The sequence below is a fragment of the Kitasatospora sp. NPDC003701 genome (assembly GCF_053587085.1).
This window is the reverse complement of record NZ_JBSFNM010000001.1, coordinates 170767-227359: the sequence shown is the minus strand read 5'-3', so window position 1 is coordinate 227359 and position 56593 is coordinate 170767. Positions and strand designations below refer to the sequence as shown.

The following is a 56593-nucleotide window of genomic DNA, read 5'->3' as shown; positions in this document are numbered from 1 at the left end:
GTCCGTGCCGGGGCCGTCCGTACCGGGGCCGTCCTTGGTCGGATCGTCCGTCGACGGCGGAGCGGGCATGGGCATCCGCAGCTCCAGGTTCGACACGTGGGCGTCGAGCAGGACCTTCGCCCGGTCGTACTGGCCACCGACGATGATCTGGGCGTTGTTGGCCTGAACGTCCAGGATCTTGACGACGTTGTTCTGCCAGATCACCCGCGCCTCGTGGTCCACCTTCTCCCAGAAGGCCACGGTCTTGGGATCCCCGAAGGCCCCAGGATTGATCTTGAAGTCGAAGCTGTTCGCCGTCTGACCGTCACTGACGCTACCCGTGACCGAATCGTACGTGCCCTTGTAGTCGTACGCGCCGTCGTGGAACGACCCCTGGCCCGTGATGTCCTTCGTCGTGATCGTCACCGTCGCCCCCGCGAGGCCTGCCAGCAGCGCCTCGGTCAGGGCGAACCCACCCCAACGGTTCCGCGAATTGAGGTAGTCGGTCCAGCCGTAGTTCATGTACATCAGCGCGGCGTTCGTACCGGAGGTGCATACCCGCAGGGCCTGCTCCACCCCCGACTCCAGCTCGCGGTGGAAGCGTTCGACCTCGTTCCCGAAGGCCTTCAGGAGGCCGTGGAACGCACCCGCCGCGCTCCCCTGCCAGTCGGTGCCCGGCGAGTCGATCTCATCCGCCCAGGCACTGACCGTGGGGGCCAGCTTCGCGACGTACTCCTTGAGGTTCTTGAGGTCATCGGCGACCGTCACGAAGCCGGGAATGTCCAGCCTGTCATTGACGCGCTTGTCCTCGGGAAGACCGTACATGCGGGTCATGACGGCGGCGCCGTCCAGAAACTTCTGGATCTTGGATTCCGGGCCCTCCACCACGTCGACGTCGTAGCTGGTGCCGATGGTGTACGAGCCGTGGCGAGTCTTGCTGCCCTGCGAGTAGGTGAAGTTCCAGGACACCCAGACGTCGAAGTGCCCGCCGCTTCCGTCCGAACCCCGCCAGCCGTCGAGGATCTCCTCGGGCACCTGGCCGCTCTTGGCTTTTTCCAGACCGCTCTTGACCCACTTCTTGGAATCATCGACCACCGACTCCCTGGTGGGCGTCCCCGGATCGCTCGACGATGTCAAGAATGTGAGCATGTCTTCCCATTTGCCCATGTCAGGCCCCTCCGCGGCCGTGCGCTACTGCATAGGGGCGGGGCCGGCCCGCGCCGAGGCCGGCTCCGCCTGGTGACGGACGCTCAGCGGCCGCCGCCACCACCGCCGCCGCCGCCGGACAGGGTCGGGTTGATCAGCCACATCAGCTGGGCCTCGGTGAGGGCCTCGTCCTGCGCGTTCGACAGGATGAGGTCGGCCATGCCCAGGTCGCCCTTCAGGGTCGTCAGCTGCTTCGTGAGCGTGGTGAACTGGAGGCTGACCGCCTTGCAGTACTCCGTGAACGACGTCTTGAACGCCCCGGGCGCTGTGAACACGATGCCGTCGGTGCCCGCGAGGAACGGGACGTGGTCGTACGCCCTGATCTTGGTGATCGTCGGATTGGTGTTGAGCTCGGTGACCAGCGCTTCGAGCTTCTCCTTGGCGAACGTCGCGAGGTAGCCGTCGGTGATCTCGGTCGTACCGCCGCTGCCCTCGCCGTCCGGCTTCGTGCCCATCCGGCTCAGCCCGCGACGTGGTCGAAGTGGCTGCCGGCCCGCATGTCCGCGTCCTTGATGACGTTGCGGATCTCGGAGAGGGCCGTGTGGGCCGCGACGATCTTCAGGCCCATCTTCTCGTCGGCGGTGTGGAGCGTGTTCGACAGGTTCCCGGCCGCCATCGCGAAGTCACCGACCAGCTCGACGTTGATCTTGCTGTCGAGGTACGACTTCAGGTTGCTCATCGCTTCGTGCATCGTCTTCGCGTGCGCTTCGAGGTCGGTGATGGCACTGTCGATGCCGGCGTAGTGGAGCGACATGCTGCCCATGGAGCGGTCCTTTCGATACGGAGTTCTGGTGCGGAGAGCGGGCGTCGGCCACCGCGTCCCGCGGCAGCCGTGCAGGGCGTCGGCTAGCGGGGGTTCAGGACGTCCTCGACGTGCTGCCCGGGACCGCCGCCGCCACCGTTGAAGTCGGCGAGGGTGTTCGTGTGGTCGTCGGCCGCGTTGAACACCTGACCGCCGTCGCCGAGCTTGACGTGGAAGGCGTCGTAGTCCCGCTTGACCAGCGCGTACTGCTCCAGCCAGGCCTGGATCTGGTTCTGGAACGTGGTGCTGGCCGCGCCGGAGAAACTGTCCCGGACGGCCGTGTTGATGTCCTCGATGTAGGCCGCGGTCTGCGACATCTCGTTGTACCGCGACTCGACCATGGTCCTGATGTCCTGCAGGACCTTCTGGTCGACCGTCGTCTGCTGAGCCACCGCGAGTACCTCCTCCATGAGTGCCGGCCGCACCCGGCCGGCCACGTGTGCCACAGGCCGGCAGGACCGGCCCGCCAGGGTGAACGGGACGGCGCCGCCGGACGGTTCACCGTCCGGCGGCAGGGCTCCGGCTCACCGTGCGCAGCGGCCCTCGGCGGCGGCCGGGGGCTGCACGATGCCGCCGGCGAGCGGCCCCGGGTCGAGGCTGGGCCCGGTGGGCAGCAGCGAGAGCACCCGCCCGGGCACCGCCACCGGGGTGGCCCCGACGTAGCCGAGGCGCTCGGCCACCGCGGCGGAGGCCAGCGGGTACTTCACGCCCGTGTCGGTGACCAGGTAGAGGGTGGTGCCGAAGCCCCCGCCGGACAGCGCCCGCACCAGGGCGCCGCCGCCGGGGCGCACCGCGATCCGGTCGGCGGGCGTGCAGCTGGGGATGACGCCCGGTTGCAGGGCCGGCGGCAGGCCGAGCACGGTGGTGGCGTCGGGGACGGCCACGGTGAAGTCCCCGCCGTCGCCCGCCGGGTTCAGCGCCCCGCAGACGGCCTGGTTGCCGGTCGGCGACAGCAGGGCCGGCGGCCGGGCGGGCAGCTCCGCCGGGTTGAGGGCCGCGGTGGCGGCGGGCGGTGCGGAATGGGCGGCGAGGTCCTCCGCGCCGACCGGGGAGAGCGCGACCTGGCCGCTGCCGTAGGCGTCCCGCTGGGTACGCAGATCGCCCTGGAGCAGGGCGAGTTGGGTGACGGTGACGGGCACGAGGCCCTGCTCGGCGAGCACGTACCGCTCCTCGCCGGTCCCGGTGAACAGCTGGCCGATCCGGGTGGCCCGCCCGCCCAGCGCGGGGCCGGGGTTGCCCCGGCCGGGCAGGTCGGGGGCGCGCAGGTCCGGTCCGGCCGGGAAGGCCGCGAGGAACGCGGCGGTGACCGGGACGGGCACGGCCGCGGTGTAGCCGAGGGCGCGGACGGCGCCGCCGGCGGTGTCGAGGGCGAAGCGGCGGCCGTGCCAGAGCAGGTGGACGCCGCCGTCGGGCGCGGCGATCAGGACGCCCCGGTCACCGGCGCTCCGGCCGGACTGGCGGGTGCCGACGGCGACGGACAGCTGGGGGGCGGAGCGGGCCGCCGCGGCGCCCGCCGTCTGGACGGTGCAGACGAGCCAGTCGGCGCCGGCGACGGCGGCCGGGCCGGGCAGCCCGTCGGGGGCGCCGACGATGCCGATCGGGGTGCCGCGTTCGGCCTTCTCCAGTGAGCGGGCGGAGACCTGGTCGACCTTCAGCTGGTCGCCGGCGAGCAGCTTGGCGCTGGACTCGTTGAGCACCGGGTGCAGCAGGCCGCCGGCGAAGACGTACCGGGCGCCGGTCTCCTTGACCACCACCAGGGTGCCGGGCTTCTGCCAGCCGGTCGCGCCGCCGGGCTTGACCAGGCCGTAGACGCCGGCGCCGGCGCCGATCAGCAGGGCGACGGCCAGGCCGATCGCGGCGCCGCGGTTGGTGCGGCCGACGGGGGTGTCGGGGGCGTCCGGCTCGGCCCGGAGCACGCCCGCGGCGACCCGGCTCATCACGAACAGGTGGGCCTGCACCTGGTCGCGTCGGGACTGCATGCGGTGGTCCTCCTCGGTGCGGGGTTCAGGGGCGCGGGTCGGCGGCCGGGCGGCCGGGCCGGCTCAGCCCGCCAGGCCGCGCATCATCTGGTAGAAGCCGAGCACCTGGAGCGCGAGCGGCAGCAGGGCGAGCGCGGCGAGCGAGTGCAGCAGGTCCCCGGCCCGGCCCCAGTAGGGCAGCAGTCGCCGCCCGGGCACCGTCCAGGCGGTCACGGCGAGCGCGGCCGCCGCGACGAGCAGCACGGTGAACAGGGCGAACCGGCCGGACTGGTCGGCGCCCTGTCCGAACCGGACGGCCAGCAGGGCGACGCCCAGCGTGCCCGGCAGCAGCAGGGCGAGCCGCTGGCGGATGCCCCCGATGTCCCGGGCGTGCAGCAGGAGCAGCACCGACAGGTCGGCGGACATCACGGTCGCGCCCCACCCGCCGTCCCGGGCCGTGGCGAGCAGGGCGAGCGCGGCCGCGCAGACGGTACCGGCGGCGACGAAGAAGCCGGCCAGGTAGCTGTCGGCGACGAGACTGCGGGCGAGCACGTCCTCGGCCTCGAAGGGCTCGATCTCCTCCTGGAGCTCGTCGGCGTTGCGGGGCAGCGCCGGCAGCCGCAGCCCGGACAGCTTGAACGCCAGCCCGGGCACGAAGGCGCCGAACAGCACGGCGGCGGCGGCGATCACGGCGGCGGAGTGGGTCGTCGGGATCCCGTAGGTGGCGAGCCCGCCCGCGCCGAGGGCGAGGGCGGCCGCCGCCACCAGCCCGGCGAAGAACGGGCCGGCCCCGACCAGGGCGAGCGCCAGCACGGTGGCGCCGACCGCCGCCGAGCCGCCCGCGAGCAGCCGGGCCGGGCCGGTGACCCCGGGGATCAGCGCGGCGGCCGCGGCCGCGTAGCCGACGCCGGCGGCGCCGAGCGCGGTACCGGCCGGCGCGTCGCCGACCAGTCTGGTCGCCGCGCCGCCGCCGGCGAGCAGCAGGACGGCGGTGACGGCGGCCGCGGCGCAGCGGGGGCCGTCCGGTCCGGGCAGCGCGAGCAGCAGCAGGCCGCCGGCCAGCGCGACCAGGGCGAGGGCGAGCGCGAGGTGGTGGGTGGCGGCGGGCCGCCAGGAATCGCCGCGGGCGATGGTGCCGGCCCGGACGCCGTCGACCAGGTCGTCGAAGTGCACCTCGGGCAGCGCGTCCTGGCCCGGGCGGAGGAAGAGTTCCTCGCCGTCGCGCAGTCCGAGCGCCTCCAGGGTGCGTTCCTCGTCCAGCGGCGGGCCGCCGGCGCGCTGGAGCACCCAGCCGGAGTGCTCGATGCCGCCCTCCTCGACGGCGGAGCCGGCGTAGCCGAGGACGGCGGGCAGCAGGTCGGCGAGCACGACGTCGCCGGGGAGGGCGAGTTCGAACGCGGCCTCGGGGGCGCGGAACCTCAGCCGGACCAGCCCTGCCGCCACCGTGGTACCGCTCACCTGTCGTGCCCTCCCGTGGAGCTCCGGCCCGCCCGGTCTCCCGTTGGACAACTACGGGCGGAGCGGGGCCGGCGGTTCACCGGCCCCGCTGCCGGGTTCCGCGCGCCGGCGACGGCCCCGGCAGCGGGGCCGCCCGCGGCGTCGCGCATCCCGCGCGTTCCGCGTGCGCCCGCGACGACCGCACCGCGCGCCGGGTGACCCGGACGGCCCCGCCGCCCGGGTTCCGCGCGCCCGCGACGAAGCGCCCCGGCCGTCTCGACCGGCCGCCCCGGTGAACCGCCGGGGCCCCGCGGGCCGTACGCCTGAGTGCGGCCCGGCGCGAGCCGCCGGGCCCACCGCCACCAGCGGCGTCACCGGCGCCGCGAGAGGAGAATCCCCGTTGAGCGTGGTCGTGGTCGACCGTCCGCCCCGGCGCCCCGGACCGGCGATGCCGGACGGCGAGCTCCAGTTGCAGGAGCCGCCGGTCCTGCCGGAGCAGCAGAGCGGCATGTCCAACATGATCGCCATGGCACCGATGGCGCTCAGCTCGCTCTCGATGGTGATGATCTTCCTCAACCCGCAGTCCAGCGGCGGGCCCCTCCAGTACGTGGCGATGGGCATGATGGGCCTGTCCGCCGTCGGCATGCTGGTGACCCAGCTGATCCGCGGCGCCAGCGACCGCAAGCGCCAGTTGCGCGGCGAGCGCCGGGACTACCTGCGCTACCTCTCCCAGATGCGCCGCCAGGTCCGCCGCCACGTCGTGAACCAGCGGCAGGCGCTGGCCTGGCGCCACCCCGACCCGGCCGCGCTCGGCTCGCTGGTGCGCACCTCGCGGCTGTGGGAGCGACGCGCGGCCCACCCGGACTTCGGCGACGTGCGGATCGCCACCGGCGCCCAGCGCCTCGCCGTCAAGCTGGCGCCGCTGGCCACCCAGCCGGTGGAGGACCTGGAGCCGCTGTGCGCGCACGCGCTGCGCCGGTTCATCAACGCGTACGGCTCGATCGCCGACCAGCCGATCGCCGTCCACGTCCGCGGTTACGCCCACATCCTGCTGCGCTGCGAGCAGCCCGAGGAGGAGGGCGCCCCGGCCGGCGCGGCCGCCTCCGGCGAACCGGGGGCGGCGGGCCCCGGTGGCCTGATCGGTGCCGCCATCGGCGCCCCCGCCGCCGACCCGGCCACCGCCGCGGACGGCGCCGGCGCGCCGGCCGATCCCGGGCCGGCCCGCGCCCTGGCCCGCGCGATGATCGCCCAGCTCGCGTTCTTCCACGCCCCCGACGAGCTGCGCGTCGCCGCCGCCGTCTCCCCCGAGCTGCGGGAGGACTGGGCCTGGCTGAAGTGGCTGCCGCACGCCCTGCACCCCACCGAGACGGACGGCGCCGGCCCGGTGCGCCTGGTCGCCGACTCGATGCTGGAGCTGGAGCAGTTGCTGGGCCCGGAGTTCGCCGACCGCCCGCCCTACGAGCCGGACGCCCAGCCCGGCCGGGACGAGCCGTTCACGCTGATCGTGCTGGACGGGGTGAAGCTGCCCAGCAGCAGCCGGGCCCTGCTGGCCGGCTACCGCAACGCCGTCCTGCTCGACCTCGCCGGGGCCGTCGAGTGGCAGCACGCGCCGTTCCGGCTGCGGCTGCGGATCACCGGCGACCAGCTGGACCTGGTCGCCGCCGACCGCAACCGGCGCGACGAGGTCACCCCGCTCGGCCGCCCGGACGCGCTGCTCCTCCCGGCCGCCCGCCGCTTCGCCACGGTGATGTCCCCGTACCGCCTCGGCGACTCCCGGGACGCCTCCGAGCCGCTCAGCACCGACTTCGACCTCACCTCGCTGCTGGGCGTCAACGACCTGTACCAGCACGACGTCGCCCGCAGCTGGGCGGACCGCCCGCGCGGGCAGCGGCTGCGGGTGCCGATCGGCGTCGGCGCGGACGGCAACCCCGTCGAACTGGACCTCAAGGAGTCCGCGCAGGGCGGCATGGGCCCGCACGGCATGCTGATCGGCGCGACCGGCTCCGGCAAGTCCGAGCTGCTGCGCACCCTGGTGCTGGCGCTGGCGCTCACCCACTCCTCCGAGACGCTCAACTTCGTCCTGGTGGACTTCAAGGGCGGCGCCACCTTCCTCGGTCTGGACGAACTCCCGCACACCTCGGCGGTGATCACCAACCTGGCGGACGAGGCCGCCCTGGTCGACCGGATGCGCGACGCCCTGCACGGCGAGCTGAACCGCCGCCAGGAACTGCTCCGCTCGGCCGGCAACTACAGCTCGCTGCTGGACTACGAGACCGCCCGGGCCGGCGGCGTCCAGCTCGACCCGCTGCCGACGCTCTTCATCGTGGTCGACGAGTTCAGCGAACTGCTCTCCGCGCACCGCGACTTCATGGAGCTGTTCATCATGATCGGCCGGCTCGGCCGCTCGCTCGGCGTCCACCTGCTGCTGGCCTCGCAGCGCCTCGACGAGGGCCGGATGCACGCCCTGGAGTCCCACCTGTCGTACCGGATCGGCCTGCGCACCTTCTCCGCGATGGAGAGCCGCGGCGTGCTCGGCGTACCGGACGCCTACCAGCTTCCCTCCCAGCCCGGCAACGGCATCCTGCGCAGCGACATCGCCACCCTCACCCGGTTCAAGGCGGCGTACGTCTCCGGGCCGTACCGGCGCCGGCGCGGGGCGGCCCAGCAGGCCGCGGCGGCCGGCCAGATCGTCCCCTACGGCACCGAGTACACCGCGCCGCGCCGGCCCGACCCGGAGGCCTTGGCGGCCGAGGTGGCGCGGCTGGCCGCGGAGGAGGAGAACACCGCCACCCTGCTGGACCTCGCGGCCGAGCGGATGCTCGACGTCGGCCCGCCCGCCCACACGGTCTGGCTGCCGCCCCTGGAGACGCCGCCCACCCTGGACGAGCTGCTGCCGCCGCTCGCGCCCTCCTCGCACCACGGCCTGGCGCCCGACGGCCGCCCGGCGGTCGGCACCCTGACCGTCCCGGTCGGTGTGGTGGACCGCCCGTTCCAGCAGATGCGCGAGCTGCTCACCGCCGACCTCTCGGCCGCCGGCGGCCACGTCGGCATCGCGGGCGGCCCGCAGAGCGGCAAGAGCACCATGCTGCGCTCGCTGATCACCGGCCTGGCCCTCACCCACACGCCGCACGAGGTCCAGTTCTACTGCCTGGACTTCGGCGGCGGCACCCTCTCCGCGCTGCGCGGGCTGCCGCACGTCGGCGGTGTCACCGGACGGCACGAGCCGGAGCGGGTCGGCCGGACCCTGGCCGAGGTCAACGGCATCATCGCCCGCCGCGAGCAGGTCTTCGCCCAGCTGGGCGTCGACTCGATGGCCACCTTCCGGCGCCGCCGGGCCGCCGGGGACCCGGCCCTGGCCGACGACCGCCACGGCGACGTCTTCCTGGTGGTCGACGGCTGGAACACGCTGCGCCAGGAGTTCATGGACTTCCTGCCCGCCCTCACCCTGATCGCCGGACGCGGCCTCAACTACGGCGTGCACCTGGTGGTCACGGCCGCCCGCTGGGGCGAGATCTCCAGCGGGCTGCGCGACCAGCTCGGCACCCGCTTCGAGCTGCGGCTCGGCGACCCGATCGACTCCATGATCAACATGCGGGCCGCCGAGACCGTCCCCCGCGTCCCCGGCCGCGGCCTCACCCAGGACCGGCTGCACTTCCTCACCGCGCTCCCCCGGATCGACGGCGTCGGCGACAGCGAGAGCCTCACGGACGGCGTCGAGGACCTGGTCGACGCCGTCAACGAGCACTGGACCGGCCCCCGCGCGCCCGAGGTCCGGATGCTGCCGCTCCAGCTCGACGCCGCCACGCTGCCCGCGCCCGAGGGCCGGCTGCGGGTCGCCATCGGCCTGGAGGACACCGCGATCTCCCCGCTCTGGCACGACTTCGAGGAGTCCCCCCACCTGCTGGTGGTCGGCGACAGCGAGAGCGGCAAGACCAACCTGCTGCGCCTGATGGTCTCCGCCATCACCTCCGCCTACACCCCCGCCGAGGCCCGGATCATGCTGGTCGACTTCCGGCGCGGGCTCTACGACAGCGTCCCGGAGGAGTACCGGCTCGGCTACGCCGTCGCCGTGGACGTGCTCCGGCAGGTCGTCACCGGAGCGGCCCGCGCCATGGAGGCCCGGCTGCCCGGCGAGGAGATCACCCCGGCGCGGCTGCGGCTGCGCGACTGGTGGACGGGGCCGGAGCTCTTCATCATCGTCGACGACTACGACCTCATCCCGGGTCAGGTCGGCAGCAGCCCGTTCGGTCCGGTCCTCGACCACCTCGCCCAGGGTGCCGAACTCGGTCTGCACCTGATCGTGGCCCGCTCCGCCAACGGCATCGGACGGGCCTACTCCGACCAGTTGCTGCGCCGGCTCCAGGAGGTCAACACCCCGGTCACCCTGCTCTCCTGCCCGCCGAGCGAGGGCACCCTGTTCGGCAGCGTCAAGCCGCGCCAGCTGCCGCCCGGACGCGCCCTGCACATCACCCGGCGCCGGACCGTCCAGGTGCAGACCGGGCTGATGCCGGAGCCGGCCGGCGAGGACGACGGATCGGCGTGAGCGGTGTGACCCGCCCGGGCCCCGCCGCACGTCCCGGACGCACCGGCGGGAACGGCGGGGACGGGAGGTCCGGGAGGTGCGGCCGGCCCGAGGGGTGCGGGCGCACCGGCGGGAACGGGAGGTCCGGGAGGTGCGGCCGGCCCGGGCGGAACGGCGGGAGCAGGGCGGACGGCGGCACCCCGGCGGCCGCGCCCGGGGCCCGGCCCGACCGCCCGCTGAACCGGCGGCCGGGCGGCGCCCGTATACCCGGACGATGAGTCTCTCCCGCCTCGGCCTGCCCTCCGGCGATCCGGCCGCGCCCCGCCGCCGGTTCGGCCGCCGGCGCGGTGCGGTCGCCGCGCTGCCCGCCGGCCCGGGCACCCCGGGCCCCGCCGCCCCGGTTCCGGCGGTCGCCACCGCCGCCCCGGCCGCGAACCCGGGCGTCGTCCGCTCCGAACTGCGTCCGGTCGGCCCGCACTTCGTCATCGCCCCCGCCACCGCCGGGGACGACGAGCTGTCGGCGGCCGTCGGCACCCTGCGCCCGGTGCCGGGCAGCATCGTCGTGGTCGCGGCCGCTCCCGACTCGGCCCCCGTCCTGCGGGACCGGATGGCCGACCTCGGCGTGATCGCCCGCTCGCGCGGCGCCGCCACCCTGGTGCTCGCCGCCTCCGGCCTCGCCGCGCTCGCCCCCAACGGCCGCCGGCCGGCCGAGGTCGTCGCCGACCGGGCCGGCCTGCCGGTGATCGCGCCGGACGGCCTGGTGGAGATCACCCCGGACGGCAACCTCAAGGTCACCGCGCCCGACGGCGTCACCGAGGCCGCCTCCTGGTGGCACTGCGCACCCGGCAGCGCGCCGCGCCGGGTCCGCGAGACGATCGGTGCCACCGCCCCGATCGAGCCGGCCTCCACCGCCGTGGCGGTCGTGCCCGCCGACCCGGCGGGGTACCTCCCGGCCGAGAGCCCCGCCGCCCCTCGCCACCGGCCGGCCGTGCACGTGCTGCGGCTGCCCGCCGGCTTCTGGCTCACCCACGCGTCCGCCCCGCCCGCCGGCCCGCTGCCCGGCCTCGGGCTGGCCGGCGCGCCGCCCGGCACCGTCGTCCTGGTCGTCGGCACCCCGGCGCTGCCCGTCCTGCTGCCCGAGGACTTCGCGGAGGCCGTGGTCGGCCTGCCGGTCGACACCGCCCGGCTGCTGGTCAGCGCACCCTGGGCCGCCCCCGACGAACTCGCCGCCCTGACCGGGGCGCTGTCGGCCCGGCTGGCCCGCCCGGTGAACGCCGCGATCGGCCTCCCCGTGCTCGGCCCCGGCGGCCCCACCTCCCGCATCCTCGACACGCACGGCCAGGCCCGCTGGGAGCCCTACCTGCTGCGGCTCGCCGCGGCGCCCGGCCAGGGCACCGCGCCCGCCGCCTGGCGCAACGGCGGCGCGTCCTGGCGCACCGACGGGCCGGGCGTCTTCGAGGCCTTCCCGTACTGGGCGTTGGAGGCCGTCCCGGCCGGCCTCTGGCTGCGACCCGAACCGCCGCACGTCCTCACCCCGCGCTTCCGTCGCCCCGAGGCGGCCCGTCCGCTGCTGATCGTCGGCGAGCGGGACCGGCCGGTCGAGGCGGATGTCTTCGAGGAGCTGGGCAGTCTGCTCGACCGCCTCCCGTCCTCCGGCACCGAGGGGTTCGGGCTGCTGGTGCACGGGCTGCTGGAGCCGGCCACCGAGCGGATCGCCCGCTTCATCGCCCGGATGCACGACCTGGACTGGCTCGGCCCCGAGCAGCCCACCGGTTCCGTGCCGGGCGTGGCGACGGTGTCGTACGGCATCGGCGGGCTCCCGGGGGTTCGACCGGGGGTCGGCGGTGCGGCGCAGCCCGCGCCGGCCGCCGTGGCGGCGGCACAGGTGCCCCACGCACCCCAGATGTCCCACGCGCCCCAGGCGCCGGCCCTGTCCGGAGCGCCGGCCGTCCCCTCGGCCGTCGTCGTACCGACCGCCGTCGCCGTACCGACCGCCTCGACGGTCTCCACCGGGACGGCGTCCGCCGGAGCCGGGCCGCTGGGCACCGCACCCGGGCCCGCCCCGGTGCCCGAAGCGACGGCCGATCCCGACCCCCTGGCCGAACCGACGGCCGCCGCGCCGCCCGGCCCGTTCCCCGGGCCGCTCCCCGGACCGGTGGGTCCGCCCACCCGGACGGCGACCAGCGGTGGACCCGGCGGCCCCGGCTTCCCCGCCCCGGTGGCCTCGGCGCCGCAGGGCTCCACCTCCCACGCCTCCGCCGGGGTCTTCCCCGCCGACCCCGCGTCCGCCGCCGCGCCGACGGCTGCGGCGACCTCCCCCCGGACCGACCCGACCGCCGGCCAGGTCACCGGCCCGACCACCGACCCGCACGCCGGAGCCGACCCCGAACCCCCCGTCGAGGGGCCGGCCTTCGCCTGGCCCACCCCGCCCACCACCGGGTCGCCCTCCTCGGCACCCGCCTCGGCGCCCGGCGAGGAGCCCGGCGAGGACCAGTGCAAGGAGCTGGGCGGGGAGCTGGGCGAGGGCTCGCACGAAGATCCCGACGCCGGGCCGGTCGCACCTCCCGACGAGGAGCCGGACGGCGACCCGGCACCCGCCCCGTTGCAGGCCCGTCACCTCCGCCCGGAGGGCTTCCCCGCCCCCGTCGCCGTCAGCGGCGCCGACGACCGGGACGCCGTCCGGGCACTGCTGGGCGAGCACTACCACCGCTGCTCCGGCCGGATCGACCAGGTCGCCACCCGGCTGCCGGGGCTGCGCTCCACCTCCAAGGACGACATCAAGCCCGATCTCGCCGCCGTCCTGCTGCACCACGGCGACACCGGCGTCCCGGCCGGCCGCGCCGAGTTGATCGCGGCCGCCCGATCCTGCGACCAGGAGCTCGCGCCCTTCCTGCGCTGCCTCGGTTCCGGCCTGCGCCGCCTCCCGAGCCATCACGGCGCCGTGCTGCTCTGCGCCCCGCCCGGCCCGGATCCGGCGGCCCTGCTGGCCCACTACCCGGTCGGGCAGCAGCTGACGGAGCCCGCCCCGGTCACCGGCCTGACCGCCACCGCCGTCGAACTCCCGGGTGCTGCCGTCGAGTTCGTCATCTGGTCGGCCACCGGCCGGCGCACCTCCGCCTTCGGCCCGGGCACGGAGGAACTGCGGGTGACCTTCGCCCCGGGCACGGCCTTCACCGTCGTCGCCGTCTTCCCCGCCGAGCCCGTCGACCCTGCCGACCCCTCCGGCATCTCCGGCCGGCCCGCCCGCGTCCTGCTGCGTGAGTCCGCGGGCGCCCTCGGCGCCGACCCGGCCGAACGCGACCGCAGCGCGCTGACCCGCCTGCGGTCGTGGCTGGACCGACGGGACCGGCTGGGCCCGGCCGAGCGCCGGCGGATCGAGGAGCCCGAGCAGTTCCACCTCACCCCGGGGGTCGAGCTCCTCGCCGTTCCTGACGGTGCGTGAACCGGCGGTCGGACGGCGGCCGTTCCACCGGACGAACCCGCTCGCCCGCCGTATCCGCGGCCGATCCGGCCGCCCGACCCCGGAGCCTCCATGCCGATCCGGCCCGCCCCGCTGCCACTCGCCCTGACCGCCCTCCTGCTGGCGGGCGCCCTCCCGGTGCTCCCGGCCGCCGCCGCGTCCCCGAGCGCCCCGCCGAGCGCCGCACCCACCACCACGAGCACCCCACCGGCCTCGACGAACCACGGCCGACCCCACCGGACCACCCAGCCCCCGGCCAAGCCGCCCACCACGCCCGGCGGTTCGCCGAGCGGGTCGTCCAGCGGCAAGCCCGGCGGTTCCTCCAGCGGCTCGCCCGGCAGTTCGTCCAGCAGCAAGCCCCCGGCGACCGGCTCCGGCGACCTCACCGACCCGCGTCTCAAGGACATCGCCCAGCAGATCGTCTCCAGTGCCGAGAACTCCTCCCTCGACTGGAAGGCCCAGTTCGCCTACATCGAGGACATCAAGGACGGCCGCGGCTACACCGCGGGCATCGTCGGCTTCTGCTCCGGCACCGGCGACATGGTCGAGATGGTCCGCCACTACCGCGAGTTGAAGCCCGACAACGTCCTGGCCAAGTACCTCCCGGCCCTGGAGAAGCTGGACGGCTCCGCCTCGCACAACGGCCTCGACCCCGACTTCACGTCGGACTGGAAGAAGGCCGCCCAGGACCCGGTCTTCCGCAAGGCCCAGGAGGACGAGCGCGACCGCGTCTACTTCACCCCGGCCGTCACCCAGGCCAAGGCCGACGGCCTGCACGCACTCGGTCAGTTCGCCTACTACGACGCCATCGTGATGCACGGCCCCGGCAACAGCGCCGACAGCTTCGGCGGGATCCGCGCGGCCGCGCTCAAGAAGGCCAAGCCCCCGGCCCAGGGCGGCGACGAGAAGGCCTACCTCGCCGCCTTCCTGGACGCCCGCGCCGCCGCCATGCGCACCGAGGCCGCCCACTCCGACACCTCCCGCATCGACACCGCCCAGCGCGTGTTCCTCCAGGCCGGCAACCTCGACCTGCACACCCCGCTGAGTTGGAAGGTCTACGGCGAGTCCTTCCACATCGACAAGTAGCCCCGGACAGCGGCCGGGCGGCGGGCCCCCGACGGAGGCCCGCCGCCCGCGGTGAGCTTGATCACAAAGTCGTTTCACCGGCGGCGCTCCGCCCATTGATCAACTCATGACAACCATTCCCGGCGGCCGCACCGCCACCGCGGACGACCGAGCCACCTCGCCGGCACCGGCCGCCTCCGCACCCCTCACGTCCGCACCGGCCGCCTCGGCACCGGCCGCCGACCCCACCACCGCCGAGCTGACCCGGCTGCTCCTCGGCCCCGACCACGAGCGGATCCACGCCCCCTGGCAGCGGGTGCTCGCCGACCCCCGGATGCGGACCGACCCCGCGGCCGGCACCGCCGACCGGATCGCCGCCACCTACCGGCGCTTACGGCGGATCAACCGGGCGGTCGACCCCGCCGCCCTGGCCACCGACCCCCGAGCGCTGACCGCCCTGCACGAATGGACGGGCCCCCTGGACGGCGCACTGGTCGTCGTCGCCGGCATCCACTACAACCTGTTCCTCGGCAGCCTGCTCGACCACGACCCGCACGAGAAGCGCCCGTTGGGCCCGTACCTGGCGATGGAGCGGATCGGCACCTTCCTCTGCACCGAGCTCGGCCACGGCAACGACGCCACCGCGCTGCGGACCACCGCCGTCTACGACCGGACGGACCGCACCTTCACCCTGCACACCCCCGACGCGGGCGCGCAGAAGTTCATGCCGAACACCGGGCCGGCCGGCGGGCCGAAGTCGGCCGTGGTGGCCGCCCGCCTGCTGGTCGACGGCCGGGACCACGGGATCTTCCTCTTCCTCACCCCGCTCACCGACGCGGCCGGCCCGCTGCCCGGCGTCACCGTCCGCCCGCTGCCCCGGCGCCCCGGCAATCCGGTGGACCACTGCCTGACGTCCTTCGACGAGGTCGTGCTGCCCCACGAGGCGCTGCTGACCGGCGAGCACGGGCGGCTGGGTCCCGACGCCACCTTCACCAGCGCCCTCGGCAGCAAGCGGAAACGGTTCCTCACCAGCATCGGCCGGGTCACCCTGGGCAAACTCTGCATGAGTGCCGCAGCCGTCGGCGCCGCCCGCTCGTCGCTGGCCGTGGCGATCCGCTACGCCCACCACCGCGAGGTGACCGGCGCCCGCGCGGACCGCCGCATCCCGGTCTGGGCCCACCGCAGCCACCACGGCCCGCTGCTGGACGCGGCCGCCACCGCCTACGCCATGACCGCCCTGCACCGCGCCACGGTCGAGCGCTGGACCGGCCGGGACGACACCGGCCCGGCCGAGGCCGTCGCCGCCGAACGCCAGGTCGCCGTCGCCAAGGGCTGGATCACCTGGCAGGCCCGGAGCCTGATCATCGAGTGCCGCGAACGCTGCGGCGCCCAGGGGCTGCTCCCGGTCAACGGGATCTCCCCGCTCGCGATGGACATCGAGGGGACGATCACCGCCGAGGGCGACAACCTCGCGCTCTGGGCCAAGGCCGGCGCCGAGCTCCTGCTGACGGAGTCCGCCCCGCCGGCGACCGTCCCCGACGGCGGTCCCGACGACCCGGCCGCCCTCCAGCACCTGCTGCACGCGGCGGAGCACCTGCACCTCGGCCGCGCCCGCACCCTACTGCGGCAGGCCCCGTCCGGCGACGGCCTGCGCCGCTGGAACACCGCCTCGCCCGCCGCCCTGGCCGCCGTCTCCGCGCACGCCGAACGCACCGCCGGCGCCGCCCTGCTCGCCCTCGCCGAGCAGGCCACCGACCCGCAGGCCCGCAGCCTGCTGCTCGACCTGCACCGGCTGTTCGCGCTGCGCCGCGTCGGCGCCGCGAGCGGACCGCTACTGAGCGAGGGCCTGCTGACGGCCGAGCAGGTCCGCGAACTCCCCGAGCTGGTCGAGCGGGCCCTCGCCCGCCTGGCCGACCGGGGGCGGCAGCTGGTGGACGCCTTCGCCCTGCCCGAGGAGTTCCTCGCCACCATCCCGATCGCCGGCCCCGACTACCAGCGCGCCTTCGACCACCCGGACGCCCACTGGAACGTCGCCGACCGCGCCGCGCAGTCGGCCTGACGACCCGGCGCCCGACGGCTGTGCCGCCCGCCCCCACGGCAGGTCGGCACAGCCGTCGCACGGCGCTCCCGGCCCGCCCTCAGCCGCGCACGGGCCTCACCACGGCCGGGCCGGGTGCCCGCCGGGGGCCTCACCGGCGGCGGCCTCCTGCGCGGCGGACGCCTCCCGCGCGGCCACGGGACCGGTGGCGGGGACGGCCCGAACGGCCGCCCGCCCGCCGTGGGCCACCCCTTGACCGGCCGGGCCGCCCTGCACCGTCCTGCGAGCGGCCGGCGCCTCCCACTCCTGCCCGACCGGCACCCCCCGGACGGCCTCGTACCCGGCCGGCACGGCCCGGGGCCGCTCCTGACCGACCGGCAGCTCCGGCCCGGTGTTCCACACCGCCGGCACCTCCCGCTCCGCCGGAACGGCCCGCTCCGCAGGCACACCCCGCTCGGCAGGCGCACCCCGCTCGGCCCGCACCTCGCGGACCGCCTCCTGCCGGGGCGCCACATTGCGCAGGGCCTTCCGCCCACCGGGTGCGCCGCCGGTCGCCTCACGCCCCGCGAGCACCTCGTGGACGGCGTCCAGCCCGGTCGACGCGTCCTCGTCCGCCCGCCAGCGGGCCGGCACCGCCCTGGTCGCCGGCTGCCCGAGCGTCTGCTCCTGACCGTGCTTGCGCCGGATCGCCGGCACCAGCCCCGGACCGAGCTCGGACGGCGCCACCGGGACGCGCTCCCACCCCTCGGGCACCGGGGGGAGCGACCGCCACGGGTCGTCGGCCGGGGCCGGCTGCTCCGCCGGAGCCGCCGGGCCGCGCTCACGCCGGACGGGCGGCTGCGGGGCCTGCTCCCAGCGGGCGGGCACCTGGCCGGCCCCCGGCTCGGCCTGCGCCGCCCGGCCCCGCTCCCACCCGGCGGACGCCGCGCCGGCACCGTCCCGCTCGACGTGCCGCTCGACGTGCCGCTCGACGGGCCGGTCGCCGACCCCGTCGGTCTCGCTCCCGGTCCGGTACCCCTGCCGGTCGGTCCCGGCGAGCGCGGTCGTGCCCAGGTAGGGGTCGGAGGAGGTGCGGGCCACCGGGGTGGCCGCCGGGATCGGCGCCAGGGCGGGCTCCTCCTGCGGTGCCCGGGCCTCCAGGCGGACCAGCCGCAGCGTGAAGTTGCGCTCGGTCGGGTCGCCGTCGGCCCAGTCCACGTCCTTGCTGCGGACGACCCGGGTCCGCAGGCCGCCGTCCGACTCCTGCAACGGCCCGGGCAGCACCCGGACGTTGGGCCGCCAGCCGAGTCCGGGGGCGTGGTGCTCCAGATGCAGCTCCCATTCCTGCGCCGGTACGTCCAGCGTCGCCCCCACCCGGCCCGGCAGCACCACCGCGCCGTACGGGGTGCGCACCACCACCCGCTGGTCGAAGGCGGCGTCCTTGCCGATCACCGTGATCCGCCATGCTCCGTCCATCCGCAGCACGGGTGTCCTCCCCAGGTCGGTGGGTGCGGGGCCGGCCGACCCCGCACCTCGCTCGACGGCCCGTCGGACGTCCGGGGTTCACCGGGGGCCCAGGGGTTCACCGGGGGCCCGGGGCTCACCGGGGCCCGGGGCTCACCGGCGGACGCCCGTGCCTCAGGCGGTGCGCCGCCGGTGCTGGAGCCGGGCCGCGACCAGCACGCCGCCCCCGATCAGGACGGCGCCGCCGCCGACACCCGCGATCAGGCCCGTGCCGCCACCGCCACCGGTGCGGGCGAGGTCCGTGGGGACGGGCACCGTCGTGCCGGACGGCGACACGGAGGGGCTCGGGGAGGCGGCGGGCGGGGACGACACGGACGCCGGGGGCGTCGGACGCTCGGACGGCCGGGTGCTGGCGGGCGGCGTCGTCGGCTTGCTCGGCGTCCCGCTGGGCGTCCCGCTCGGCGTCGGAGTCGGCGTCGGGGTGCGCGTCGGAGTCGGCGTGGGCGTCGTCGTGGGCGTGGGTGTCGGGGTCGGGGTCGGCGTGGGCGTCGGGGTCGGCGTAGGTGTGGGCGTCGGGGTCGGCGTGGGCGTCGGCGTCGGCGTGACGCAGAGCGGCACGTCCGCGACCCGCTTCTCCACCTGGGTGTCGGCCAGCCGGTAGCGCCAGGTGTCCCCCTGGCCGGTGTAGCCGACCGTCACCTTCACCGTGCCGTGGGCCTCCACCGTGCCGTGGTACTTCTCGTCGCTGCCGACCCTGGTCAGCGTGTACTCGCCGGCGGCGCGGTAGTTGTTGCCGAGGACCAGGTCGACCCGCCCCGCCTCGGTGCGGCAACCGACGCTCAGTGAGGCGTCCGCGGGCTGCCAGGCCAGCGCCGTCCCGGTGCCGGCCGCGGCGAGCGCCGCGACGGCGCTTCCGGTCACGAGGGCCGCTCGAACGTGCTTCATCGCTCATCTCCTTCAGGTCCCGCAGGACGTGTCGCCCGGGGCCGGCGGCCGCGGGGCCCCGCATTCCCTCTACGGCGCCGCGTCGGCGTCCGGTTCAGCTCCCGCCGGCGGATCCGGGGCCCGCCCGGGAGGCCGAACCGGCCGCTGAACTGCGGTGCGTCGACGAGCCGTAGAGCGGAGTGGAGAGTGCGCATCCGCAGCCCGTGCCGCAAGGAGGACCCGTCATGACCGCCGGCCCCGACATCGCCTACCGCCCCGCCCCGGCGGCGGCGCTCGACGCCTTCGGCACCGTCCTGCTGCCACCGCTCGCCCCCGCGCCCGTACCCGCGCCGGCCGCCGCAAGCCGGCCGGTCCCCGCCCCGATCGCCCCCGCCCCACCGCCGCTCCCGACCGTCGCTCCCCCGGCCGCCACGCCAGCGCCCGCCGGGCTCCCCCTCCCCCCGGCCGCACCGCGCCCCGGGGCGGAGCAGCGGCGCAACGTCCTGGACGTGCTGCGCACCGGCGAGCGCCGCGGCCGCGAGCAGCTGCGCCGCATCCGCTCCCCGCTGCACGGCAGTTACCGGATCGCCGTGATCAGCGCCAAGGGCGGTGTCGGCAAGACCTCGCTGGTGCTCGCGCTGGGGGCGATGCTCGCCACCGAGCGCGGCGAGCCGGTGGCCGCGGTCGACGCGGGCACCCACCCGAACCCGCCGGCCCGGCGGATCCACCCGGCGGCCCCGGCCGGTGTCGCCGAGCTCGCGGCGGCGCTGCGCAGCGGCGGCCCGGCGCCCGTCGACCCCGGGCCCTACCTCTCCCCGACCCCGACCGGGCTGGCCGTCCTGTCCGGCCCGCCGCACCCGGGGACGGGCCGGCCACTGGAGGAGGCCGACTACCGCGCCGTCCTGTCCGTGCTCGCCGAGCGCTACCCGATCACGCTGACCGACTCCGGCACCGGGCTGCCCGACGGCCCGATGCGCGGCGTCCTGGAGCTGGCCGACCAGCTGGTCCTCGCCACCACGCCGAGCGTGGACGGCGCGGGCAGCGCCGCCGCGACCCTCGACTGGCTGCACGCGCACGGGTACGGGGAGCTGGCCGAACGCTCCGTCACCGCGATCTCGGCGGTCCGCGGGGCCGGGCGGCTGGTGAACTCCGCCGATCTGCGGGCCTACTTCGGCGGCCGCTGCCGGGGTGTGGTGGAGCTGCCGTTCGACGAGCACCTCGCCGCGGGTACGGAGTTCGAGCCGGGGCGGCTCGGCCACCGCACCCGCAGGGCGGTCCGCGAGCTGGCGGCACTGATCGGCGACGACCTGTGGCGGGCGGGCCGACCCACCGGCTGGTGAACCCGCGGGCGCCGCCCGCTCCCTCCGGCCGCCGGGACCCCCGCCGGGCGACCCCCGCCACCCGGCGGGCCCCGCCCCCGGCACCCCCTCCCACCTGCCGAAAGGCTGCCCGAAAGGCATACCCTTTCGGGCAGACCGGCATGCCCCTGCGTGCCTACCTGGTATGCCCATTCACTCCCATTTCGGACCGCCGCCCGACCTCCGCCCGATGCGGGCGGTACACGACGCCGGACACCCGGCTCCCCGGCCGCACCGGCCCGCCCGGCCCGGTCCGCCCGGTGACCTGACGGATCCGGGCCCCCGCCCCCGCCCCCGAACCACGACCCGGCCGTGCATATGGCACGAACGCGTCAGGCAGATCTGTCCAGCGGGCGGCACCGGGTGCCACGAGCGCCCGTAAACAGCTGACCTCACGTCAGTAAACTCCCCTCGAACGGCGGCCGTACGCCCGTCGGCGCAGCACGGATCGAGCCGCCGTCGACGTTCGGAGCCGGAATGCTTCGACGGCGTACAGCCGTCTCCCGGGCGGCCCGAGCCGCCCGCCGGGCGTGGCTAGACTGCGGCCGAGATGTGGACGGAAAGCTGAGACGATCCGCTTCTACCTGGGGGGATCTGTGTTCATTCGACTGCTGGGGCCGGTGGAACTGCGGGCCGCCGACGGTCACGCCGTCGAGCCGGCCGGCGCCAAGCGATGCGCCGTCCTGGCACTGCTGGCGCTCGAACTCGGCCGCATCGTCCCGGTCGAGCGGCTCTTCGAGCTGCTCTGGGGCGAGGCCCCGCCCGCCCAGGCCCGGGCCGCGCTGCAGGGGCACATCGCCGCACTGCGCAAGCAGATCGCCGACTCCCCCTTCAGCCTGCTGACCCGCGCGCCCGGCTACCGGCTCGACGGCCCGGCCGAGCTGGTGGACGCGCTGCTCTTCGAGCGGCTCACCGCCCGCGCCGCCGGGGAGAGCGCTCCGGAGGGCGACGAGCCCGCCGCCAAGCTGCTGCGCGAGGCCCTGGACCTCTGGCACGGCGCCGCGGCCCTGGCCAACCTGCCCGAGACCGACCTGCGGCACGCCGTCGCCGACCGGCTCGACCGGCACCGCACCCGCGCGCTGGAGTGCTGGGCCGAGCGCCTCCTGCGGCTCGGCCGGGGCGCCGAGGCCGTCCCCGAACTCGACCGCGCCACCGAGGCCGACGGCCTCTACGAGCCGCTCGCCGCCCTGCTGGTCCGCTGCCTGCACCAGGCCGGCCGGTTCGCCGACGCGCTCACCGCCTACCACCGCGCCCGGCGTCGGCTGGCCGAGGAGCTGGGCGTCCCCCCGGGCCGCCCGCTGCAGTCGGCCGTGGACGACATGCTCGCCGCCGACCCGGCCGCCGCCGCACCGCCCGCACCGCCCGCGCCGGCCGCACCGGCCGCACCGGCGGTTCCGCGCCCGTCGGCGCCCCGCCCGGGCGCCGGCCAACTCCCGCGCCGGGCGGCGGGGTTCGTCGGCCGGGCGGCCGAGCAGCGCTGGCTGGACGCCGAGTGCGGCGGGCCGCGCCGCAGCGGCAGCCTGGCCGTCGTGGTCGGCCCGGCGGGCGCGGGCAAGACCGCGACCGTGGTGCAGTGGGCGCACTCCGCGGCCGACGCCTTCCCCGACGGCCAGCTCTTCGCCGACCTGAACGGCTTCGGCCCGGGCCACCGCACCGCACCGGCCGACGTCCTGGGCCGGTTCCTGCGCGCCCTGGGCGTCGAGGAGCGCGAGCTGCCGGAGGACCCCTTCGCCCGGGCCGCGCTCTACCGGGCGCTGAGCCGCGGACGCCGGATGCTGGTCGTGCTGGACAACGCCGGCGACGCCGAGGACGTGGCGGACCTGCTGCCCGCCGGGCCCGACTGCGCCACCGTGATCACCAGCCGCAGCTCGCTGGAGGACGTGGTGGTCACCGAGGGCGCCGCCCTGCTGCGGCTCGGCGCGCTGCCCGCCGAGGACGCGCTGGGCCTGCTGGAGCACCTGCTCACCCCGGCCCGGGTGCGGGCCGAGCCGGAGGCCGCGGCCAAGGTCGCCGAACTCTGCGACCACCTGCCGCTCGCGCTGCGGATCGCCGCCGCCCGGCTGGCCGCCCAGCCGGGCTGGGCGATCGCCGACCTCGTGCCCGAACTCGCCGACGAGCGCACCCGGTTGCAGACCCTGGACACCCAGGGCACGATCAGCGTGCGCAGCGCGCTGGGCCTGACGGTCCGCCGGCTCTCCGCCACCGCCGTCCAGCTGCTGGCCCTGCTCGCCGCGCACCCCGGCCCGGAGACCGACGCCCACGCGGCCGCCGCCCTGCTGCACACCGACACCACCGAGGCCCGGCGGGCCCTCGGCTCGCTGGCCGCCCACCACCTGCTCACCGAGGACACCCCCGGCCGCTACCGCCGGCACGATCTGATCCGGCTCTACGGCGCCGAACTCCTCGACGAGCGACCGGAGTCGGACCGCGCCGATGCCACCCTGGCGCTGGTCGACCACTTCCTGGCGGCCGCCGCGCACGGCGCCGGCCTGCTCCAGCCCGGCCTCGACTCCTTCGGCCCGCCGCCGGTGCCCGGCCCGGCCCGGCCGCGGCTGCCCGACGTGCGCTCCGCGCTGACCTGGTTCCGCGCCGAGGAGCCCACCATCCGCGGCCTGGTCACCTCGGCGGCCGACCTCGGCGACCACCGGCGCGCCTGGCGGCTGGCCTACCTGGCCAACTGCCTCTACTACGGCGCCGGCCGCCGGACGGACCGGCTGGCCTGCCTGCGCGCCGGGCTGAGGTCCGCGCAGCTGACCGGCGATCCGGCCGCCGTCGCCTCGATGGAGGCCTCGACGGCCCGGGCCCTGAGCGGCATCGGGCGGGCGGAGGAGGCCCACCGGCTCGCCCTGGAGGCCGTCACCCGCACCGAGGGCACCGGCGGCAGCGTCCATGTGCACGCCGTCACCGTGCTCGCGGTGGCCAGCGCGGCCCGCGGCGAGCACGCCGAGGCCGTCCGGCTGGGCGAGCGGGCGATCGCCCTGGCCGACGCGCACGGCCTCGCGGAGCACGCGCCGTTCGCGCTCAGCAACACGGCCGCGCTGCACGGCTTCGCCGGGGACGCCGGGCAGGCCCTGCGCCGGGCCCGGGAGGCCCGGACGCTGCTCGCCGAGCACCCGCAGGCGACGTACCACCTGTCCGCCATGGTCAACGAGGCGCACGCGCTGCAGCAGCTCCGCCGCCCGGCCGAGGCCGAACGGGCCTGGCGGGAGACCATGGAGCGCTGTCGCGCCGCGGGCGCCGTCCATCTGCAGGCCGTGGCGGAGCGCCACTACGCCGACTTCCTGCTGGACACCGACCGACCGGTCGAGGCCACCCCGCACCTGCGCTCCGCGCTCTGCCTGTACGAGCGGCTCGGCGACGCCGGCTTCGTCCGCCAGCTGGAGCGTCGGCTGGCCGCGCTGAGCGGCGCCGTCACCGTGGCGCCGTCGGTGCGGAGGGCGTTACCGGCCGCGGACGGCGCGTGCCGGCCCCGGGCGGGCGACCGCGGGAGTCCCTGCGGCGAGAGCCCCCACCGACCGGAGGCCGAAGGCCATCGGCGGCTGACGACGGTGCGGCGGTCGTGCCGGCCCGGGGCGTACCGGCCGGCCACCGGCCGGGCGGGCGGCGCCGGGCAGCCGGGACGTCGACCGGGCTACGACGGCGGGGCCTAGGAGCGGACAGGCCTAGCCGGCCGAAGGCCCGCCCGGGGCGCCCGGCCCCCGGTCCCCGGCCGGCCCGGCGATCAGCTCCTGGACGCCGTCCTCGCCGAACCGGTGCAGCAGCAGCGCCACCCACTCGACCGCCTCGGCCCGCTCCAGCGGCGTCCAACGCGCGGCGGACGGGTGCTCGTCCACCACCAGGGCCTCCGCAATCAGCCGCAGCCCGCCCGGCACCGCCGGCAGCCGCGAACCGTCCAGCCCGCGCAGGGCCAGCCGCCGGGCCGCCTCGGCGAACTCCCGGCCGCCGCCGGGCGGCGCCGGCAGCCCCTCCCCGCCCCCGGCCTCGCCCGACACCGCCTCCACCTGGGGCTCCGCGGCCAACCAGGAGGCGATCAGCTCCCGGATCTCCGGCTCGTCCGCCATCTCCACCATGCCCGCAAGCATGCCAGCGGCACGCTCGGTCATCATCACCGTCATGTGAACGAGAACGGCTGCCACCCCGTGCGGCGTTCACCCGCGCCCACGGCTACGCCCCCGTCGATCCGTCGATCGCTTCGCGCAGGAAGTCGGCGTGCCCGTTGTGCCGGGCGTACTCGTGGATCAGGTGCAGCATCACCAGCCGCAGCGACACGTCCTCGCCCCACTTCGCCATGTGGCCCGTGACGTCCAGCGACGGCGCCTCCCGCTCGATCCGCCGGGCGTGCTCGACCTCCGCCGCCCAGGCCGCGAACGCCTCGCCCCGGTCGGCGTCCCCCGCGTCGTAGGCGACCTGGAAGTCACCCTCCGGGGACCAGACCAGCGGGACGTCCTCCTTGCCGATCACCCGGCGGAACCACGTCCGCTCCACCTCCGCCATGTGCCGCACCAGCCCCAGCAGGCTCAGCGTGGACGGCGGGCTCGACCGCAGCCTCAGCTGCTCCTCGGTCAGCCCCTCGCACTTCACGGCCAGGGTCGCCCGGTGGAAGTCCAGGAAGGCGCGCAGCATCTCGCGCTCACCCCCGGTCAGCGGGGGTGCGATTCGTTCGGCGGTCATCTCGGTCTCCCGGGTGGCTCGGACACGGGCACCTCCTCCGGGCACCACTCCCATCCAGGCCCACCCCGCCCCTCGCTGTCCACCCGTTTTCCCGCTCACCACGGTGCGCCCCGCCACCCCCGGCCTCGTCAACACCACGCCGACCGCCGTCCCTCCCAGGCCTCATTCGTCCCGGCATGCGTTCGGACACGGACCGGTTTGGGTACGTACCTCAGCGCGCCCGAGGGCCGGGCGGCACCGCGTGAGAAGGCCGAGCAGCCGATGGACCAGAACCGCATTCCCGCGACCGTGCGACGGACGTACGGCGCCGACGATCTGAGTCAGGCCCCCAGCTTCGCGGGCGGATTCATCAACTTCGGCGACTGGAGCGGCATCGACACCGACGCACCCACCCCCGAGGACCGGATCCGCAGCCAGGAGGCGCTGTACCGTCGCGTGCTGCGCACCTTCCCCGCTCCCACCGAGCGGCTGCGGCTGGCCGAGGTGGGCTGCGGGCGGGGCCTCGGCGCGGCCCTCGCGCTCTGCGAGTTCCGCTTCGCCGCGGTGACGGGCGTCGACATCCACCCGGACCAGATCGAGCGCGCCCGCGCGGTCAACGCCAAGGCGCTGGCGACCTTCCCGGACCGCCTCGCCTACAGCCTGGGCGCGGCCGACGACCTGCCCTTCCCGGACGCCGCCCTGGACGGCCTCTACTCGGTCGAGGCGGCCCAGCACTTCCGCGAACTGACCGGCTTCGCCCGCGAGTCGGCCCGGGTGCTGCGCCCCGGCGGCCGGCTGGCCGTGACCACCTTCTTCAGCTCCGGCCCGGAGGTCGCCGAGCGGCTGAGCATCCTGCTCGGCAGCTTCGCCGACGGCCTCGACGTCGCCCACCCGCTCGCCGCCTACACCACCGACCTCACGGCCGCCGGCTTCACCGACGTCACCACCGAGTCGATCGGCACCGACGTCTGGCCGGGCCTGGACCGCTACCTGAAGGACACCGTCCCGCCCGGCCACTGGACCCGCAACTTCCTCGCCGCCTGGCAGAGCGGCCTGCTCGACTACCACCTCGTCACCGCCACCCGCGCCTGACCGCGGCCGGGCCTTCGCACGAAACGGGGGGACGTCCTTCCCGGCTTGTCCGACGCATCGCCCCGACGCCGGACCGGTTGCCCCTGGCCCCCGGCCGACCAGCGGGTCGGCCGGGGGCCAGGGGCAGGTTTCCGCGCGCTTCCGAGCCGGCGAACCCACACCGTGAATCGGCCTCCGCCAAGGGCCTACCGGTACCGCGCTCCGCGGATCGCGCGCAGGCGCCGCCGGGTTCCGAGGCTCGACGCCACCTGGGTGGTGCGCCACACTCTTGCCTTGGCAGCACACACGTTCCCCTCGCACTGAAGGCCGCCCCGCACGACCCGCACGACCCATCGAGCACCCGCACCCCGTACCGCCGCAGCACCTGCCGAGTCCATAACCGCACATCGGAGAGCACACGGTGACCACGAGTCAGCAGCTGGAGATCGCCTTCTCGTCCGGCCGGTCCGGCACCGGGCCGGCCACCTGGGGCCAGCAGGCCATCTGGGACGCCGTGAGCCGCTTGGCGCCGGCCGATGCGCCGCGCTACAACATCACGGCGTCCGCCCCGCTGGACCCGGGCCTGCCGGTGCCGGTCGTGCTGGACGCCCTGGAGGGCCTGCTCCGGCTGCACGACTCGCTGCGCACCCGGCTCGTCCCGGACGACCGGGGGCGGCTGCGGCAGATCGTCGACCCGGCGGGCCGGCTGACCGTGCACACCCGCCACTGCGGCGGCGAGGGGGCCGACCTGGCCAGGACCGGCGCCGCCCTGCACGACGAGTTGGCGGCGCTGCCGTTCGACTGCACCGAGCAGTGGCCGATACGCGTCGGCCTGGTCGAGGCGGACGGGCTGGTCCGGCACATGGCGCTCGTCCTCTCGCACACGGCGCTGGACGGCGCGGGCATGGGCCTGCTGGTGATGGACCTCAGCGAACTGGCCCAGGGCGGGTCCGTCGAGTCGATCAGCACCCTTCGGGGCTCCCAACAGCCGCTCGAAGAGGCGGAGTTCCAGAACTCCGCCCGCGGCCTGCGACGCGATGTGAACGCCCGCGCCCATGTGGTGCGCAAGCTGCGGCTGGGCCCGCCGCGCCTCTTCCCGGCGGTGCCGGACGGCGAGGAGCCGAAGCCGTTCCCGAACGCCGTGCTCAGCTCCCCGGCCCTGCTCCGGGCGGTCGAGGTGGTCGCGGCCGGCCACCGGGCGAGCACGTCCTCGGTGCTCCTCGCGGCAGTGGCGGTGATGACCTCGCGGCTCTCCGGATCGCCGGACGCGGTGCTCCAGGTCATCGTCAACAACCGCTTCCTGCCCGGGCTGGGCTCCGCGGTGAGCGTGGTGGCGGGCGACGGCCTGTTCCATCTGCCGGACGCCGAGGGGGAGTTCGGCGACGCCGTGCGCCGCACCCATGCCGCCTCGATCGCCACCTACCGGCACGCCTACTACAACAAGCGCCTGCTGGACGAGGAGATCGCCCGGCTGACCGCCGAGCACGGCCCGCTCGCCGACCGCTCCTGCATCTTCAACGACACCCGCGACCTGCTCCCGTCCGCGCTCACCGAGCCCGAGCCCGCGCCCGAGGCCGGCACCGAGGCCGATCCCGAGACCAGAACCGACGCCGGGACCGACACCGGGACCGAAGCCAGAACCGAAGCCGGGACCGACGCGGACACCGGGACGGGCCCCGGCGCCCCGGGCACCACCCTCACCTGGCCGGTCGAGTTCGCCCCGCGCCCCGGCCTCTCCTTCGCCCTGGACGCCCTCCAGAGCGCGGACGCGCTCCAGCTCGCGATGACGGCGGACAGCTCGGTGCTCCCCCGCCCCGCGATGGAACGGTTCCTCTACGGGGTCGAGGCCCTGATCCTCACCGAGGCCCGGACCCTGGCCCCGGCCCTGGCCGCCCCCGCCTCCTGAGCTCCCGCACCGGACCCCGGGCCCGGCCGACCGTTCCACGCGGTCGGCCGGGCCGGGGTGTCAGTGCCGGCTGTCGTGGATCGAGTTGGTCTCCTGGATCTTCTTCCAGGACTTCGGCTCCTGCGGCTGCGCCTTGGCGCTCGGCGCGAGTGCGGACGCGGCCGCCCCGGCCGCCGGAGCCGCCGGAACGCCCGCCGAGGAGAGCGCCGGCTTGGAGTCGGTGAACAGCCAGGTGTTGAAGAGCTCCCCGAGCGGCTTGCCGGAGATCCGCTCGGCGTACGCCTGGAACTGCGGGATGCTGGCGTTGCCGAAGCGGCGCTCGGTCGGCCAGCCCTTCAGGATCCGGAAGAACTTCTCGTCGCCGACGGCGTTGCGCAGCGCCTGGACGGCCACCGCGCCGCGGTCGTAGACGGCTCCGGCGAACTGGTGGTCCGGGCCCGGGTCGCCCGGCTTGACGGTCCAGAAGGCGTTGTCGGCCGGGTAGTAGGAGTAGATGTAGTCGGCGAGTTCCTGCGCGGTGCCCTCGTTCTCGTGCTCGGACCAGAGCCACTGCGCGTAGCGGGCGAAGCCCTCGTTGAGCCAGATGTCGCTCCAGCGCTGGACGGAGACGCTGTCGCCGTACCACTGGTGGGCCAGCTCGTGCACCACGGTGGAGGTGTTGGAGCCGCGGGCGAACTGCGCGGGGCTGTAGAAGATCTGGGTCTGCGTCTCCAGGGCGTAGCCGGTGGGCACGTTGGGCACGTAGCCGCCGATCGAGTCGAACGGGTAGGCGCCGAAGTAGGTGCTCAGCCAGTCGACCAGCTCGCCGGTGCGCTCGACGCTGGCCCGGGCCGCGCCGTCGTTGTCGCCGAGGTCCTTGCTGTAGGCGGTGACGACCGGCAGCCCGCCCGGGGTGGTGTCGGTCCGGATGTCGAACTTGCCGATCGCCAGGGTGGCCAGATACGTCGCCTGCGGCTTGGTCTGACGCCAGTTGTAGCGGGTCCAGCCGGCCCGCGAGCTCTGCCCGGTGAGGATGCCGTTGCTGATCGCCTGGGTGCCGTCGGGCACCAGCACGGAGACGTCGAAGGTGGCCTTGTCGGTTGGGTGGTCGTTGCTCGGGTACCACCAGGCGGCGCTCTCCGGCTCGTTGGCGGCGACGCCGCCGTCGGGGGTGCGCAGCCAGGCGGAGTAGCCGCCGCGCTCGACCTCGCCGGGCTTGTCGGCGTAGCGGACGACGACGGTCACCGGGCTGCCCTTGGCGAGCGGCCGGGCGGGGGTGATCTGCAGCTCCGACTCGCCGGTGCTGGCGAACGCGGCGGTGCGGCCGTTGACCAGGACTTCCTGGACGCCCAGCACGAAGTCCAGGTTGAACCGTGTGAGGTCCTGGGTCGTGGTGGCCAGGATGGTGGCGGTGCCTTCCAGTTGGTCGGTCGCGGGCTGGTATTTGAGCCGGATGTCGTAGTGCGAGACGTTGTATCCGCCGTTGCCGGCGTACGGGTAGTAGGTGTCGCCGATGCCGGCCGCGCCGGGGCCGCCCGGGGCGGCGGCGGCGGGGACGGTCAGCAGCAGTGCGAGCGCGCCGGCGGCGGCAGAGACGATCAGCCTCTTGCGCACGTGGTCCTCCAGGGTCACTGGGACAGTGGGTCGGATCCGATCCCTGTCCCGGCGAGCCCGGGCCCACTCCTGCGGGATGAAATGTTCATGAGAAGAAATGAGCCGACATGGTGCCGCCGCGCACCCGTCACCCCGCCGCCGCAGCCACGGTCTCCCCGCAGCCGCCGCAGCCGCCGCTCAGCGCCGGGCCGGCCGCCCGCTCCTCACGCCCCCAGCGCCACCGGCGCCCGCACCAGCGAGCCGTACTCCGTCCACGAGCCGTCGTAGTTCTTGACGTGCGGGTACCCGAGCAGTTCGGTCAGCGCGAACCAGGTGTACGCGGAGCGCTCCCCGATCCGGCAGTACGCGATCACCTCGCGCTCCTCCGCCACGCCCTGCCCGCCGTAGAGCGCGCGCAGCTCCTCGGCGGACCGGAAGGTGCCGTCGTCGTTGGCCGCCTGCGACCAGGGGATGTTCACCGCACCGGGGATGTGCCCGGGCACCTGCGCCTGCTCCTGCGGCAGGTGCGGCGGGGCGAGCGCCTCGCCCCGGTACTCGGCCGGTGAGCGAACGTCCACCAGGACGGCGTCCGAGCCGGGCTTGGCGAACACCTCGGCCTTGGCCAGCACCTCGTCGCGCAGCGCCCGCACCTCGGGGTGTTCGGGCCCGCTCAGCCGGAGGGTGCTGTGCTGGTAGTCCATCACCTCCTGGCTGAGCTCGCGCTCCTCCAGCTCCCACTTCTTCCGGCCGCCGTCCAGCAGCCGTACCGGGCCGAAGCCGCGCAGCCGCAGCAGCCAGTAGGCGTAGGCGGCGAACCAGTTGTTGTTGCCGCCGTACAGCACCACGGTGGTGTCGTCCTCCACCCCGGCCGCGCGCAGCAGGTGCTGCATGCCCTCGCGGTCGGCGTAGTCGCGGCCCACCCGGCTGTGCAGGTCGGTGGTCCAGTTCCAGCCGACCGCTCCCGGGATGTGCCCGGACTCGTACGCCGTGGTGTCCTCGTCCACCTCGACGACGCGGATCGTGCCGTCGTCGAGGTGCTGGGCGAGCCATTCGGTGGGGACCAGTGCCTCGGGGTGTGCGTAGCCGTTCCCGGTCATCGCCGCCCTCCTTCCCTCGGACTCTTCGAACCTACGTCCGACCGCAGGCCCCGGCCACCCCCGGCCCGGCACCCTCCGGCCCGGCACCCCCCGGTCCGGCACACTTCTGCCCGGCACCCTTCACGCCGCGGCCCCGGCCGGCCGCACCACGTAGTACAGGTTGAGCACGTCGCCCTCGACCTGCTTGGTCTCCACCGCGCCGAACCCCGCCTCGGCCAGCATCCGGCGGGCCGTCTGCTCGCCCCAGACCGTGCCCAGCCCGGCGCCGCCCTCACCGAGCGAGACCGTCATGCAGTAGAAGGTCGACAGCGCGTAGAGCGCCGGGGCCAGCGGGTGGTCGACGTTCTCCTCCAGCCGGCTGCTGGCGGCGATGTCGCCCATCAGGAAGACGCCGTCCGGCCGCAGCGCACCGGCGACGGCGGCCAGCGTCTCGGCCGGCCGGGCCAGGTCGTGGATCACGTCGAAGGCGGTGACCAGGTCGTAGGAGCCGGTGAGTCCGGCCGAGTCGGCGACCTCGAAGCGGGCGTTGGCCAGGCCCAGCCCGGCGGCTTCGGCCCGCGCCGCGGCGATGCCGTCCTCCGAGATGTCGACGCCGGCGCACCGGCTCGCGGGGAAGGCCCGGGCGATCAGGTTGACGGCGTGCCCCTGCCCGGTGCCGATGTCGAGCGTGTCGATCCCGGCGCGCAGCCGCTCGGTCAGCCCGGGGACGAGCGGGAGGATGGCCTCCACCAGGGCCGCGTCGTAGACCCGTCTGGACTCCTCGCCCTGCAGTGCCTGGAACCGCGGATACGCCGAGTAGGGCACCCCGCCGCCCTTCCGGAAGGCCTCCACGACCTGCTGCTCGACCTCGCCCATCAGCGCGAGGTACTGCATCAGCCCGGCCATGTTGTCCGGCCCGGCCGCCCTGGTGAGGGAGGCGGCGTGCTCCGGCGGCAGCGTGTAGCAGGCCCGCTCCGGGTCGTAGTCGACGATCCCGCCGACCACCATGGCGCCCAGCCACTCCCGGACGTAGCGCTCGTTCAGCCCGCCGGCGCGGGCGATCTCCTCGCTGGTCGAGGGGGCGAGCCCGGCCATGATGTCGAAGAGCTCGGTCTGGTGGCCGATGCTGGCCATGAATCCCAGGCAGGCGTCGTTCAGCAGGGCCAGGGTGCGACCCGCGAACTCCTCCTGTTTCACCGGGTCGGGTGCCGATGCGGACATCGTTCCTCCTCCGCGGTCGGAGCGGGCGAAAACCCTCCCCTCGTCACGCTACGCCGCCCGCCCGCGTTCCCCCAGGCCACCGGAGCCCCGGCCCGCACACCCGCCACGGGGCGCCCGCGCTACCGCGCCGGCCAGGGGACCTCCGACCGCTTCTCGTACCCGAAGCCGGCCGCCGTCCAGCGGGCGCCCTCCTCGGCGAGCCGCTGCCTGAACCGCGCCCAGTCGTGGCCCGCCTTCGGCGACCAGCCGAGCTCGGCCAGCGCCGGCAGCCGGGGCAGCAGCATCAGGTCGAGCTGCTGCGGGGTGTCCAGGGTCTCGGTCCAGAGCGGCGCCTCCACCCCGAGGACGGAGCCGGCCGGCAGGTCGATCAGGGTGTCCGGGTCCCATGAGTAGGCGGACCGGACGTCGATCGTCCCGGCCCAGCGCAGTCCGAGCGGGTACGAGGCCTCGTACTTCATGTCGAGGTAGCTCCGGCCCGCCGGGGACATGATCACCTGCGCGCCGCGCCCGACCGCGTCCCGGACGTCCTGGTCGCGGCCCTTGCCGTCCCAGTACTGCAGCAGCCCGACCCCGCCCGGTCCGGCGGCCGGCGCGGTCTGGTTCCAGCCGACCGGGGTCTTGCCGGCCGCGACCACCTGGGCGCCGACCCGCCGGACGAAGTCCCGGTAGGCCTCGGGCGCCACCGCGCGCACCTCGTCGCCACCGATGTGCAGGTACGGGCCGGGGGTGAGCCGGGCGATCTCGGCGATCACCTCGCCGGTGAGGGCGAACACCGCCTCCCCGGTGGGGCAGACCGTGCTGAACCCGACCTCGATCCCGGTGTACGGCCAGGGCCGCGCGCTGCCGGTGCAGTCCAGCTCGGGGTAGGAGGCGAGGATCGCGTTGCTGTGCCCGGGCAGGTCGATCTCGGGGACGACGGTGAGGTAGCGCTCCTGCGCGTAGCGGACGATCTCCCGGTAGTCGGCGGCGGTGTAGAAGCCGCCGGGCGTGCCGCCGACCTCGCTGCTCGCGCCGACGGCGGTGAGCGCGGGCCGGCCGGGGATCTCGATCCGCCAGCCCTGGTCGTCACTCAGGTGCAGATGCAGGTGATTGATCTTGTACAACGCCAGCCGGTCGATGTACCCCTTCACCTCGGCCGGGGTGAAGAAGTGCCGCGCCACGTCGAGCATCGCACCCCGGTAGGCGTAGCGCGGCCGGTCGTCGACGGCGACGGCGGCGACCGTCCACTGCGGTGCGTCGGTCACCGGCACCCGGCTCTCGATCTGCGGCGGCAGCAGCTGACGGAGCGTCTGGGTGCCCCGGTAGAGCCCGGCCGGGGTGCGGGCGGCGATCCGGACGCCCTCGGCGTCCGCGGTGAGCCGGTACCCCTCGGTGCCGGTCTCCGCCGGCAGGGCGGGATCGAGGGCGAGCCGGATGCCGTCGGCCGGCCCGCCGTCCGTCACGTCCAGCGGGTACCCGGTCGGCCGCCGCAGCTCCTCGGCCAGTTGCCCGGCGATCCGCCGGACCTCGGCGGCCTGCTCCCCGGCGGCGTCGACCCGCACCGCGGTCCGCTCGGAGAGGCGGTAGCCGGGGCCCGGACCGGCGGTGGCGGCGAGCGGCGCCGGGACGATCCGGTCACCGGTGCGCGGGCCGCCCGGTGCGACCGGCGCGGTGGCGGTGCTCCCCGGGCCGAGCGCGTGGTGGACGCCGAAGCCCGCCGCCGCGAGGAGCAGCACGGCGAGGACGGTCAGCAGTCCGCGGGCCCGGGCGGACAGCCCGGCGATTCGTGTCAGCAAGGCCGCTCCCGGTGTCGGTTCACCGGAATGGTCTCAACCAATCACCGAACTGTCCCGCACTTCGCCGGAATTGCCCACCCTCAGGAGAACAACACGGAGCGCAGGTGAAGCCGGTTGCCGAGCCTCGTGCCCGGCTTCATCACGCGGTAGACGTCGCCCCTGCAGCCGGACTCGAGGAAGGCGACGACGGTCGAGGTGGTGAAGTTCTCGGGCGCGAAGGCCGGATCCTCGTCGGTCGCTCCGAGGAGGTCGATGCACTTCTCGCTCTCCGGGTCGACCAGCGCGGCCGGGGTGCCGCGCCCGACCTTGTACAGGAAGTCACCGGTGGCGGCACCGGCGGAGGTCGGCACGGCGAGGACGAGGGCGACCGCGCTGGCGGCAGCGAGGACGGTGTTGCGGAGACGCATGGGGGTGGGCCCTTTCAGGGCGGTACGCAGTGGTACCTGGGGAAGTGATGCGCTATCACCCTAGAGGCCCAGAAATCGCAGAAACGGTTCTCCCAATCCACCCTTTCGAGTGGTTTAGCAGGAATAGCCGCTACTTTCCCTTCCATGTGCCTTTCTCACCCCGGCGGCGCGGTGAAGTAGTACCCGGAGTCGATCAGCACCGGCAGGTAGGTCTTCAGCGCCGCCACCGTCTGCGAACGGTCCCCGCCGCCGTCGTGGTTGAGCACGATCGCGCCCGGGCGGACGTCCTTGAGGATCCGGTCGGTGATCACGGCGGTGCCTGGTCGCGCCCAGTCGCGCGGGTCCACCGACCAGGCCATGTTCCGCATCCCGAGGTCGGCGGCGATCTTGAGCGAGACCGTCGACCAGTCGCCGCCCGGCGCGCGGAACCAGGTCGGCGGCTTCCCGGTGGCCTTGTTCAGCAGGTCCGAGGTCCGCTCCAGCTCGTCCCTGATCTTGGCGTCGGAGAGACTGCGCAGGTCCGGATGGGTCCAGGTGTGGTTGGCGATGTGGTGGCCCCGGGCGGCGATCTCCCGGACCAGGTCGGGGTGTTCGACGGCGTTCTCGCCGATCAGGAAGAAGGTGGCCCGGATCCGGTACTGCTCCAGCAGGGCCAGCACGGTCGGGGTGTGCCGCGGGTCCGGGCCGTCGTCGATGGTGAGGGCCACCACCTTCCGCTCGGCGTCGAGTTCGTACACCGGTTTGCTCTCGGCGGCGCTCACCTTCCGGGGCGCGGCCACCGGCGAGCCGGAGGCGACGGCAGCCGACGGCGCCGCGGACGGCGGGACGGACGGCGCGGCGGAGGGGGCCGGCGAGGTCGGGGGAGCCGAAGCGGTCGGGGGAGCCGAAGCGGCGGAGGGGCCCGAGGCCGGAGCGGCGGCGGGCGCGTCCGACGCCGCACCGGCCGCCTCGGCGCCCGGCGCGGCACTCCCGCCGTCCGCTCCCTGCGATCCCCGGCAGCCGGCGACCCCGAGCAGCGACATCCCGGCCGCGACCAGCAGCAATCTACGCGAAGTATGACGATCAGACAGCATGATCAATGCTTCCCCCGTGAACCGTCGCGCCTCCCACCAGCAACCCCGACGGCCCCCAGCGTCACTCCGACGGCCCAGATCCACCCCGGCCCGGCGGACCGGGCGACAGCCGTTCCGGCCGTACCGCTACGCTGACCTCCCCAGTGTGATGATCTGTCTTCAGAGGACGTGGCCATGACGACAAGTCAGGACTTCTCCGACCTGCCCCAGGACGACGCCGTCGAGCTGAGCCAGTGGGAGCGCTTCGGCGTCGACACCAGCGCTCCGCACTCCGCACGCGTGTACGACTACTGGCTGGGCGGGAAGACCAACTTCCCGCCGGACCGCGCCATGGGACAGGCCATCGAGCAGGCCGTCCCCAGCGTGAAGGCGATGGCCAAGGAGAACCGGGCCTTTCAGGGCCGCGCCGTCCGCTACCTGGCCCGGGAGCAGGGCATCCAGCAGTTCCTGGACCTCGGCACCGGCATCCCCACCTCGCCCAACACCCACGAGATCGCCGAGGCGGTCAGCCCGGGCACCCGGGTGGTCTACGTGGACAACGACCCGATCGTGCTGGCCCACGCCCGTGCGCTGATGGTCTCCACCCCGGCCAGCCGCACCACCTACATCCACGCCGACCTCGGCAAGCCCGCCGAGCTGCTCGGCGACCCGGCGCTCACCTCCACGCTGGACCTCGACCGGCCGGTCGGCCTGCTGATGATCGCCGTCCTGATGCTGGTCGCGGACGAGGACGACCCGTGGGCCAAGGTCGCCGCCCTGCGCGACGCGCTGCCCAGCGGGAGCTGCCTCGCGCTCACCCACCCCACCCAGGACTTCGACCCGGAGAGCGTCGCCAAGGTCGCCGAGGCGGCCCGGGCGGGCGGGATGACCCTCGTCCCGCGCACCCGCGAGGAGGTCGCCCGGTTCTTCGACGGCTGGGAGCTGATCGAGCCCGGTGTCTCCCCCGTGATGGCCTGGCGCCCGGACGGCGAGCCGCCGGCCGACCCGACCGCCGCCTACTACTGGGGCGGCGTCGCCCGGAAGCTCTAGACCGCCGACGCCCCGGGGCGGCGCGATCCCGCCCGCCGCCCGGGGCGCCATCGACGACGCCCGCCGCTCCCCGGTGGCGCGCGCTACTTCAGCAGCCGCGAGAGCCGCCGGTCCGCGAGCGGCTTGCCGCCGGTCTGGCAGGTCGGGCAGTACTGCAGCGAGGAGTCGGCGAACGACACCTCGCGCACGGTGTCCCCGCAGACCGGGCACGGCTGTCCGGTCCGGCCGTGCACCCGCAGCCCGAGCTTCTTCTCCGCCTTCAGCTCCCCCGCCGCCAGCCCGCGCGAACGCTCCACCGCCTCGCGCAGCGTGGCGCCGAGCGCCTCGAACAGCTGGGCCGTCTCCGCCTCCGTCAGGCTCGACGCCAGCTTGTACGGCGACATCCGCGCCGCGTGCAGCACCTCGTCCGAGTAGGCGTTGCCGACCCCGGCCAGCACGCTCTGGTCCCGCAGCACGCCCTTCAGCCGGCGCCGCTCACCCTGCAGCAGGGCGGTGAAGTCCGCCAGGGTGAAGTCCGGGTCCAGCGGGTCCGGGCCGAGCCTGGCGACACCGGGGACGTCGGCCGGGTCCGCCACCACGTACACCGCCAGCCCCTTCTTGGTGCCCGCCTCGGTGAGGTCGAAGCCGTCCCCCGCGGGCCCGTCCAGCCGCACCCGCAGGGCCAGCGGGTTCTTCCCGCCCGGGCGCGGGGGCTCGGCCGGCAGGCTGTCCTTCCAGCGGAGCCAGCCGGCCCGGGCCAGGTGGACGACCAGGTGCAGGCCGCCGGCCTCGATGTCGAGGAACTTCCCGTGCCGGGTGACCGGGCCGACCGTCCGCCCCTCCAGCGCCGTCACCGGCGGGTCGTAGGTCTTGAGGGCGCTGATGGCCACCGGCTGAACCCGGGCGATCACCCGCCCGGTCAGCCGCTCGGACAGGAAGGCGCTGAGGGCCTCGACCTCGGGCAGCTCCGGCATGCGCCCAGTCTCGCGCAGACCTCCGGCACCCGCCCGCCGGTCCGGCGGCCGCCGTTGCCCCGCGGCAGTCGTTGCGCCGCGGGGGTCGTTGCGCCGCGGCCGCCGTTGCCCCGCGGTGGCCGGGGGGCGCAGGCTGGAGGTGCCCGCGCACCACGGAGAGCCCACCACCCGAGGAGGTCCGGCCCCGTCATGAGCACGCTCGAGGAGCAGATCGACATCGATGCCCCGGTGCTGGCGGCCTGGGAGCAGTTGCACCGGGTCCACGACTACCCGCGGTTCGTGGGCGGGGTGCGCAGCGCGTACCCGCACGGCAGCAACCTCGCGCACCTCGGTGTGGAGGTCGACGGCACCGAGCGGGACGTGGAGACCGAGATCACCGACCGGGGCCGGGGCCGGGTGATGGCCTGGCGGACGCTGGACGGCCTGCAGCTGCACGGCGCGTTCGCGCTGCTGCCGCTCGACCGGAGCCACACCCGGCTGCAGATCCGCGTCGAGTACGACCCGGAGGCGGTGCAGCAGGTGTTCGGCGGGCCGCGCGGCTTTGCCCAGGCCGGGGCGATCGAGCGGGTGGTCCGCGCCGACCTGGAGCTCTTCCGGGAGATCGTCGAGGCCCGGACCGCCGCCGCGTAAGGCCGGTGCGTAGAGCCGACGCCGCCGCGCAGGGCCGACACCGCGCAGCGCACCCACCGCGTAGGGCCGGCCGGCCGCGCCCCGGCGCATAAGAGGTGGATAAGCCCAGCTCAGAGCAGCCGTGAGGATCTTCACAGGAGCCCGTCGGCCCGGTCGTCCACCATTCAACCTGTGGCAGACTCGGATGCCATGAGCACCGGCCCGGCCCCCAGGACGCTTCGCGCGGCGATCTTCGCCGCGCTGGTCGTGCTGCTCGCCGGGCTCGGCCAGGTGCTGGTCACCGGACGCCCGCTGCCGCTCGGCACGCTGGCCGTGGCCGGCGGCGCCGTCTTCGCGGTGGCGTTCGCCCTCGCCGGCTCCGAGCGCGGCTACCCGGCGATCGCGGCGGTGTTCCTGCCGCTGGAGCTGGGCCTGAGCGCGCTGTTCGGCTTCGCCCAGAGCACCTGCCCCACGCTCCCGCCCGGCTCCGCCCGCGGCTTCGAGCCGCTGCTGTGCGGCGGCGGCTCGCTCGGCGGGGCCCTGCTGGGCCACGAGGTCCCCCGCTCCGTCGGCCTGCTGGTGCTCCTGGCGCTGCACTGCGCGATCGCCCTGGCCGCCGCCTTCTGGCTGCGCCGCGCCGACGCCGCGCTGAGCGGCCTCGCCGGCTCCGCGCGGGTGCTCGGAGACTTCGCGCAGCGCTTCCTGGCCGCCGCCGGCCGCTGGCTGCTGCTGCTCACCGCGCCCGTTCCGGCCCGTCCGACGGTGCGGATGCCCTTCCCGCGCGCCAGCCGGGTCCGCGTCCCCGTCGAGGACGTCCTGCTCAGCCCCGCCGTCCGTCGCGGGCCTCCGGTGCCCGCTCCGGCCTGCTGAGAACCCCCTCCCCCCGCTTTCTCCGCCGGTCGTTCCCGCCGCGCGCCCGTGCGCGCCCGCCCGTCCCACCGACCGAGAGCACAGGACGACACCCGCCATGAGCAAGAAGCCCCGCCCCACCACGCCCAACGCCGCCGCCGAGCCCACCAGGAACGCCGCCCGCCGCGCCGCCACCGACCGGATGCGCGAGGAGCGCGAGCGGACGGAGCGGGCGGCCCGGATCCGCCGCCGGACCGTGGTCGGCGTCGCCTCCGCCGCCGTCCTCGCCCTGGCGGCGGGCGTGGCCTTCGCCGTCGGCGGCTCCTCCGGCTCCGGTGACACCGCCGCCGCCGGCCCGCTGGTCACCCCCGCCAACGCGGGCGGCGCCGACGGCACCGTGATCACCTACGGCAAGGCCGACGCCCCGCACACCCTGGAGATCTACGAGGACTTCCGCTGCCCGTACTGCGAGCAGCTGGAGACCACCAACGGCAAGACCATCCAGCAGCTCGCCGACGACGGCACCTACAAGATCGAGTACCACCTGGCGACGTTCCTGGACCAGGGCCTGGGCGGCAAGGGCTCGCGCACCGCGCTGGCCGCCGCCGGCGCGGCGCTCAACGAGGGCGTCGACAAGTTCAAGCAGTTCCACGACGTGCTGTACGCCAACCAGCCCGACGAGCGCACCGACGGCTTCGCCGACGTGAACCGGCTGCTCGACCTGGCCGGCCAGGTGCCGGGCCTGAAGACGGACGCCTTCGTCAAGGCCGTCCAGGACGGCACCTACGCCCCGTGGGCCAACCAGGTGAACAAGGCCTTCGACAAGAGCGGCGTCACCGGCACCCCGACCGTGAAGCTGGACGGCACCAAGCTCGACGTCTTCACGAACGGCGCGCCCGTCACGCCCGAGCGGTTCACCGCGATGGTCAAGCAGGTGACCGGATGACGCCCGCCGCCCCGGTCGCCGCGCCCGCCCGCGGTCACGGCGCGAGCAGGCCCTTCGCCCTCCTGCTGCTGATCGGCGGGGCGGTCGGGCTCTTCGCCTCGGCCGTCCTCACGCTGGACAAGATCCGGCTGCTGAAGGACCCGTCGTACGTCCCCAACTGCAACATCAACCCGATCATCAGCTGCGGCTCGATCATGCGCAGCGACCAGGCCGAGGCCTTCGGCTTCCCCAACTCGCTGCTGGGCCTGGTCGGCTTCGCCGTGGTGGTCGCGATCGGCGCCGGACTGCTGGCCGGGGCGACGTACCGGCGCTGGTTCTGGCTCGGCCTCCAGGCCGGGACGGTCTTCGGGATCGGCTTCGTGACCTGGCTGATGTACCAGGCGCTGTACCGGATCGGGGCGCTCTGCCCGTACTGCATGGTGGTCTGGGCGACGATGATCCCGCTGTTCTGGTACACCACCCTGCACAATCTGCGCTCCGGCGTGATCCCGACCCCGCGCGCCCTGCGCCCGGCGGTGCGCGAGGCCGCCCGCTACCACTGGGTGGTGCCGGCGCTCTGGTACGCGGTGATCGCGCTGCTGATCCTCAACCGGTTCTGGTACTACTGGAGCACTCTGGTCTGAGGGCCTCCGGCTGCCGGAGGCCCCCGAGCCTCCCGTCGGCTCCGGGCCCGTCGTGGCCCGGAGCCGGGGACCACCCCGGTGAGGGCGCCATGCGAAAGATCATCCTCTTCATGTCGATCTCCCTCGACGGCTACATCGAGGGCCCGGACCGCGACATCGGCTGGCACCGGGTGGACGAGGAGCTGCACACCCACCTCAACCGGGCGCTCGCCCCGATGGGCGGCTTCCTCAGCGGCCGGGTCACCTACGAGCTGATGGCCGGTTTCTGGCCGACCGCCGACCGCGACCCGGCGAGCCCCGCGGTGGTGAAGGAGTTCGCCGAGATCTGGCGCACCATGCCGAAGACGGTCTTCTCCCGCACGCTGCGGCACGCCGACTGGAACACCACGATCGTCCGCGAGGTCTCCCCCGCCACCGTCGCCGCCCTCACCGACGGCCCCGGCGGCGACCTCGTCGTCAGCGGCGCGGACCTCATCGCCGGCTTCCTGCGGTTCGACCTGATCGACGAGTTCCGGCTCTACGTCCACCCCGTCCTGATCGGCCGCGGCAAGCCCCTCTTCCCCTCCGCCGACCACCTCACCGCCCTCACCCTGCGCGAGACCCGCCCCTTCCCCAACGGCGTCGTGCTGCTGCACTACGACCGGACCGGGGAGGGGCGGGCGGGCGCCCCCGGCGCGGGTCAGTCGCCGGCGGGCTCGAACGCGTAGGCCGCCACCTCGGCCAGCAGGGCCGCGCGGCGGTCCTCGTCCAGGAAGGAGGCGCGGAAGGAGTTGGCGGCGAGCAGGCGCAGCGTCTCGGGCGCGAGGGCCAAGGCCTCCCCGACGGCGCGGAAGTTGTCGTCGACGTAGCCGCCGAAGTACGCGGGGTCGTCGGAGTTGACGGTGACCAGCAGGCCGGCCGCGAGCATCTCCCGCAGCGGGTGGTCGGCCAGCGTGTCGATGCAGCGCAGGCGCACGTTGGAGAGCGGGCAGAGGGTCAGCGGGACCTGCTCGCGGACCAGCCGGTCGACCAGCGCCGGGTCCTCCAGGCAGCGCAGGCCGTGGTCGATCCGCTCCACGCCCAGCACGTCGAGGGCCTCGGTGATGTACGCCGCCGGGCCCTCCTCCCCCGCGTGGGCGACCCGGTGCAGCCCGGCCTCGGCGGCGCGCCGGTAGACCTCGCGGAACTTGGCCGGCGGGTGGCCGACCTCCGCCGAGTCGAGCCCGATCCCGGTGATCCGGCCGAAGTGGGGCCGGGCGGCCTCGAAGGTCTCCAGCGCGGACTCGGCGGACTCGTCCCGCAGGAAGCACATGATCAGGCGGGTGCTGATCCCGTACCGCTCCTCGCTGCGCTCCAGCGCCCGGCCGAGGCCCTCCACCACCACGCCGAGCGGCACGCCGCGCGCCGTGTGCGCCTGCGGGTCGAAGAAGATCTCGGCGTGCCGCACGCCCTGCTCGGCGGCCCGGGCCAGGTAGGCGTCGGCGAGGTCGGCGAAGTCGTCCTCGGTGCGCAGCACCGCCATCAGCGCGTAGTACAGGTCCAGGAAGGACTGCAGGTCGCTGAAGGAGTACGCCCGGCGCAGCTCCTCGGTGTCGGCGTACGGGAGCGCGACACCGTTGCGCCGGGCGAGCGCGAAGGCCAGCTCGGGCTCCAGGGTGCCTTCGATGTGCAGGTGGAGTTCGGCCTTGGGGAGCGGCATGAGTGATCGATCCGAGCTCTGGGAGGGGAATGAAAGGGACGCCAGATAGTCATCGTACGATCCGCCCACCCCCCGCCACCCCGGAGGGCAGATCCCGCGCACCCCCCGCGCCACCCGTGGCGGCGGGGCCGCCCGCCTGGCGGAAGCCGCCGGGGGCGACGACACTGCCCGTACGGGACTTCCCGCCGGTACTCCGGCGAGCCCCGCACCTGGTGTACCGGTCACGGTGACGGGGCACCCGGGTACTGGGGGCCCGCGCCGAGGAGGTAGTGGACATGCGGCACGCCGACGACGCTCCGCACATCAGGCCCGAGGGCATCTCCGCGCACGCCCTGGGCAACGACACGTTGCTGCACGAGCTGGAGCAGCTGCACCGGACCAGGCACGAGACGTTCCTGTACGGGTCGGAGGAGGCCCTGAAGCGGCACACCCTGCGGACCGGGCAGCTGGAGGCGGAGTACCTGCACCGGTTCCCGAACCGGCTGGTCACGGCCGGCCGGACCAGGGCCGGTGCCCGCGCCCGCGGGGCCGCCGCGCGGGTGGAGTCGCTCCCGGAGTGAGGCCGGAACGACCGGCGCCCGGCGGGACACGCCGGGCGGCGGTGGTGCGCTCGGGGCGGGGTGTCGGCGAGGGTGGAGCAACGACTCCGGAGCAACCCCCCACGGACACCTGGGAGCCCACCGCATGGCCATCGCAAGCGTCAACCCCGCGACCGGCGAGACCCTGGAGACCTTCGAAGCGCTGGACGCCGCCGGCATCGAGCAGCGGCTGGCCCGCGCCGACGCGACGTTCCAGACCTACCGCACCACTTCCTTCGCGTACCGCGCCGAGCTGCTGCGCCGCGCCGCCGACCTGCTGGACGAGGACCGGGAGGCCGTCGCCCGCACGATGACCGAGGAGATGGGCAAGCCGCTGACGGCCGCCCGTGCCGAGGCCGCCAAGTGTGCGAAGGCGATGCGCTGGTACGCCGAGAACGCCGAGGCGCTGCTCGCCGACGAGCACCCCGCCCCGGCCGACGTCGCCGACTCCGGCGCCGCCCGCGCCTACGTCCGCTACCGCCCGATGGGGGTGGTGCTGGCGGTGATGCCGTGGAACTTCCCGAAGTCGCGCGGACGTATGTACACCCTACGGCCAACGCCAGGGGCCCCGGTAGGCGCAGTGCCGACCGGGGCCCCTCGGCTCACTCCTCCTCGGTGTCCGCCAGCCACAAACCCCCGGGCTTGTCACCTTGGTCGCCCATCGGGCACATGTCACCGAGGCCCTTGATCCGGTGCCGGGGAAGCCCCCCGTTCGGGAGCACATGGACCGTGTGCCCGCACGCCGGGTTCGGGCACGGGACGTAGGCCGGGGTGCCCTCGGGAACCGTCGCCATCTCATCCAGGTAGATCCGAACGGTCGTGTCGATCTTCACCCGCTGCTCGGCCGTGACTCGGCCCATCACCCCCGTGACGACGTCCAGCACCCTCGACCCGTAGTGGTAGTCCTTGCCCACGACCACCCACTCTGTGCGCTTGGGGTCCGGGTCCACCCCGCCGTCCTCCGTGACCACCAGGGCGTCCCCGAGCTGTTCCACGGACGCCCTCCGCCCCTGAACGGGGACGCCGTCCGCCAGCTCGCCCAGCTCTTCCAGGCGGTTCATCGCGGCGCACAGAGCCAGCCACGCGGCCTCTACCTCGTTCGTGACGCCCTCGGGGTCCTCGGCCTCCTCGGAGGCCGTTGACGCCACCCTGCGCGGCCCCGGCGCCCAGTCTCCGGGCTCAGCCGGAGGGGGGTCGATCACGTAGGCCACCCCGTCCACGTTCCCCAGCAGGTAGGCGCCCGCCGTCATGGGGTCCTTGAAGTCGATCTGTGGGATCGGCCCGGAGAACGGCCGGAGCCTCACGGGGTACTCAGCACTGCCCGGCTCGACCACCGCCACCGCCTCCGCCGGGCTCTTCCCCCTCGGGTACACGTGCCCCGTCTCTACCTCGGTCACCCACTGGTCGGTAGAGATGATCCACCGGCCGTCGTCCTGGCTGCTCTGATCAGTCATGCGGGCAGGCTAACCACCAACCCACCCTCGACGTGCGGGAATCGTCGACTCTCCCCCCGACGAACGACGGCCCCGCCGGCACTCGGTCCGACGGGGCCGCGGGGCTCCATCTCCCCTTTCTGGCCTACGTGTTGCACCAGGTACTACGGGAAAAGCCGATAGCTGTTGAGCTTTTGGTTCTCGGCTTCCCACCGGGCGGCGGCGGCCTCGCGCGGATTCCGGATGTGAAGCCCCCAGGCGCGGTACAGGGCCCGCAAACAGTGGGGAGTCACACCCTGCTGTTTCGCGATCCTGCCCAGGCCCACACCTTCGGCGTGCTGCTTCTCGACAAGCGCTCGGTCCACCTCCGGCGGCTCCCGCTCAGGCAGGCGACTGTGGAACTCCGGGGTGGCCGGACGACTGCTCTTGTTCTTCCGCTTGAGGACGCCCCACCTGTCGAACCACGTGCTCATGGTCGGGGCGGACACCCCGACCTGGCGCCCCAATTTCTTCAAGCTAGCCCCGGCGGCATAGGCGGCGATCAGATCGGCGCGGGCACTGCCAACCGGCTCAGGGATCTTCTCGAACTTCCCCACGATCTTCCGTTCTCACTAGATGCGAAAGGCCCCGCCCGTGCGTCTTGGGGGGACGCGCGAACGGGGCCGGTAGAGGGGCGGTTGGGTCAGCGCCCCACGTTGTAGACCGCCAGCCACGTGACGATGGCAGCAGCGAGGATCACCAGCGCCCAGACGGCCGCCCTGCCCATCTTCGGCTCAGGGTGTCCGAGGGCTCTCCGGGCCGCCGCGATCCGGTAGCTCAAGTACTCCTCCTCAGCCACCCCGGCCCCGATGTCCGCGTTACGGATGCGCGGCGCGACCCGCTCGAACTCCTCGGCCGACAGCCCACTCAAGGCGGTCTCCAAGCGTCGCTGCCTGTCGTCCATCTCGTCGTCCACCTTCGCGCGTCCTAGCGGGCCCTGCGCCACACCGAGACCACCAGGGTAACGACCATCCCAATGCCGACCACGACGGGCGCCCCGACCACCATGCACCCGGGGTTCTCCCCGGACGCCTGGTTGTCGGACGGCTTGCTGTGCTTGCCACCGGAGTCTTGCTGCTTGTGCTTCGGCTTCGGGCGCTCGGCGGCGTCCCGGTACTCGTCGTATTCGCTCACGGTTCCTCCTCGGGAGTGGTCGTGCTGGCGGTCTCGGCGGCGTCCTCGGTGGACACCGTCACGTGAGTGGCGAGGTACTGCACGAACCGGGTGTGGCCCGTCTCCCGGCCGTGCGCGGCCATGTCGTGGGCGAGTAGTTCCGGGGGCAGGGCCTCCCCGTCCCCGGTCTCCCACAAACACTCATCTTCGTCGGGGCAGTCGCACCGGTCGTCGTCCTCGTGCGGGCACTCGACGCCCAAGCACTGAGCTATCCCCGCCGGGGTGATCTCCGGGTCCGGGGCCACGGTGATGCCCGCCATCAGGAGGGCCGCGAGCGTCGCGCCCTGGTCCTCCTCCTCGGGCGGGGCGGGGAGATCGTCCGCCGTCTGCTGCACCGGGACGTCCGCGCCCTCCGCCCGGTTGGCGCTCGGTTCGCACGTCGTGTGCGCGAGCGGGTGGTTCGGCATGCTGCACTCTCTCTAGCGTCGGGTGTGCTTCCGGGGACTCCCCTCTGTCGGGAGGACGGCCGGAGTGGTAGCGGCGGAGGGGGCGACGGCGGGGCGGCGGCCACCAAGGGAGAACGCTCACGCCCTCTTGCCATCCGCCAGACGGGCCGTCAGCCAGGCAACGTCGCCCACAGGGCCGGGGTGCGCCCCGTCTCGCACTTCGATGCCGCTCAGGGGGCACCAGGACAGTTCGGCAGCCAGCGCGTTCCTCGTGTGAGGAGACAGCCGACGATCGGCCACCAGGACCGTCCGGGCACAGTCGCTCCGGGGACAGGTCACCGCGACGACGTCGCCGGTCCGGTGGTTCCGGGTGACGGTGATCGAGACGGGAACGTGCCAGGACTTCACGCCACCCCCCACACGTCGACGTCGGCACCGAACCCCCGCGTCACCAACGCGATGCGGGTCCGCACCAAGTCCTCGATGGTCGCGTTTTCCTGGGGGGCCGCCCGCTGCACGAACCGCCCGTTACCGATGGCACTCATGAACGAGACCAGCATTCGGGGCAGCGATTCAGCGGCCTTGGACACCTCGGCCATGTGCGGCGTGACGGCGAACAGGTCGTCCGCGTCGTACTCGACAGCCAGCGTGGCCACGTCCGCCCAGGACTTGACCAGCTTGCGGACGTACGCCGGGGTGAACACCGGGTTGGCCATCATCATGCGCTTGGTGATGTCCTCCGCGTACGCGTAGAACGGGCCGTCGAGCAGCAGCTCAACCCCTCGCGAACGCGTCTCCGTGCTCGGCATGTCCTTACTCCTCCCCATAGTTGAGGCGCCGACCGGTCGGCCGGCGCCTGGCTCCCCGGGCGTGCGTGACCACACCCGGGGATGTCCCGTTAGCTGGGGGACATGAAGCTCTGCGCCCACCGGTGGCGGGCGTTGATCGCGTGGCTTGCCCGCTGGAGGCGCCGCAGGGTCAGCGACTCAACTACCGGCTCAAGGTGGGACTTGGGCTCGGCCTGGTCGTCCTTCTCCTGCGCCTCGTCGGCGGGGGGCGGCGGGAGTTCACGACTCATCAGGAATCACCTGGCACTCGTCTCGGAGATGCTCACCGAGGCTGAGGTGAACGAGACGGCTGATGGTGGGGTGGGTCTCGGCGGGGTACTGCCGGAGCGCGTCCGCCAGTTTGGCGCAGTCCGCGCACTCCAGCCCCGTTCCGGCGAACGCGTCGGGGGCAGGGGGAAGGGTCGCGAGGGAGCTACGGCCGTCCACGCTGCGCCGCCTCCTCCCAGCCCAGGGGGGCGTACTGGAACGGGTCCGGCCGAGCCGACGCCCGCGCCGTCTGATACTCACTCAGACAGGCGTGCGCCAGCTCGGCGGTCGCCCGCTTACCCGGAGGACGCCGGGGGGACGTCACCACGACAACGGGGGGAGGGTCGATGTCCATGGGGGGCCATCTCCTTACGTTGAGGTGTGATACAGACAACTCCTCTGGGTAAGGGCTTGGCGACATTGCGTCTGGGAAATATCGGACTGTCACGAATGGGGTTGCGCGTATGGCAGGTAAGCCACTAGCGACGAAGGTGAAGCCGGAGACGTTCGCATGGCTTCTCAAGGACTTGCGACGGGCCGGGGGGTACACCACGTCCGGCGCGTTCGCCGACGCGGTGCACGTGTCGGACAGCTACGTTCGCAAGGTGGACGGGCTGCGACTCCGGCCCGCCCGCACCTACGCGGTGTCGTGCGACTCCCTGTTGGGCACCAACGGCCAGCTCACCCGACTATGGGACGACGTGGACTGGTCGATCCTCGATCACCCGGACTGGTTCCGGACCTACGCCGCCAAGGAAGCGGAAGCGCTCCGAATCAGGGGCCTGCACACCGAGCGGATTCCGGGACTGCTCCAGACTGCCGACTACGCGCGAGCACTCGTTCGACACCTGAGCCCGGACGACGACCCCGACGAAATCGAGCAGACCGTTCAAGCGCGACTGCTCCGACAGGCGCGCTTCCTCGACCCCGACGGGCCAGAGCTGGTGGCCATAGTGGACGAGGGTGTGATCTGGCAGCACGTTGGCGGCCGGTTGGTCATGCGTGACCAGCTCGACCACCTCCTGAATGTGTCCGAGAGACACCCGAACATTCAGGTACACATCGCGCAACGGGAGTTGGGCGAGCAGACGGGTAACGGAGGGTTCCACCTCCTGAGCCTCCCGAACGGCTCGACGCTGGTCTACGCGGAAAGCCTTGGGAGTGGTCGTTTCATCACGGATGCGGGCAAGGCGGCGGAACACTCCCGGGCCTATGATCGGCTTCGGCGGGCCGCGTTGAACGGCACGGATTCCGCCGCAGTGATCCGCCGTGCAATGAGGGAGCTTGTGAACGTGACCACCACCCCCGTCCTGACTGTCGATTGGCGCCAGCCCCCACGCGACTGGAAAACCAGCACGTACAGCCAGGGCGACGGCGGAGAGTGCGTGGAAGTAGCGGCCAACGTCGCCGCCACCGAGGGCGTTGTTCCGGTACGGGACAGCAAGGACCGCCAGGGCCCCGTCCTGGAGCCCACCACGGCCGCATGGGCGGCCTTCCTCGCGGGCGTCCGGGCCGGAGACTTCGGCACCGTCTAACGGCCCCTGACGGCCCCCTCGGCACCCCGTCGACCCCTCCCCGGGGCGGCGGGGTTTCGTCATGGCTGACGACCCGCCCGCTCAGGGTTGCCCGTCCGGCGGAGGCTCCACGTAGTCCTCCCCCACCACGAAGTACCGGCGGTTCAGCGGATCCCACTGACGTGCCATCAGAGCGAGCAGGCGCCCGGACGCCTTGTGTCGCATGACCACCCGGAACAGCAGCGCCTTACGCCCTCCGGGTATCCAGTACATACGTTCGGACATGCTCACCACCGTCCGCGTGTGCCGCGCCAGCTCGGCGTGCGAACTGATCCACAGCTCGACAGGGGTAGTCGGCACGTCTGGCCAAGGCGACGGGGCCGTGAACCAGCCACTCCCGCCGTCCTCGGACTCTTCTACGAGCATCACCACATTGGGCTCTTCGGGGCCCCTGAGGGCCTGTCGCAAGCCCTCTGGGGGCCGACGTGAGCTGGGGCCTATGTCGTCACCCATGGTCACATTTTCGCCCCGAGTGACCAGCCTCGCACGTTGACCCGTTCGAGTGCCATTAGTTTGGCTAAGTAAAGATTTAGCCCTAAAAGAAAAGGGGCCCCGACCGAAGTCGGGGCCCGAGGGGTCCAGTCGTGCAGCGGGGGCGAACAAGCCAATCCCTCACGTGAGGGATTGGCTTGGACTCCAGACACAAAGAGGCCCGGCACCCCAGGGGGATGCCGGGCCGTAACTCGCTTGGCGGATCAGCCGGTCCACCACTCGGGGGTTCGGCGCGGCTTGCGCAGCTCCCCCCGCTCAAAGAGACGCACATCACGCCCGTCTGCGATGGCCACATGGTAGTCACCATCGCTCACCAGGCGGACGACCCCCCAAGCGTCCTTCTCGTCACCCTCGCGAATGTAGACGAACGTGCCGGACTTCATGGCGTCTCCCTTGTTTGGCTGCGGTGCCGTCACTCTAGCTCATGGACGGGAGGTCGTCCCTGTAGCCGGGCACCTCGTTCCGGACCCGGGCGTCTGCGGCATGCTCCCGCCGGAGGCGTCGCGCGGTCGGGCAAGCCTCGGGGAATGGGGTGTCGAAAGCCCCGTACGCCTCGGCCCGGTGCCGCATCTCCTCGTACTCCTCCGCCAGCAGGTTGTACGCCTCGGCCGGCACGGCCCCGAGGGCTGCAATCACTCGGTGTCGGATCGTCATCTAGCTTGCCTCACTTACGAGTTCGTCAATCTTGCGGTGAAGGTCGGTCAGGGTGCCGTCATTCAGGACAACATGGGTACACAGTTCCCGCCCCAGCGTCTCGCTGGAGTGTGCGCCGTCCTCGGCGATGCCGGGCCGGGCAAGGTAGACGAGCGCGAACCCCCGGCGGAGCAGTGCCCGAGCCTCGTTGGGGAATCGCACGTCCGGCACCACGAACGGCGTGCTCGGCGCGGCGTCGATGTCGTCGCAGAGCTGATCCAGCCAGAACGTGGTGCCGACGTGTTCGCGAACCCCCTCCGAGCCGAGGCGCTGTAGGAACCGGCGTGCCTCGGGGTATCGGTCCTTGACAGACTCCCAACCCCATCGGTCCACCACGTCCCGGAGGTACACGGGCAAGTGCCCCATGCCGCATGGCTCATAGGCCACCACCGGGTTCACGTCGTACGCCATGCACTTGAGCGGGTCGGCCAACGCCACTCGTACGAAGGCGTGTTCGTCCGCCAGGCGGGCGGCCACAGTGTCCTTGCCTGTCCGGGCCCGGCCGATGATCCCAATGCCTCTCACTTGCTGCTCTCCTCGTACCTCACGCAGTAGACCACCGGGACCACCTGCACCCGGGGTACGTTGTTCACGATCGTTGTTGTGGTGTGCAGAGTTGACGCATGCTCAAGGCATCGCCGGCCGTCTCCGCACCCCGTCAGCACGGTGGCGGCGGCGAGCATCACGCCCGCCGCCACCCCTGCCCGCGCAATTCCGCGGTTCACTTGCCTCTCTCCTCGGTCACGGGGAACAGCAGGGCCCGGAGCAGTTGGCCGAGCATCCGGAACGCATCGCCAACGGGGCCCCCTCGTACAGGAATTGGGCCAGGCGCATGGTCGCCTCCACCCGGGCCGCGTAGGTCACCCCGTCCATGTAGCCTCGGGCGTTCGTGGCCATCTCGGTGGCCATCTTCTGAGCGCAGTTCAACGCCTCCTCGCGAGTCACCGCGCATCCCCGGACATCAGGAACCGCGCCATCATCAGACGGGACTCAAGAGAGGAGTCCTTGCCCAGAAGTTCGGTCGCCCGATGGAACGCCCGCTCCCGGCCCTCGGTGCCCGGCTGCGGGAGCATGGTGTTCAGGAACGGGACGGCCGCAGGGTCGACACTGCCGATGCTCCCTGACAATCCCTCACGTGAGGGAATGGCCGCCGGGGTGGCGGACTCCGCCAGCGAACGCCCCTGGCGTTCGGCATCCTTGACGGCGTTGACCAGAGCGTCTATGTCGGCCGGGTCCAGGTAGACGGAGGCCAGCCCGTCAGGCAGGTTGACGACGGTCAGCACGACGTCCCCGTTCGCGTGCGTCGTCACGTCAAGCTTGTCGCCGGGGCCGTCGTACTTGCAGGGGAAGGTGTGCGGCATCTCTCTCCTCTGAGGGTCGCTCAGTCTTCGGCGTCTGCCCGGTCCCGGAGGGCGTCCAGCTCCTCGCGGTCCCACTGGTCCAGCACGGAGGCACCGGCCAGCGCGGCATCCTCGGGGGTCAGGTACTTGCTCACGACACACTCACTCCTTAGCGCAGGCCCAGGCGGGCCAGCAGTTCCTTGTACGTCTCTCCGGCGGCGGGGGCGGCCGGAGTCGCGGCCCGCGCCCGCGCGAGGCGGGCCGGGTCGTCGGGAAGCTTCACGGGCGGCCCGGGAACCATCGGGGCATCGATCATCCGGGCGGCGGCGTAGGCGTTGCACAGCATGTGATCTCTCCTCAGACGTTGGCGCGGCGGCGGGCATCCCGAACGGCAAGCCGTTCCATGACGGGCGACCCGTAGGCGAAGTACTCCCGGATCTGACGCAGCATGAGCGCCAGATCAGCCGGCGTGCGGGTGAAGCGGTCGAACTGTTCGGGGTGGTTGAAGTCCTCCCACGCGCGGTTCTCCCACTCCGTGGGCACGGCGGCCTCCTCCTCGACCTCTTCCACCGGGCCGTACTGCTCGACGAGATGGGCGATCTTGACGCCGTACTCTTCGCGCTCCTCGGAGGTCTTGGCGACCAGAGGAGTGCCCTCCGGACGGTTCCGGCGGTTGGCCGCAGACTCGGCGCGGGTGCCCTCGGGAACGGTCGGCTCGACGTACCGCGTGGGATGGTCGATCGGCTCGACCTTGCGGACAGCGCCGAGGATCGGCATTGCCTTGCGCGGGGCCGACTTGGCGACGGGCACCCCGCCGCGCAGCTTCTTGGCCTCCCGGGACCACGACGCCTTGACGGTGCCCTCGGTCTTGCCGAGGACGGAGGCCACGGCCTTGCCGTCCATGCGGCCGTCCGGCAGCAGCATCGGCGCGCCCTCGAAGCCGAACGCCAGCTCAGCTATTCGGCGGTTGGTCGGGCTCATCTTCCCCAGCAGCGCCACACCCGCCATGCCCTGAACCTCACGGTTCATGGCGCGGTTCTGCGCCTCGGTGGTGGGGTCCACGATGGCACCGCGCTTCCGCTTGCCGGAGCCGCCGCCGGTCGTCCGAACGCCCTTGCAGCGCACAGCGTCCCGGGACAGGTCGAGCGGGTACAGCATGTACTCCGGCAGATCGCCCTGCTCCTCGGCCCATGCGTCCTGCAACGGGGCCACAGAGGCCGCCATGGCGTCCTCGGCGTCCTGGCCGCCAGCGTCTATCCGGGCGACCCCTGCAAGGGCCTGCTGGGCCAGCATTACGGCGTCCTCGGAGAGGCGCTGATCCGCCCGGTCGGGCGACATGGCGTAGACCCGGGCCGCTTCGTGGTCGCCCTCGCTCGCCTTGAGCGCGCGGCCGTACCGCTTCGCGATGGCCGAGGACACCGGGCCGTCCGAGTGAGCAGCATCACTGACCTTGCCGGTCGCGCACCCAATCGCGTAGGTCGTGAACTCGGCCGAGTTGTCGGCGGTCACGTCCCATGCCATGAGAGCTTCCCAGAACGCCAGGCGGGCATCCTGCGCGAGATCCTTAGCGGCCTCGACCTGGTCGCCGTCCGTCCGCTCCGCGCGCTTGCGGGCGATGGCCAGGGCGGCGCGTTCCAGCTCGGCGAGGATGAGTTCGACGGCGGGGCGCCCTCCGGCCTCGGGGCGGACGTCAGCCTGGGCCTGGAGAATCAGTTCATTGGTGATCACGTGCGTGTCTTTCTGCGTGCTTCGGGCTGTTCGAGGGGGTTGAAGAGCGGCGGTTAACGCCGGGCCCGGCACGCGCTTTGGCATGTGCGCGTCATAGGTCGGGGCGTGAAGATGGCCCGCACGACCTGCCGGATTTGGGCATGGCGGTGCCCGGGACACGGCCCGTCAAGGTCGACCGCTACCCAGGCATGGCGAAGCCCCGGACACGGCCCGTTAGGTCAGCCGTTGCCGGGGCATGACGAAGCCCCTACCCGCCGAGTGCTAGCCGGAGATAGGGGCTTGGGTTGGGATACGCGCTACGCGCTTGCCCTAGCCGCTCCGGCGAGGCCGGGCAGCACCTGGGCAAGGCTCCTGACGCGAAGGGCGGCGAGGGCCGTCCGGACGCGCGCAAGCGTCACAGCCAGCTTGCGGCGGAAGATCGGGAGGGGACGGCGTCCCCCCGTGCCAGCAACCAGGCGAGCGGCACGCGCCATCACCGCGTAGAGGCGCGCGAGGCGCACGGCGGGGCCAACAAGGGGCCCGGCGACCGTGAACGCCCGCTCGGTCACGGCAGGCTGCGAGCCGCCGCAGAAACCGGCATAGAACGCCGGGGCGGTGGCAGGCGTGATGATGCCCTCGGCCAGCAAGCGCGCCCGAACCCGGGCGATCCTGCGCAGCCGATACCGGCGTGTGCACGCAATCGCCATGGGGCCGGTCGCGAACGCTGCGAATGCGGGTCGCCCCATGGCGTTACCTCCCTCCTCTGTCACCACCGGGACACTCCCGGTTCAACGTTCAACACTCTGCAACATCGCGTAAACAGATTGCAAACTCACCTGCGCCACATCTGACTCCCAGGGAGTTGTTACCAACCCGGGCCGCTCTCATCCGCTGGGAGGAGGTGAGACCACCATAGACCCCCAATCCCTCACGTGAGGGATTGCGACACGCCCCGGGCCGACAGGCCCAATCCCTCACGTGAGGGATTGGCGAACCGGGGGGCCAGCCACTCCCACAGGTCCGCATCACCTTTGCTCGCATTGCACTCCGCGCACGCTGGCCAGACATTCCCGAGGACATCCCGCCCCCCTCGGGCAAGGGGAACGACGTGTTCACGCTCGCTCCAAGGGCGGTCGCAGTAGATACACCGCCACGCGTCCGCCTCCTCCCATGCCGCGAACAGTTGGCGATCCGTCAACGTGGGGGCGGTGCGCCGCCGTTGCCGATAGGCCGCGTACACGGCGCACCCCCTTTCAGGCTGCTCGATAGTCCTCGTCCTCGGGGCACCCGTAGCCGCTCCCCCAGCTAGGCCCGTACACCTCCGGATCGCTCGCAATGTCGATCCCGAAGAATCTCATGTTCATCAACTCGCCTACGCGGACGATCAGTTGCTCAGCCTGGCCGGCGGGGAACGAACAGATCAGCTCGTCATGGACGACCCCCACCACATAGTCCAGTAGTCCGGCCTCCTCGATGCGGATCAGAGCGGCCCCGAGGATGTCCCGGGCGGACGACTGGCACATGTACGCAATGGCGGCGTAGGACTTGTCCCGGTCGAGCTTGAGGACCCGCTCTGAGGGCGTCACCACGGTCATGCCGTGCGCCTGCGCGTCGCGCGTCAGGCGGCGCTGATACTGGGAGAATGCTGGGAGTGCCCTGTCATATTGGTCAACGGCCTGCTTTACCTGACTGACCGGAAGATTCGTCTGTTTCGCCAGAGTGACCGGTCCGCCTGCGTACGCCTTGCCCAGAGAGATGACCTTGCAGAGCTTCCGGCGCTTGTCGTTCTTCAACTCCGCGTCGGTGATCATCTCTTCCGTGAGGCCGTAGACCAGCCGGGCCGTGAAGCCGTGCAGGTCGGCGCCACCGTTGATGGCCTCGATCACGTCGTCTGCCTCGGCGAGGGCGGCCAGGACCCGCAGCTCAACCTGCGCGAAGTCCGAGGCCGCGATCAGATGGCCGTCGTCCGCGACGATGCATCGGCGGATCGACCAGCCGGAGGACGGGAGTTGCTGCAACGGCGGGTTGCTGACCGACCAGCGCGCCGTCCGGGCACCCATGGTGTTGATGTCCGGGTGGATGCGCCCCTCGGCGTCCATGGTGTCGAGCATGGCGCGCGCATAGGAGGTGACCCACTTCCCGGCTCGCTTTGCCCGGAGGACGGCGTCCGCCAACGTGTTGGGCTCCCGCTGGTCCGTACGCTCCCAGTCCTTGTCAAGGTCGGCGAACCGCCGGAGCACGTCCCCGTCAACGGCGGGGGCTCCACTGTCGGTGGTCTCGGTCCAGACCTCGCCCATGGCGGCCAGGGCCTCCGCAACTTGCTTGGGGCTGTTGACCGAAGTGACCCCGTAGCGGGCCGCAACGACGGCGTAGTGGTCGCGCTCGGCCTCCAGGACCCCGATTAGCTGGCGGGTGTAGTCGGCGTCAACGCGCATGCCCTTGCGGCGAATCAGCGCACCGATCTTCATCACGCGGTGTTCATAGGCGAACAGCTTCGGGCCGTAACCTGCCTGCCGGTACAGCTCCCGGAGCGGGGGGACGATACGAGACAGGAGGATGACGTCAAGTCCGGCGTACAGCTCAAAGATCCGGTTGTTGAGGGGGATGCCCTCCCAGCCTGTTGCCTTCGTCAGCCCGATGCGGTTGAACTCGGCCGTGAGGTCCCCCTGAGTGTCCGGGGCCGAGGGGTCAACCAGGGCCGCCGCAAGGGGTTTCAACGACAGACCTAGGCCGCCTTCGTGGTGCTGGCGACTATCGATGAGATGGGCAATCAGCTTGGTGTCCACCACCCGCGCCCATATCTCCTCGACCTTGACGCCGAGGTGACGGTCCGACACCAACAGGTCGAACGCCGCGTTGTGGATGGTGATCCGGGGCAGGGCCCGGAGGGCCCACGCGGCGAGGGCCGCCCACTCCGGGCCCAGCTCCACCGGGATAACCCAGGCAGTGTCAGCATCTCCGAACTGAGCGAGCCTCAGGCGGTAGCCCCGGGCGTAGATGTGGAGACCGGTGGTCTCCGTGTCATAGGCCACCAGTCGGCCGGCGGTCCCCGCGGAATTGATCCACGCGCTGAACTCCTCGGCGTCCTCGGCCGATTGGAGCACGTGCACCCGGACCGTATCCCCGGCTATCTCATACTCGTGCGTGCGCATGTCTCTCCTCTCAGAACGGGTCGCCGGGGGTCGTGTCGCGCTTCACCGCCTCGGCCGTGCGGGCCGGGCCGCCGTACTCGGGCGTCAGTCGAATGCCCCGGTACGTCATGGCGCCGGTCGAGTCCTTGACTTCGGCCACGCCGGAACGCTCCAACTCCCGCTTGACCCACGACGGTTTGAACTTCCCGGAGTCCTCGCCATTGATCGAGCGCCATTCCTTGAGCGACGAATTGAAGACGCTCCGCTTGACCTGTGCGTCGCCGTCGAAGTCGAACAGGTCGCCCACCAGGGGGTGAAGGGGGTTCACCTGGTCCCGGTGCATGGCGGTCGCCTCGTCCACACACCCCGGGGTCACAAGGCCGCCGTCGTAGTAGCGGACGGCCCCGGCGACGACCCACGCGGCTACGCCCTCGGCTTCGGGCCCCTGGATGGTGGGCTCTAGGTCAAGGTCGACGCGACCGGCGAACGACTCCCCGAACAGGACGGCCCGGGTACGCGCCCACAGCGCGGCCCCGCCGTCCGTGAACTCGGGCAAGTGGTTGGTGCAGAGCACCAGGGAGAACCGGGGCGCGTAGCTGAACTGACGGCCGTACAGGTGGCGGGCCGACAGCCGGTCACCGCCGGACACGTTCTTGAGAAGCGCGGTGTTCATCCTCGTACCGGGGTTGCCTTCCTGCGCAACCACGATGCGGGCCGGGCGCATTGAGGCCATTACCTCCGTGTGCGGGCCCGACGAACCACCGGCCTTCTCGAAGGTCTCGAAGGGCACTTCGTGCACCAGGGCGGTACCGAACACCGCCTGCAAGGTGCGCACGATGGTGCCCTTGCCATTCCGGCCCTGAGCGCCGTACCAGACGCCGAGGACGTGTTCCCGCACCTCGCCCGTGATGGCATAGCCGAGGAACGCCTGAACGTACGCCTGTAGTTCGGGGTTGCCCGGGAATACCTCCTCGACGAACTGGAGCCAGCGCGGCGCCCCCGCGTCAGGGTCGTAGGCCACCTCTGCGCACTGCGTGATCATGTCGGCCCGGTCGTGCGGCCGGAGGAGGCCAGACCGCAAGTCCACCGTGCCGTTCTTGAACGCCAACAGGTGGTTCCGGGCATCGAAGTCGTCGGCGACGGCGGACAGTTCCGGCAGTACCGCCATCTCGGCCACAATGCCCTTGCGTTCGCGATGAACCAACATCTTGGACGCCGCGTCAGCCGCCCACGACTCCCCGCGCTCCAGTAGGGTGCGGGCCGCCAGGGTGATGGCCTGCAACGCCGCTCCGTCGCCCTCGGCGTCCTCCCAGACTGCGCCGG

At 73.5% G+C, this 56593-nt stretch carries 53 protein-coding genes and 1 pseudogene (2 of these 54 running past the window's edge); 17 read left to right on the top strand and 37 right to left on the bottom strand.

The genetic code is table 11. The features are described from left to right. The 6 genes from ACWDRR_RS01020 to eccD all read right to left on the bottom strand — a co-directional run. Window positions 1-1116, bottom strand: partial view of a hypothetical protein gene (locus tag ACWDRR_RS01020; protein WP_449770039.1) — the 5' portion only. The gene continues 945 nt to the left of window position 1, outside the view; only the first 1116 of its 2061 coding nucleotides appear in the window; the start codon lies at window positions 1114-1116; its stop codon lies off the left edge, out of view. A gap of 113 nt (window positions 1117-1229) precedes the next feature. Next, on the bottom strand, window positions 1230-1640 hold the full coding sequence (locus ACWDRR_RS01015) for a hypothetical protein (RefSeq protein WP_449770038.1): 411 nt from the start codon (window positions 1638-1640) through the stop codon (window positions 1230-1232). A 5-nt stretch (window positions 1641-1645) separates the two neighbouring features. Further along, entirely contained in the window at window positions 1646-1948 is a 303-nt protein-coding gene (locus ACWDRR_RS01010) for a hypothetical protein (RefSeq protein ID WP_449770037.1), read from the bottom strand. An 83-nt stretch (window positions 1949-2031) separates the two neighbouring features. Continuing rightward, window positions 2032-2379 carry a hypothetical protein gene (locus tag ACWDRR_RS01005; protein ID WP_449770036.1) on the bottom strand — a complete coding sequence of 116 codons (348 nt, stop codon included), beginning with the start codon at window positions 2377-2379 and terminating at the stop codon, window positions 2032-2034. Between the two features lie 132 nt (window positions 2380-2511). After that, on the bottom strand, window positions 2512-3966 hold the full coding sequence (gene eccB, locus ACWDRR_RS01000; protein WP_449770035.1) for a type VII secretion protein EccB: 1455 nt from the start codon (window positions 3964-3966) through the stop codon (window positions 2512-2514). Window positions 3967-4029: 63 nt separating this feature from the next. Then, complete coding sequence (gene eccD, locus ACWDRR_RS00995) at window positions 4030-5403, bottom strand: type VII secretion integral membrane protein EccD (protein ID WP_449770034.1); 1374 nt, start codon at window positions 5401-5403, stop codon at window positions 4030-4032. A gap of 427 nt (window positions 5404-5830) precedes the next feature. Here eccD and eccCa point away from each other — a divergent pair, with 427 nt between their 5' ends. The 4 genes from eccCa (at window position 5831) to ACWDRR_RS00975 (ending at window position 16488) form a co-directional block, all read left to right on the top strand. After that, entirely contained in the window at window positions 5831-9925 is a 4095-nt protein-coding gene (gene eccCa, locus ACWDRR_RS00990) for a type VII secretion protein EccCa (RefSeq protein WP_449770252.1), read from the top strand. Between the two features lie 253 nt (window positions 9926-10178). After that, on the top strand, window positions 10179-13346 hold the full coding sequence (locus tag ACWDRR_RS00985; protein ID WP_449770033.1) for a hypothetical protein: 3168 nt from the start codon (window positions 10179-10181) through the stop codon (window positions 13344-13346). 90 nt (window positions 13347-13436) lie between these two features. Then, a complete protein-coding gene (locus ACWDRR_RS00980; protein ID WP_449770032.1) occupies window positions 13437-14450 on the top strand; it encodes a chitosanase in 1014 nt (337 codons plus the stop codon). Window positions 14451-14556: 106 nt separating this feature from the next. Beyond that, entirely contained in the window at window positions 14557-16488 is a 1932-nt protein-coding gene (locus ACWDRR_RS00975; protein WP_449770031.1) for an acyl-CoA dehydrogenase family protein, read from the top strand. A gap of 96 nt (window positions 16489-16584) precedes the next feature. On the opposite strand, the gene ACWDRR_RS00970 is transcribed toward ACWDRR_RS00975, so the two are convergent. After that, complete coding sequence (locus ACWDRR_RS00970) at window positions 16585-17931, bottom strand: hypothetical protein (protein WP_449770030.1); 1347 nt, start codon at window positions 17929-17931, stop codon at window positions 16585-16587. Window positions 17932-18084: 153 nt separating this feature from the next. Continuing rightward, a complete protein-coding gene (locus ACWDRR_RS00965) occupies window positions 18085-18855 on the bottom strand; it encodes a hypothetical protein (protein ID WP_449770029.1) in 771 nt (256 codons plus the stop codon). Between the two features lie 224 nt (window positions 18856-19079). Here ACWDRR_RS00965 and ACWDRR_RS00960 point away from each other — a divergent pair, with 224 nt between their 5' ends. Both ACWDRR_RS00960 and ACWDRR_RS00955 read left to right on the top strand, forming a co-directional pair. Next, window positions 19080-20174 carry a MinD/ParA family ATP-binding protein gene (locus ACWDRR_RS00960; protein WP_449770028.1) on the top strand — a complete coding sequence of 365 codons (1095 nt, stop codon included), beginning with the start codon at window positions 19080-19082 and terminating at the stop codon, window positions 20172-20174. 614 nt (window positions 20175-20788) lie between these two features. After that, window positions 20789-23842, top strand: a complete 3054-nt coding sequence (locus tag ACWDRR_RS00955) for an AfsR/SARP family transcriptional regulator (RefSeq protein WP_449770027.1) — start codon at window positions 20789-20791, stop codon at window positions 23840-23842. Window positions 23843-23854: 12 nt separating this feature from the next. Here ACWDRR_RS00955 and ACWDRR_RS00950 read toward each other — a convergent pair whose 3' ends face one another. Together ACWDRR_RS00950 and ACWDRR_RS00945 are read right to left on the bottom strand one after the other, a co-directional pair. Next, the gene (locus ACWDRR_RS00950) at window positions 23855-24262 is read right to left on the bottom strand and encodes a hypothetical protein (protein ID WP_449770026.1); all 408 of its coding nucleotides are present in this window, start codon (window positions 24260-24262) and stop codon (window positions 23855-23857) included. Between the two features lie 94 nt (window positions 24263-24356). Beyond that, complete coding sequence (locus ACWDRR_RS00945) at window positions 24357-24863, bottom strand: DinB family protein (protein WP_449770025.1); 507 nt, start codon at window positions 24861-24863, stop codon at window positions 24357-24359. Window positions 24864-25061: 198 nt separating this feature from the next. On the opposite strand from ACWDRR_RS00945, the gene ACWDRR_RS00940 reads away from it, so the two are divergent. Then, entirely contained in the window at window positions 25062-25934 is an 873-nt protein-coding gene (locus ACWDRR_RS00940) for a class I SAM-dependent methyltransferase (RefSeq protein WP_449770024.1), read from the top strand. A gap of 400 nt (window positions 25935-26334) precedes the next feature. After that, the gene (locus ACWDRR_RS00935; RefSeq protein ID WP_449770023.1) at window positions 26335-27819 is read left to right on the top strand and encodes a condensation domain-containing protein; all 1485 of its coding nucleotides are present in this window, start codon (window positions 26335-26337) and stop codon (window positions 27817-27819) included. A gap of 60 nt (window positions 27820-27879) precedes the next feature. Here the strand turns inward: ACWDRR_RS00935 and ACWDRR_RS00930 are convergent, their stop codons facing one another. The 6 genes from ACWDRR_RS00930 to ACWDRR_RS00905 form a co-directional block, all read right to left on the bottom strand. Then, complete coding sequence (locus ACWDRR_RS00930) at window positions 27880-29412, bottom strand: M1 family metallopeptidase (RefSeq protein WP_449770022.1); 1533 nt, start codon at window positions 29410-29412, stop codon at window positions 27880-27882. Between the two features lie 203 nt (window positions 29413-29615). Beyond that, window positions 29616-30488, bottom strand: a complete 873-nt coding sequence (locus ACWDRR_RS00925; protein ID WP_449770021.1) for a sulfurtransferase — start codon at window positions 30486-30488, stop codon at window positions 29616-29618. Window positions 30489-30608: 120 nt separating this feature from the next. After that, the gene (locus ACWDRR_RS00920) at window positions 30609-31688 is read right to left on the bottom strand and encodes a class I SAM-dependent methyltransferase (RefSeq protein WP_449770020.1); all 1080 of its coding nucleotides are present in this window, start codon (window positions 31686-31688) and stop codon (window positions 30609-30611) included. 119 nt (window positions 31689-31807) lie between these two features. Continuing rightward, the gene (locus tag ACWDRR_RS00915; protein WP_449770019.1) at window positions 31808-33463 is read right to left on the bottom strand and encodes a beta-N-acetylhexosaminidase; all 1656 of its coding nucleotides are present in this window, start codon (window positions 33461-33463) and stop codon (window positions 31808-31810) included. Between the two features lie 80 nt (window positions 33464-33543). After that, the gene (locus tag ACWDRR_RS00910; RefSeq protein WP_449770018.1) at window positions 33544-33870 is read right to left on the bottom strand and encodes a hypothetical protein; all 327 of its coding nucleotides are present in this window, start codon (window positions 33868-33870) and stop codon (window positions 33544-33546) included. Window positions 33871-34025: 155 nt separating this feature from the next. Beyond that, window positions 34026-34943: a polysaccharide deacetylase family protein gene (locus ACWDRR_RS00905; RefSeq protein ID WP_449770017.1), complete on the bottom strand. Its 918-nt coding sequence runs from the start codon at window positions 34941-34943 to the stop codon at window positions 34026-34028. A gap of 174 nt (window positions 34944-35117) precedes the next feature. Here ACWDRR_RS00905 and ACWDRR_RS00900 point away from each other — a divergent pair, with 174 nt between their 5' ends. Further along, entirely contained in the window at window positions 35118-35972 is an 855-nt protein-coding gene (locus tag ACWDRR_RS00900) for an SAM-dependent methyltransferase (protein WP_449770016.1), read from the top strand. An 83-nt stretch (window positions 35973-36055) separates the two neighbouring features. Here the strand turns inward: ACWDRR_RS00900 and ACWDRR_RS00895 are convergent, their stop codons facing one another. Continuing rightward, the gene (locus tag ACWDRR_RS00895) at window positions 36056-36925 is read right to left on the bottom strand and encodes an Fpg/Nei family DNA glycosylase (protein ID WP_449770015.1); all 870 of its coding nucleotides are present in this window, start codon (window positions 36923-36925) and stop codon (window positions 36056-36058) included. Window positions 36926-37114: 189 nt separating this feature from the next. On the opposite strand from ACWDRR_RS00895, the gene ACWDRR_RS00890 reads away from it, so the two are divergent. The 5 genes from ACWDRR_RS00890 (at window position 37115) to ACWDRR_RS00870 (ending at window position 40659) form a co-directional block, all read left to right on the top strand. Then, complete coding sequence (locus ACWDRR_RS00890) at window positions 37115-37555, top strand: SRPBCC family protein (protein WP_449770014.1); 441 nt, start codon at window positions 37115-37117, stop codon at window positions 37553-37555. Window positions 37556-37744: 189 nt separating this feature from the next. Beyond that, the gene (locus tag ACWDRR_RS00885) at window positions 37745-38404 is read left to right on the top strand and encodes a hypothetical protein (RefSeq protein WP_449770013.1); all 660 of its coding nucleotides are present in this window, start codon (window positions 37745-37747) and stop codon (window positions 38402-38404) included. Between the two features lie 97 nt (window positions 38405-38501). Next, window positions 38502-39329 carry a DsbA family protein gene (locus ACWDRR_RS00880; RefSeq protein WP_449770012.1) on the top strand — a complete coding sequence of 276 codons (828 nt, stop codon included), beginning with the start codon at window positions 38502-38504 and terminating at the stop codon, window positions 39327-39329. After that, window positions 39326-39952 carry a vitamin K epoxide reductase family protein gene (locus ACWDRR_RS00875; RefSeq protein ID WP_449770011.1) on the top strand — a complete coding sequence of 209 codons (627 nt, stop codon included), beginning with the start codon at window positions 39326-39328 and terminating at the stop codon, window positions 39950-39952. The genes ACWDRR_RS00880 and ACWDRR_RS00875 overlap by 4 nt, the downstream gene beginning before the upstream one ends. Before the next feature lie 89 nt (window positions 39953-40041). Beyond that, on the top strand, window positions 40042-40659 hold the full coding sequence (locus ACWDRR_RS00870) for a dihydrofolate reductase family protein (RefSeq protein WP_449770010.1): 618 nt from the start codon (window positions 40042-40044) through the stop codon (window positions 40657-40659). Here the strand turns inward: ACWDRR_RS00870 and ACWDRR_RS00865 are convergent. Then, window positions 40632-41630: an adenosine deaminase gene (locus ACWDRR_RS00865; RefSeq protein ID WP_449770009.1), complete on the bottom strand. Its 999-nt coding sequence runs from the start codon at window positions 41628-41630 to the stop codon at window positions 40632-40634. The two genes, ACWDRR_RS00870 and ACWDRR_RS00865, sit on opposite strands and share 28 nt — an antisense overlap. A 275-nt stretch (window positions 41631-41905) precedes the next feature. Here ACWDRR_RS00865 and ACWDRR_RS00860 point away from each other — a divergent pair, with 275 nt between their 5' ends. Both ACWDRR_RS00860 and ACWDRR_RS00855 read left to right on the top strand, forming a co-directional pair. Next, the gene (locus ACWDRR_RS00860; protein WP_449770008.1) at window positions 41906-42190 is read left to right on the top strand and encodes a DUF6158 family protein; all 285 of its coding nucleotides are present in this window, start codon (window positions 41906-41908) and stop codon (window positions 42188-42190) included. 124 nt (window positions 42191-42314) lie between these two features. Then, window positions 42315-42731, top strand: a pseudogene (locus ACWDRR_RS00855) (aldehyde dehydrogenase family protein); the annotation flags it as partial. Window positions 42732-42810: 79 nt separating this feature from the next. Here ACWDRR_RS00855 and ACWDRR_RS00850 read toward each other — a convergent pair. The 7 genes from ACWDRR_RS00850 to ACWDRR_RS00820 all read right to left on the bottom strand — a co-directional run bounded on the left by ACWDRR_RS00850 (window position 42811) and on the right by ACWDRR_RS00820 (window position 46317). Then, on the bottom strand, window positions 42811-43662 hold the full coding sequence (locus tag ACWDRR_RS00850) for a hypothetical protein (protein ID WP_449770007.1): 852 nt from the start codon (window positions 43660-43662) through the stop codon (window positions 42811-42813). A gap of 143 nt (window positions 43663-43805) precedes the next feature. Continuing rightward, entirely contained in the window at window positions 43806-44237 is a 432-nt protein-coding gene (locus ACWDRR_RS00845) for a hypothetical protein (protein WP_449770006.1), read from the bottom strand. A gap of 86 nt (window positions 44238-44323) precedes the next feature. After that, window positions 44324-44596 (bottom strand): hypothetical protein, encoded by a 273-nt coding sequence (locus ACWDRR_RS00840; protein ID WP_449770005.1) that lies wholly within the window; start codon window positions 44594-44596, stop codon window positions 44324-44326. 11 nt (window positions 44597-44607) lie between these two features. Continuing rightward, window positions 44608-44814 carry a hypothetical protein gene (locus tag ACWDRR_RS00835; protein ID WP_449770004.1) on the bottom strand — a complete coding sequence of 69 codons (207 nt, stop codon included), beginning with the start codon at window positions 44812-44814 and terminating at the stop codon, window positions 44608-44610. After that, the gene (locus ACWDRR_RS00830) at window positions 44811-45260 is read right to left on the bottom strand and encodes a hypothetical protein (RefSeq protein ID WP_449770003.1); all 450 of its coding nucleotides are present in this window, start codon (window positions 45258-45260) and stop codon (window positions 44811-44813) included. The genes ACWDRR_RS00835 and ACWDRR_RS00830 overlap by 4 nt, the downstream gene beginning before the upstream one ends. Window positions 45261-45643: 383 nt before the next feature. Next, window positions 45644-46048 (bottom strand): hypothetical protein, encoded by a 405-nt coding sequence (locus tag ACWDRR_RS00825; protein WP_449770002.1) that lies wholly within the window; start codon window positions 46046-46048, stop codon window positions 45644-45646. Window positions 46049-46137: 89 nt separating this feature from the next. Beyond that, window positions 46138-46317 carry a hypothetical protein gene (locus ACWDRR_RS00820; protein ID WP_449770001.1) on the bottom strand — a complete coding sequence of 60 codons (180 nt, stop codon included), beginning with the start codon at window positions 46315-46317 and terminating at the stop codon, window positions 46138-46140. 480 nt (window positions 46318-46797) lie between these two features. Between ACWDRR_RS00820 and ACWDRR_RS00815 the strand changes: the two genes are divergently transcribed. Then, entirely contained in the window at window positions 46798-47868 is a 1071-nt protein-coding gene (locus tag ACWDRR_RS00815) for a Scr1 family TA system antitoxin-like transcriptional regulator (protein WP_449770000.1), read from the top strand. An 81-nt stretch (window positions 47869-47949) separates the two neighbouring features. Here the strand turns inward: ACWDRR_RS00815 and ACWDRR_RS00810 are convergent, their stop codons facing one another. From ACWDRR_RS00810 to ACWDRR_RS00755, 12 genes are all read right to left on the bottom strand, one after another. Next, a complete protein-coding gene (locus ACWDRR_RS00810) occupies window positions 47950-48132 on the bottom strand; it encodes a hypothetical protein (RefSeq protein WP_449769999.1) in 183 nt (60 codons plus the stop codon). A 470-nt stretch (window positions 48133-48602) separates the two neighbouring features. Further along, window positions 48603-48782 (bottom strand): hypothetical protein, encoded by a 180-nt coding sequence (locus ACWDRR_RS00805; RefSeq protein ID WP_449769998.1) that lies wholly within the window; start codon window positions 48780-48782, stop codon window positions 48603-48605. A gap of 34 nt (window positions 48783-48816) precedes the next feature. Further along, window positions 48817-49035: a hypothetical protein gene (locus ACWDRR_RS00800; RefSeq protein ID WP_449769997.1), complete on the bottom strand. Its 219-nt coding sequence runs from the start codon at window positions 49033-49035 to the stop codon at window positions 48817-48819. 18 nt (window positions 49036-49053) lie between these two features. Beyond that, on the bottom strand, window positions 49054-49617 hold the full coding sequence (locus ACWDRR_RS00795) for a deoxynucleotide monophosphate kinase family protein (protein WP_449769996.1): 564 nt from the start codon (window positions 49615-49617) through the stop codon (window positions 49054-49056). A gap of 216 nt (window positions 49618-49833) precedes the next feature. Further along, window positions 49834-50001, bottom strand: coding sequence for a hypothetical protein (locus ACWDRR_RS00790; RefSeq protein WP_449769995.1), 168 nt, complete (start codon window positions 49999-50001; stop codon window positions 49834-49836). 32 nt (window positions 50002-50033) lie between these two features. Further along, on the bottom strand, window positions 50034-50453 hold the full coding sequence (locus tag ACWDRR_RS00785; protein WP_449769994.1) for a hypothetical protein: 420 nt from the start codon (window positions 50451-50453) through the stop codon (window positions 50034-50036). 148 nt (window positions 50454-50601) lie between these two features. Beyond that, window positions 50602-50778 (bottom strand): hypothetical protein, encoded by a 177-nt coding sequence (locus tag ACWDRR_RS00780; RefSeq protein ID WP_449769993.1) that lies wholly within the window; start codon window positions 50776-50778, stop codon window positions 50602-50604. 11 nt (window positions 50779-50789) lie between these two features. Next, window positions 50790-52160, bottom strand: a complete 1371-nt coding sequence (locus ACWDRR_RS00775; RefSeq protein WP_449769992.1) for a hypothetical protein — start codon at window positions 52158-52160, stop codon at window positions 50790-50792. Window positions 52161-52456: 296 nt separating this feature from the next. Then, window positions 52457-52885, bottom strand: coding sequence for a hypothetical protein (locus ACWDRR_RS00770; protein WP_449769991.1), 429 nt, complete (start codon window positions 52883-52885; stop codon window positions 52457-52459). A gap of 182 nt (window positions 52886-53067) precedes the next feature. Next, window positions 53068-53379, bottom strand: a complete 312-nt coding sequence (locus ACWDRR_RS00765; RefSeq protein WP_449769990.1) for an HNH endonuclease — start codon at window positions 53377-53379, stop codon at window positions 53068-53070. Between the two features lie 13 nt (window positions 53380-53392). Then, window positions 53393-55291 (bottom strand): DNA polymerase, encoded by a 1899-nt coding sequence (locus ACWDRR_RS00760; protein WP_449769989.1) that lies wholly within the window; start codon window positions 55289-55291, stop codon window positions 53393-53395. 10 nt (window positions 55292-55301) lie between these two features. Further along, on the bottom strand, window positions 55302-56593 hold the 3' portion of the coding sequence (locus ACWDRR_RS00755; protein ID WP_449769988.1) for a DNA primase family protein. 136 nt of this gene lie beyond the right edge of the window; the window shows 1292 of its 1428 coding nt (coding positions 137-1428); its start codon lies beyond the right edge, outside the window; the stop codon is at window positions 55302-55304.

Coding starts and splice junctions, on each gene's coding strand:
- ACWDRR_RS00875 (WP_449770011.1), top strand. CDS start 39,326: ATGACGCCCGCCGCCCCGGTCGCCGCGCCCGCCCGCGGTCACGGCGCG.
- ACWDRR_RS00785 (WP_449769994.1), bottom strand. CDS start 50,453: ATGCCGCACACCTTCCCCTGCAAGTACGACGGCCCCGGCGACAAGCTT.
- ACWDRR_RS01010 (WP_449770037.1), bottom strand. CDS start 1,948: ATGGGCAGCATGTCGCTCCACTACGCCGGCATCGACAGTGCCATCACC.
- ACWDRR_RS00805 (WP_449769998.1), bottom strand. CDS start 48,782: ATGAAGTCCGGCACGTTCGTCTACATTCGCGAGGGTGACGAGAAGGAC.
- ACWDRR_RS00790 (WP_449769995.1), bottom strand. CDS start 50,001: ATGGCCACCGAGATGGCCACGAACGCCCGAGGCTACATGGACGGGGTG.
- ACWDRR_RS00865 (WP_449770009.1), bottom strand. CDS start 41,630: ATGCCGCTCCCCAAGGCCGAACTCCACCTGCACATCGAAGGCACCCTG.
- ACWDRR_RS00905 (WP_449770017.1), bottom strand. CDS start 34,943: ATGCTGTCTGATCGTCATACTTCGCGTAGATTGCTGCTGGTCGCGGCC.
- ACWDRR_RS00965 (WP_449770029.1), bottom strand. CDS start 18,855: ATGAAGCACGTTCGAGCGGCCCTCGTGACCGGAAGCGCCGTCGCGGCG.
- ACWDRR_RS00950 (WP_449770026.1), bottom strand. CDS start 24,262: ATGGTGGAGATGGCGGACGAGCCGGAGATCCGGGAGCTGATCGCCTCC.
- ACWDRR_RS00960 (WP_449770028.1), top strand. CDS start 19,080: ATGACCGCCGGCCCCGACATCGCCTACCGCCCCGCCCCGGCGGCGGCG.
- ACWDRR_RS00780 (WP_449769993.1), bottom strand. CDS start 50,778: ATGCTGTGCAACGCCTACGCCGCCGCCCGGATGATCGATGCCCCGATG.
- ACWDRR_RS00815 (WP_449770000.1), top strand. CDS start 46,798: ATGGCAGGTAAGCCACTAGCGACGAAGGTGAAGCCGGAGACGTTCGCA.
- eccCa (WP_449770252.1), top strand. CDS start 5,831: ATGCCGGACGGCGAGCTCCAGTTGCAGGAGCCGCCGGTCCTGCCGGAG.
- ACWDRR_RS00890 (WP_449770014.1), top strand. CDS start 37,115: ATGAGCACGCTCGAGGAGCAGATCGACATCGATGCCCCGGTGCTGGCG.
- ACWDRR_RS00925 (WP_449770021.1), bottom strand. CDS start 30,488: ATGACCGGGAACGGCTACGCACACCCCGAGGCACTGGTCCCCACCGAA.
- ACWDRR_RS00985 (WP_449770033.1), top strand. CDS start 10,179: ATGAGTCTCTCCCGCCTCGGCCTGCCCTCCGGCGATCCGGCCGCGCCC.
- ACWDRR_RS01015 (WP_449770038.1), bottom strand. CDS start 1,640: ATGGGCACGAAGCCGGACGGCGAGGGCAGCGGCGGTACGACCGAGATC.
- ACWDRR_RS00920 (WP_449770020.1), bottom strand. CDS start 31,688: ATGTCCGCATCGGCACCCGACCCGGTGAAACAGGAGGAGTTCGCGGGT.
- ACWDRR_RS00830 (WP_449770003.1), bottom strand. CDS start 45,260: ATGCCGAACCACCCGCTCGCGCACACGACGTGCGAACCGAGCGCCAAC.
- ACWDRR_RS00895 (WP_449770015.1), bottom strand. CDS start 36,925: ATGCCGGAGCTGCCCGAGGTCGAGGCCCTCAGCGCCTTCCTGTCCGAG.
- ACWDRR_RS00880 (WP_449770012.1), top strand. CDS start 38,502: ATGAGCAAGAAGCCCCGCCCCACCACGCCCAACGCCGCCGCCGAGCCC.
- ACWDRR_RS00945 (WP_449770025.1), bottom strand. CDS start 24,863: ATGACCGCCGAACGAATCGCACCCCCGCTGACCGGGGGTGAGCGCGAG.
- ACWDRR_RS00825 (WP_449770002.1), bottom strand. CDS start 46,048: ATGCCGAGCACGGAGACGCGTTCGCGAGGGGTTGAGCTGCTGCTCGAC.
- ACWDRR_RS00820 (WP_449770001.1), bottom strand. CDS start 46,317: ATGAGTCGTGAACTCCCGCCGCCCCCCGCCGACGAGGCGCAGGAGAAG.
- ACWDRR_RS00850 (WP_449770007.1), bottom strand. CDS start 43,662: ATGACTGATCAGAGCAGCCAGGACGACGGCCGGTGGATCATCTCTACC.
- ACWDRR_RS00975 (WP_449770031.1), top strand. CDS start 14,557: ATGACAACCATTCCCGGCGGCCGCACCGCCACCGCGGACGACCGAGCC.
- ACWDRR_RS00885 (WP_449770013.1), top strand. CDS start 37,745: ATGAGCACCGGCCCGGCCCCCAGGACGCTTCGCGCGGCGATCTTCGCC.
- ACWDRR_RS00910 (WP_449770018.1), bottom strand. CDS start 33,870: ATGCGTCTCCGCAACACCGTCCTCGCTGCCGCCAGCGCGGTCGCCCTC.
- ACWDRR_RS00760 (WP_449769989.1), bottom strand. CDS start 55,291: ATGCGCACGCACGAGTATGAGATAGCCGGGGATACGGTCCGGGTGCAC.
- eccB (WP_449770035.1), bottom strand. CDS start 3,966: ATGCAGTCCCGACGCGACCAGGTGCAGGCCCACCTGTTCGTGATGAGC.
- ACWDRR_RS00770 (WP_449769991.1), bottom strand. CDS start 52,885: ATGGGGCGACCCGCATTCGCAGCGTTCGCGACCGGCCCCATGGCGATT.
- ACWDRR_RS00870 (WP_449770010.1), top strand. CDS start 40,042: ATGCGAAAGATCATCCTCTTCATGTCGATCTCCCTCGACGGCTACATC.
- ACWDRR_RS00900 (WP_449770016.1), top strand. CDS start 35,118: ATGACGACAAGTCAGGACTTCTCCGACCTGCCCCAGGACGACGCCGTC.
- ACWDRR_RS00860 (WP_449770008.1), top strand. CDS start 41,906: ATGCGGCACGCCGACGACGCTCCGCACATCAGGCCCGAGGGCATCTCC.
- ACWDRR_RS00810 (WP_449769999.1), bottom strand. CDS start 48,132: ATGTCCGAACGTATGTACTGGATACCCGGAGGGCGTAAGGCGCTGCTG.
- ACWDRR_RS00980 (WP_449770032.1), top strand. CDS start 13,437: ATGCCGATCCGGCCCGCCCCGCTGCCACTCGCCCTGACCGCCCTCCTG.